Consider the following 43,643-nt stretch of genomic DNA (forward strand, 5'->3'; position numbering starts at 1 on the left):
GGTTGATGCAGAAGGTCTCCTCGACCCCTCTCTTCGCCAAAGTCGCCCCTCACTTCATCCCCGCCGTGGACCAAGGCCGTGCACCGCCTCACCCGGGGAAAGGTGCTGCTCAGTGCCCGGATGCTGCCGGGCGTGATCCTCACCGCCAGGGGTGCGAAGACCGGCGAGCCGCGCACCACGCCGCTCGCGTGCATGCCGGAGGACGGAGGCGTGAGCTGGCTGCTGATCGGCTCCAACTTCGGCCGCCCCGGCCACCCGGCCTGGACCGGGAACCTGCTCAAGAACCCGGACGCGGACGTGAGCTGGCAGGGGCAGGACATCGCGGTACGTGCCCGGCTGCTGGAGGGGGCCGAGCGGGCGGCGGCGTGGCAGGCCGTGCTGAGGTTCTGGCCGCCGTACGCGACGTACCAGGCGCGCATCGAGCGCGAGATCAGGCTGTTCCGCCTGGAGCGGCGCTGATCGCGGGTGCGGTGGGACGCGGACCCTCCAGGGGGTCCGCCGTCACCTGGTCGGCTTCTTGCCGGTGATGCCCAGGTGCACGAGCAGGGCCAGGTTGGGCTTGAGCTCGGCCTGCTTGACGCCCCAGGTCTGGAAACCCTTCTGGTGCGAGGCGACCGCCGCCAGCATCGCGACGAGTGAGCCCGCCATCGCGGCCGGGCTGAGGTCCTTGTCGACCTTGCCCTTGGCCTGGAGCTCCTTCATCGACTCCGTGAGGGAGTTGGTGACGGAGTTCAGGATCTTCATGCGGATCTTGTAGAAGCGCTTGTCGCCCTCGGCGGCGCCGAGGTCGACGACCCGCAGGATCGCGTCGTTGCTGCGCCAGAACTCCAGGAATCCCTCGACGAGTTCCTCGGCGGCGGCCCAGCCGGCCTTGCCGACCCAGTTCCGGCCCTCGACGAGCGCGGTCAACTGTGCGCCCTCCGTGGCCATTTGCTCGGCGATTTCCAGGACGGCGCCCTCGACGTCCGGGAAGTACTGGTAGAAGGTCGCGGGGGAGGTACCGGCCTTGCGCGCGACGTCGATCACCTTGACGTCGCGGTACGGCGAGGAGCTGAGCATCTCGCTGAGGCAGTCGAGCAGCTTCTGCCGCGTCGCCTGGCCGCGCCGGCCGGCGACACGCCCGTCGACGGTGCGTACTTGTCCTGTCATGCCGTCAGCTTACCGAGGGGCGATCGGCGCGCTATTCGGCCGCCTGCAAATGGGGTTACCCGGCCGTCGACCTGCCCGGGAGGGCCTCCGGGCGGGGTCCGGCGGCGGATTCCGGCCGCCCTTCGGGCCGGGGAGACCCGGTACGTACCCGGCCGTATCCCCCGAATAGTCTTATCAACAGGCTGTGGACAAGTTATCGGGCGGACCATGGTTCACAGGCATGAAACACCCCCTGTCCGGACAAGCCACACAAGCTACCCAACCGCCCCACCAGGCCCCAACCCACACCACCCAACCCACACCACCCGCACCACCCGCACCACCACGCTCCACCCGCACGACGGAAGGAACCGCCCCATGGCCGCAGCCGCATTCGCGGAAGGCTCGCCCTGCTGGGTCGACGCCTCCCTCCCGGACGTCGAGGCGGGCAAGCGCTTCTACGGAGAGCTCTTCGGGTGGACCTTCTCCGATCCCGCCGGCGCCGAATACGGCGGCTACACCCAGGCCTACAGCCGGGGCCGCAACGTCGCCGCCCTCGCCCCCAAGCCCGACGGCCGCATGCCCACCGTCTGGGGCGTGTACCTGTACACCTCCGACGCCTACGCCTGCGCGGCCCGCATCCGCGCCGCCGGCGGCCAGATGGTGATGGACCCGCAGCCCGTCGGCCCGTACGGCACCGCCGCGATGGCCGCCGACCCCGGCGGGGCCGTCTTCGGCCTGTGGCAGCCCGGCACCCACCACGGGTTCGAGGCGCAGGACGAGCCGGGCACGTACTGCTGGGCGGAGGTCTACACGCGCGCCCGCGACGCCGTCGACGTCTTCTACGCCAACGTCTTCGGCTACGTCCCCCAGGACCAGGACGACTCCGGGACCGGCGTCGAGTACCGCGTCTGGTCCCCGCCCGGCAGCGTGCCCGGCCCCGACACGGCCGTCCTCGGCCGCAGCCTGATCACCGATGCCTTCCCGGAGATCATGCCGGCGCACTTCCTGGTCTACTTCGCCGTCCCCGACTGCGACCGCGCCGTCGCCACCGTGCAGCGGCTCGGGGGGCGCGTCACGGCCGATCCCTTCGACACGCCGTACGGGCGGATCGCGGTCGTCGCGGACAACCAGGGGGCGGTCTTCGCGCTGCTGTCGGAGCCGTCGTAGGAGCCCTCGCCGCAGCCGCGTCCCAACGCACACCCGTAGCCGGGGCCGGACCAGGCGCGGGCCTGACAGAATCGGGTCCGTACCGGTGCGCGTGCCCCTTGGCAGCCGCGCACGGGTGGAAGCGGGTCCGGCAGGGGCCCGTACGGGGAGGTAGTGGAGGCGAGTGGTGGAGCAGCTGACGCAGCACGACCCGAGACGGATCGGCCCCTTCGAGGTGCTGGGACGGCTCGGCGCCGGCGGCATGGGGCTGGTCTATCTCGCACGGTCGGCGTCCGGACGCCGGGTCGCGATCAAGACGGTGCGCACGGAACTGGCCGAGGACCAGCTGTTCCGGGTGCGGTTCACCCGCGAGGTGGAGGCGGCGCGCGCCGTGTCCGGGTTCTACACGGCGGCCGTCGTCGACGCGGACCCGCGCGCGGCGGTGCCGTGGCTGGCCACGGCGTACGTGCCGGCGCCCTCGCTGGAGGAGATCGTCAACGAGTGCGGGCCCATGCCCGCCCAGGCCGTGCGGTGGCTCGCGGCCGGCATCGCCGAGGCGCTGCAGTCCATCCACGGCGCGGGGCTGGTCCACCGCGACCTGAAGCCGTCCAACGTGCTGGTCGTCGAGGACGGCCCCCGCGTGATCGACTTCGGCATCGCGAGCGGCGTGTCCAACACCCGCCTGACGATGACGAACGTCGCCGTCGGCACCCCGGCGTACATGTCGCCCGAGCAGGCGAAGGACTCGCGCAGCGTCAAGGGCGCCAGCGACGTGTTCTCGCTCGGCTCGACCCTCGTCTTCGCCGCGACCGGGCACCCGCCGTACCACGGGGCGAACCCGGTCGAGACGGTGTTCATGCTGCTGCGCGAGGGCCCCAACCTGGAGGGGCTGCCGGACGAGCTGCGGCCGCTGATCGACTCCTGCATGCAGATGGACGCCACGCAGCGCCCGACCCCCGCCGACCTCCAGGCGCAGCTGGCCCCGCACCTGTTCGACGGCGGTGACGACAGCGGGACGGCCTCGGCGTGGCTGCCGGAGCGGGCCGTCGCGATGATCGAGGCCCGGCGCGCGGGCAACCGTACGGGGACCACCCCGGCCCCCGTCGGCCATGCGGCGCCGCCCGCCGGCGCCGGCCCGTCCACGCACCGCCGGCCGGCGCGCGGCGCCGCCGACCCGTTCGTGGACCCGTGTACTGGGCAGGCCGTGCCGCCGCGCCCGGACCGGCCGCCGCTGACCCCGCCGCCGGTACGGGGGCCCGCGCCGGTGCCGGTGTCGTCGATGCCCGGCATGCCCGTACGGCTGGGCGGTTCGCCGGTGCCGATCGGGCCCGGGCCGCGAGCGACGGCCTCCGCCCCGGCGGGGCACGCCGGGGCGGACTCGGCGACCGGCTGGGTGCGCCCGCCGGCCGGCACTCCGGCGTCGGCGGTGGCGCCGGCGGCGACCCCGTCCGTACCGGCTCCCGGTCCGTCGCCGGACAGCGGGCGCTGGCGGCCGTGGCGGTTCCGCATGTCCAACGAGGTGTGGGGCACGCCGACCGTGGCCGGCGACCTCCTCTACGTCACCTCCTTCGAGGTGCACGCCCTGGACGTCGGCAGCGGCCGGCGCCAGTTCAAGACGCGGGACGTGGCCTGGTCGATGGCGGTCGCCGACGGCCGCATCCACGCCTCCGACGGGCCGTCCCTGTTCGCCCTGGACGCGAAGGACGGCTCCGAGCGGTGGCGGCTGAACGCCGACGCCTGGGTGTACGCGCTGCGCGCCGAGCGGGGCACGGTCATCACCGCCACGCGCGGCGGCGGCGTGCAGGGCTGGGAGGCGTCCAACGGGCAGAAGCTGTGGGAGCTGAGCGGCGCCCAGTCCGACTTCGAGACCCCGGAGGCGGCGCCCGTCCTGCACGAGGGCACCGTGTACGTGTGGCAGGACGCCCGGCTGCGCGCGCTGGACGCCCGCTCCGGGCAGGAGGCCTGGTCGTACCCGGTCGGTGACGCGGCCTCCTGCGGCAACGTCCCGGTCCGCGTCACGCCCGCCCCCGACGGCAACGTGTACGTCGCCGCGGGCACCCGCGTGCTGTCCGTCGACCGGGCCTCGGGCCGGGTCCGCTGGCACTTCGAGGCCCCCGCGGTCTTCCTGGCCCCGCCGGCCTTCGCCCCCGGCCCGGCGGTCACGGGCGGCGGCGTCTACCTCGCGGACTACCTGGGCACCGTCTACGCCCTGGACGCGGCCACCGGCAAGGACCGCTGGCGCATCGCCACCGAGCCGCGCCCGGCGTCGGACCCGGTGCTCGTCGCGAACGGCAGCGTCCACCTGGGCGCGGGCAGCGCCCTGTACACGCTGGACGCGGTGACCGGCACCCCGAAGTGGCGGTTCGCGGCGGGCGGCGAGATCACCGGCCCGCCGGTGGTCGCGGACGGCCGCGTCCACTTCGGCTCCGCCGACCACTGCCTGTACACGCTGGACGCGGCGGGCGGCCAGCTCCGCTGGAAGCTGGCGACGGGCGGCGAGATCACCGGCGCCCCAGTGGCGGAGGCGGGCGTGGTGTACGCGTGCAGCAAGGACCGCTGCGTCTACGCCCTGGACGCCGCGAAGGGCACGGGCACCCGCACCAGCGCCTGACCCGACCCGCACCAGGCCCCCGCCACCCTCCGGCGGGGGCCTCCGCCGTCCTCCACAGGGGGCTCCGCGACGCGCCAGGGGGCCCGTCCACAACCCCGCCGGGGTGCGGTTGGTACCAGGAGTGACAGGATGGGACCCATGAGCAACGTATTCTTCGACATCAACATCGACGGTGCGCCGGCCGGCCGCATCGTCTTCGAGCTGTTCGACAAGGTCGTCCCGAAGACGGCCGAGAACTTCCGCCAGCTGGCCACCGGCCAGAACGGCTACGGCTACGCCGGCTCGGGCTTCCACCGCGTCATCCCGCAGTTCATGCTGCAGGGCGGTGACTTCACCAACCACAACGGCACCGGTGGCAAGAGCATCTACGGTGCGAAGTTCGAGGACGAGAACTTCGACCTGAAGCACGACAGCAAGTACCTGCTGTCGATGGCGAACGCCGGCCGCAACACCAACGGCTCGCAGTTCTTCATCACCACCGTCCTGACCCCGTGGCTCGACGGCAAGCACGTCGTCTTCGGCAAGGTCGTCGAGGGCACGGACGTCGTCGACAAGATCGAGGCCCTGGGCTCCCCCTCCGGCGCCACCAAGGCCAAGATCGAGATCGCCGCTTCCGGCACCGTCTGAGCCCGATCCACCGCACGCGCCGGTCGGCCCCGCCCCCTCTCCCGGGTGCGGGGCCGCCGCCGTTCCTACGCGGAACGCCCCGGTGCGGTGGCCACGGCGAGCATGTGGGAGCTGGCGGCAAGCAGATCGGGGTGGGGCTCCGCGAGCCGGGCCGCCGTCAGCGCGGCCTCGAACATCTTCGAGTCGGCCAGACTGCTCCCGGTGTGCTGCTCGGTCGCCTTCAGGGCGGCCCACGCCGGGCCCTCCACGCCGTAGACGACCGGCGCTTCGAGGCCGGCGCCGTTTCTTTGGGGGTTTCCCGGCAGTCTTTCGGCTTTCCGGGGCGGGTCGGGCTGTCAAGGGTCGCCGAAGGCGATCACGAAGTGACGCGACGAAGGAGCGCCCTTGACGGGCCGGCCCGAACCGGAAGGACGATGGGACTGACGGGAAACCCCCAACCCTCCCTGATCCGGTCCCGGGGGATACCGCCCCCGAGTCACCGGCCCGCAGACAAGGGGGCGGGTGGGCAACCCCCGCCCCACCCCGGGGGGTCGAGGGGGAGATAGCGGGCCCGCCGCCGTCTCAGTGGTCCTGCGGCGACGTCGGGGCCCACCGGTGGGGGTCCACCGGGTCGACCCCGTCGTGCGGGAGGTCGCGACGCGTGCGGCGGCGGCCGCGCATGATCGCCGCCGCGAGCAGCAGCAGGGCGCCCGCGCCGAAGGCGGTCGCGACGCCGGAGCCGATGCCGGTGCCCTCGACGCCGACGGACAGGCCCCCGGCCGCCTGGCCCTGGCGGACCATCCACAGCACCGCGAAGCCCAGTACGACGACCCCCGCGAGCGCCATCAGCAGCCGCGAGCGCCGCACGACCGCGAGCAGTGTGAGCAGTGCCGCGAACAGGAACGGCAGCAGCAGCGAGCCCAGCACGGCGGCTCCGTCGTCGGTGATGCCGGAGCCGGCGAACAGCTCCTCGATGCGGTAGTCGCGGCCGGGGCGGCCGTCGTACCAGGCGCGGAAGGGGCTCCAGACGGCCGCCGCCGCCCCGATCAGGCCGATGAGCGAGCCGATTGCGTTGCGGATCATGCCCAGCCCTCCCGGGGTAGGGGTCATGGGGCCAGAGGGCCAGAGGGCCATGGCTTCATGAGGTCATGATCCCGACGCTATGTCCGGAGCCCCGCCGCCGCACGTCAGGTGCGTCAGGACGTGGTGCGGGCCGATTCCGCGCGGGCTCGCAGGGCGTCGTTCATCGCGGCGAAGTTGCGCGCGGTCCCGTCGAGCATCCTGCCGAGGAAGGGGACCAGGACGCCGCGGAAGCGCTCCCCGTGCTCCAGCCGGGTGGTGCGGTTCGGGCCCTCGGACAGGCGCAGGTAGTGCTCGCCGTCGAAGAGGCCGCGGACGAGGAAGTGCCCGAGCCAGCGCAGCTCGCTGCCCGGGGAGGCGACCAGGACGGTGGGCCGGAAGGTCGTGGGCTTCCCGGACGCCGGGTACATCGTCAGGGTGAGCCGCTCCCCGGGGACCGCTTCCCCGGCGGCCTCGCGGATGAAAGGGTTCCAGGTGCAGTAGCGGGGGAGGTCGGCGAGGACCGCCCAGACCTCCTCGGGGGTCGCGTCGATGGTGATCTCGGTGGAGATGGTGCGTCGCACTGTGCCGTGCTCCTCTTGGTGATGCGGTGCTCACCGAAGGGACGCGGGGGGTGTGCGGCTGCCGCCGGGTTCGGTCGTCGGATGCAACCACGGTTCCACCGGCAAAGCACGGCGCCGGCGGCGTCTTCGCTGGTGGCAGAGCGAACGGAGGGGCGCGTTCCGGGTGTCCGGTGGTGAATGCCGACACGTCGGACGGAGGCGGAGGCCGAGGCGGGGTCGAGGCCGGCCCCGCCCCCGCCCCCATCAGCGCACCCGGAACTCCGTCCCCGGCCGCCGGGACGCGAACAGGTCCGCCTGCCGCTCCGGCGGGAGGTTCCCCAGGGCGATCAGCGCCGGCGCCTGGTCCAGGGCCTGCTGGAGCGCGGCCCGCTTCGCCGACCACAGCGCCCGCACCGTGCCCTGGACCGCCTCCGTCGGGAACCCGGCCAGCGTCCGCGCCGACCGCAGCGCCGCCTCCAGCAGCTCCCCGGGCTCCGCCAGCTCCGACACCAGCCCGATCTCGTACGCCCGCCGCGCGGAGAGCCGTTCGGCCGTCCCCATCAGGGACATCCGGGCCGCCTCCCCGAACGGCATCCGCTGCGCCATGTACACGGCCTCGTAGGCGCTGACCATCCCGTACGAGGTGTGCGGGTCGAAGTACGTCGCGGCGGTCGACGAGACGATGAACTCGGCCTCGCCGAGCAGGTAGAACGCGCCGCCGCAGGCCATGCCGTTGACGGCGGCGACCACCGGTTTCCACAGGTCGTTGGCCTTCGGGCCGATAGCGATCAGCGGGTCGTCCGCCGAGTACGGGGACTCCGGCTGCGGCACCTCGGCCGACCGGTCGATCCCCGTGCAGAACGCGGCTGTGCCCGCGCCCGTCAGCACCACCGCCCGCACGTCCCCGTCGAAGCGCAGCTCCCGCCACACCCCGGCCAGGGCGGCGGCCGTCTCCAGGTCGATCGCGTTGTGCCGGCGCGCCCGGTCCAGGGTGACGACGGCGACCCCGGCGGCCTCGTCCCGCTCCACGCGCAGCGTCATGCCTTCTCCAGGACCCAGCGCGGCACGCTCATCCCGCCGACCTCGGTGAACACCGCCTGCACCCGGGCGCCGATGCGCAGCCGCGCCGGGTCGACGGAGTTCAGCGGGGCGTCGGCGGAGGTGACCAGGTTCCCGGCGAGCCGGATCTGCGGGGCGTCGGCCAGCTCGACGAGGACGACGTTGTACGGGGCCTGCGCGGCGTACGCGGGCAGCAGCGGCGGGTGCGGCCGGACCCAGGACCAGATCCGGCCCCGGCCGCTCATCCGGCGCCACTCGCCGTCGAAGGACTGGCAGTGCGGGCAGCAGGGGCGGGGCGGGAAGCGCAGCCGGCCGCAGGCGGTGCAGGCCTGGACGCGGAGTTCGCCCCGGGCGGCGTACTCCCAGAAGGGGGCGCCGTCCTCGTCGGGCACGGGCAGCAACAGGGAAGCGTCCTCCCCGGCGGCGTCCTCCCCACCGGCAGCCTTCCCGCCGGCGGTCCCCCCGGCGGCAGCCTTCCCGGCGGCAACCTCCCCGGCGGCAGCCTCCCCGCCGGCGCCCTTCCCGGCGGTGGTCTCTTCGGTGGTGGTCATCGGTCGGCTCCTCACGCGCGCAGCAGGATCGCGGACGTCGGGACGCCCTCGCCCGCCGTCACCAGGCAGGTGGCGGCGTCCGGCACCTGGGCGGTGGAGGTGCCGCGCAGTTGCTTGACGCCCTCGTTGATCAGGTTGAACCCGTGGACGTACGCCTCGCTCAGCCCGCCGCCGCCGGTGTTGATCGGCAGCCGGCCGCCGAGTTCCAGCGCCCCGCCCTCGGTGAAGGCGGCGCCCTCGCCGCGCCCGCAGAAGCCGTAGCCCTCCAGGGAGAGCGGGATCAGGGGGGTGAAGGCGTCGTAGATCTGGGCGACGTCCACGTCGGACGGGCCGAAGTCGGCCTGTTTCCACAGGTGGCGGGCGGCGGTCCAGGCGGGCCCGGACAGCGGGTCGTCGTTCCAGTAGTTGACCATCCCGTGGTGCTGGGCGGGCAGCCCCTGGGCGGCGGAGTGCACGTAGACGGGCTCGTGCCGGCAGTCCCGGGCGCGCTCGGCGGAGACGATCACGCAGGCGAGCGCGCCGTCCGTCTCCAGGCAGTTGTCGAAGAGGCAGAGCGGGTCGCTGATCATGCGGGAGCTCATGTACATCTCGCGGGTCAGCGGGCGCTCGTACATCATCGCGGCGGGGTTCTCGTTGGCCCGGTTGCGGCAGGCCATCGCGACGTTGAACAGGTGGTCGCGGGTGGCCCCGTACTCGTGCATGTAGCGGCGGGCCAGCATGCCGATCTCGTCGGCGGGGCGCAGCAGCCCGAAGGGGCGGGTCCACTGGCCGGGGGTGGGCAGCTGGACGGCGGTGTTCTTCCAGGGTCTGGGGCCGGAGCCGCGTTTGCGGGAGCGCCAGGCGACGCCCACGGTGGCCTGGCCGGTGGCTATGGCGGCGGCGAGGTGGCCGACGGTGGCGCAGGAACCGCCGCCGCCGTAGCCGACCTTGGAGAAGAAGGTGACGTCGCCGGCGCCGATGGCCTTGGCGACCTCGACCTCGTCGGTCTCCTCCATCGTGTAGGAGGCGAAGGCGTCCACCTCGGAGGGTGTGATGCCCGCGTCGGCGAGGGCGGCGAGGATCGCCCGGCAGGCCAGTTCCTTCTCGGTCGACGGCAGCCGTTTGGCAAAGGCGGTCTGGCCGATGCCGACGATTGCCGTAGCGTCCTTGAGCGTTGCCGCCATCGCCACCTCCGGGTGCGTGCACCAGTACTGACAGCCGCGAAGGCTACAGCTAATCTGACGGATAGTCAGCTACTGGGTTCCAGGGAGGGGCGGGCGGATGTACGAGGGCGCGGGCGCGGACGGCATCGGAAGGGACTCCGCGGAGGACCCCGCAAAGGACACCGGCACCGGAGCGGGCTCCGACCCCCGCGGCGACCTGCGCTGGCGCACCGTCGCCGCCCTCGTGCGCGACGCCGCCGAGCGCTACGGCGACCGCGAGGCCGTCGTCGACGGCCGCACCCGCATCAGCTACGCGGAACTCGGCGCCCGCGTCGAACGGGCCGCCGCCGCATGCCTCGCCGCCGGCACCGAACCGGGCGACCGGGTCGCCGTCTGGGCACCCAACACCCTCGAATGGATCGTCTCCGCCCTCGGCGCCGTCACCGCCGGAGCCGTCCTCGTCCCCCTCAACACCCGCTTCAAGGGCGCCGAAGCCGCCTACGTCCTCGCCCGCAGCCGCGCCCGCCTGCTCTTCCTCACCGGCACCTTCCTCGGCACCTCCTACGTCGCCTCCCTGCGCCGCGCCGCAGCCGAGGGCACCGGCACCGGCCCGCTCCCCGGCCTGCCCCACCTCGACCAGGTCGTCGTCCTCGCCGACGACGCCCCCGAGGCCTTCCGCACCTGGAAGGACTTCCTCGCCGGCGGGGACGCGGTACCCGCCGCCGCCGTCCGCGAACGCGCCGACGCGATAGGCCCCGACACCCCCTCCGACATCATCTTCACCTCCGGCACCACCGGCAGCCCCAAGGGCGCCGTCATCACCCACGCCCAGACCCTGCGCTGCTACGCCGTCTGGAGCGAACTCGCCGGATTGCGCGAGGGCGACCGCTACCTCATCGTGAACCCCTTCTTCCACACCTTCGGCTACAAGGCCGGGATCATCGCCTGCCTGATGCGCGGCGCCACGATGGTCCCCCAGCCCGTCTTCAACGTGGACACCGTCCTCGCCAACATCGCCGCCGAGCGGATCTCCGTACTCCCCGGCCCGCCCACCCTCCACCAGTCCCTCCTCGACCACCCCCAGCGCGACCACCACGACCTGTCCGCCCTCCGCCTGGTCGTCACCGGGGCGGCCGTCGTCCCCCTCCAGCTCGTCGAACGGCTCCGCGCCGAACTCCGCATCGCCACCGTCCTCACCGCGTACGGGCTCTCCGAGGCCGGCGGCATCGTCACCATGTGCCGCCGCGACGACCCCGCCGAGACCGTCGCCGCCACCTCCGGCCGCGCCATCCCCGACACCGAGGTCCGCGTCACCGGGCCCGACGGCACCGCCCTCCCCGCAGGCGCGGCCGGCGAGGTCATGGTCCGCGGCCACCACGTCATGCGCGGCTACTTCGAGGACCCCGAGGGCACCGCCGCCGCCATCACCCCCGCCGGCTGGCTGCGCACCGGCGACGTCGGCGTCCTCGACGCGGCGGGCAACCTGCGCATCACCGACCGGATCAAGGACATGTTCATCGTCGGCGGCTTCAACGCCTACCCCGCCGAGATCGAGCAACTCCTGGGCCTCCACCCCGACATCGCCGACGTCGCCGTCGTCGGCGTTCCCGATCCCCGGCTGGGCGAGGTCGGCAAGGCGTACGCGGTCCGCCGCCCCGGCTCCACCCTCACCGCCGACGACCTGATCGCCTGGTCCCGGCGGGAGATGGCCAACTACAAGGTCCCGCGCCAGGTCGAGTTCGTCGCCGCCCTCCCGCGCAACGCCAGCGGCAAGGTCCTCAAGACGGAACTCCGGGGGCGCTGACCGCCGCGCGCCGACCGGGGCCCGGCCCGACGAGCGCGTTAGCCTGCACGGGTGAGGTCAAACCAGTCAGGTGTCCGATTCCGTTTGCCGCTCCGGCCGCTCCGGCCCCGCCGGCCGATACGGAGAGCGGCGGTGGCGTGGGCCGCCACCGCCGCACTGGGCCTGTGCACCGCGGGCTGGCTCACCCTCGCCCCGTCACCGTCCGGCTCCGCCGGCCGCGACGGCGGCGGACCCGCGAAGGCGAAGAAGGCGACCGGCCTGACCGCCGCCGTGTCCGCGCCGTTCAGCGCGTTCACCGAGGGCTACGACTGCTACCGCATCCCCACCCTCGTCACCACCAAGGACGGCACCCTCCTCGCCATCGCCGAAGCCCGCACCGCCAGCTGCAACGACATCGGCGACATCGACATCGTCCTCAAACGCTCCACCGACGAGGGCCGCACCTGGGGCCCCATGCAGGTCATCCGCGGCACCGGCGACCCCGGCGCCTACGGCAACCCCGTCCCCGTCGTCGACTCCGCCTCCGGACGCCTCACCCTGCTCCACGCCTACAGCACCTGGACCCCCGACACCGACGGCAACCGCGTCCGCGGCCCCCGCGAACTGCGCCTGGCCCACAGCACCGACGACGGCGCGAGCTGGACCACCGACCCCGCCCCGCAGCCCCAGCTCAAGGGCGCCGACTGGGCCTGGGTCTCCGTCGGACCCGGCCACGGCATCCAGCTCACCCCGACCCGCCCCGACCGCCCCGGCCGGCTCGTCGTCAGCGCCGACTACCGCACCGAGTCCGGCGAATCCGGCGCCCAGCTCCTCTACAGCGACGACGGCGGCCTCACCTGGAAGCCCGGAGCCCGCTGGGGCGCCCCCGAAGGCACCCCCGCCCCCAACGAACCCGCCCTCACCCAGCTTCCGGACGGCCGGATCTACGTCAACGCCCGCTCCACCGCCACCTGCGGCACCCCCGACCACCGCATCGCCGCGATCGTCGAGGACGCCGCCGCACCCGCCGTCCCCGACCCCGGCTTCCGCCCCGTCACCGACCTCCCGGCCCCGCCCGCCGCCGGATCCGTGCTCCAGCTGCCCGGCGGCCCCCTGCTGCTGTCCGCGCCCAGCCGGCCCGGCGCCGAGTTCTCCGACCGCTGGACCCTGGCCGTGCGCACCTCCAAGGACGAGGGCCGCACCTGGTCCAAGGACGGCGCCGTCGTCCTGCGCGAGCGCGCCGGCTACTCCGACATGACCGTCCTGCCCGGCGGCCGCGTCGGCCTGCTCTACGAGACCGCCAACGGCACCCCGCACGGCTACGTCAAATTCACCGCCTTCGGCCCCCACGAGCTCCAGGCCGCCACCGAGGACCTCACCCCGCGCCGCACCACCGACGCCACGCCGTTCCACCACCACGCCGTCGTCCACGGAGCCCCCAGGCTCGGCAACCGCCCCGACGGCGGCAAGGCCATGCGCTTTGACGGCAAGGACGACTTCCTGCGCCTGGTCGACTGCCCGGACCAGCTCCGCATCGGCGACGGCGACTTCGCCGTCGCCACCTGGGTCAAGTACAAGACCCGCGGCCAGGACCGGGACAGCGGCCTGCGCCAGCCCCTGTTCTGGGCCTACGGCCAGGGCCCGGCCGCCAGACAGCTCCGCATCGAGGCCGACCCCGCCACCGGCCGCCTCGAAGCCACCGTCAACGCCGGTACCGGCCCCGCCTCCGTCACCGCCCCCACCCGCACCGACGACGACGCCTGGCACCACGTCGTCCTCCAGCGCAGGGGCACCCGCCTGGAACTCTCCGTCGACGGCGCCCCGCCGGCCACCACCGGACTCGCCCCGGACCACATGGACTTCCGGCCCACCGGAGCCTTCACCGTCCACCTCGGCACGCAGCCCGACTACAAGGCCTTCTACGCGGGCGCCCTGGACGACGTACGCGTCTACGGCCGCGCCCTGTCCGCCAACGACACGGCCCGCCTGCGCGCCGGCAACGACCTCACCGACCAGCTGCGGGTGCACCTGCCCTTCGACCGGGTCTGGTGATCACACCGGCTTGCGGGCCAGCAGCAGCCGCCAGCGCGGAGTGCCGTCCTCCCGGTACCCGAAGTGCTCCAGCGGGACCGTCTCCACCCGGAAGCCCGCCGCCTCCAGATCGGCGCGGACCGGGCCGAACGGGAAGGTGCGGTAGTACATGACGAACGGCGGCCGCCACACCGCGTTGCGGACCCGCATCGCCGCGTCGAAGCCCGCCGCCGCCCACCACACCGGGGAGGTCGGCGGGATCGGGGCGCCGACGGGGAAGGCGAACACCCCGCCCGGCCGCAGCGCCTGGTGCACCCCCGAGAACAGGGCCGGCCGCTCCGACGGCAGGAAGTGCCCGAAGGCGCCGAAGCTCACCGCCAGGTCGTAGGAGTCCCCGAGGGCGTCCGGCAGCGCCAGCGCGTCGGCCCGTACGAGGTCCACGCCCTCGGGATGCGCCCGCGCGGCCTCCGCCAGCATGCCCGCGCTGAGGTCCACCCCCGTCACCCGGTCCCGGCACAGCCGGCGCAGCATCCCCAGGCCCGCACCCGTACCGCAGCACACGTCCAGCCCCGACCCGAAGGAGCCCTCCCACGCCGCGAGGGTCTCCTCCACGGCGTCGAGCATCCGGTCCGGGGTCCGGAACGGGGTCCGGTCGAACTTCGGCGCGAGCAGGTCGTAGCCGTGCTCGACGGACGAGAGGGCCTGGACGGCCAGTTCGCGCAGGCTGGGTCCCTGAGAAGTGAACACGGTCACACCCTACGGCGTACCGGATCCGGATACGGAAAGGCGGCGGCCGCGGTGGTCCCCCTCCGGCCACCGCGACCGCCGCGCTCGTTCCCCCGTGCGGACGGCCCCGAATTCCCCCGAATCCCCCGTGGGCCGTCCGTCCTTGCGTTCTTCCCCCGTACGCCCCCGAGCGGCTCCCCCGTACGACCGCTCAAGGCCCCCCGTACGCACTTCCCCCGTACGTTTCCCCCGTACGCCGTGCCCTGCTCCCGGTGTTACGGGCGCGGGCCGGACGCGTGGTTGTCCAGCGAGACGATCTCCTCGCCGGAGGCGTGGTTGTCGTCCGGAGTCTCACCGGGCCGCACCACGGGAGGCTCCACCGGGAGCTCCCGCGGGTCGATCTCGGCGCCCGAGGCGTGGTTGTCGAACGGTCTGATGTCCCCGTCGAGCGGCAGGCTGTTCTCGTTCGTCGTCATCTCGGCTCCTGATCATGAGTCGGGCCCGTGCTGGGTCGGGCCCGTTCGGCGGTTCCCCCGTGGACCGCCGAACGGGTAGTCCTCCAACCGGCCCGGTAGTCCCCCGAAGCGCCGGGTCGATGTACCTATCGTGGCGCCCGGCGATAAACGAACGATGAACGTCCACGTCCATCGCGCAGCGGCCCGCCGCCCGCCCGCGAACGAGCAGGTCAGGCGGCCAGTTCGGACGCCAGCAGGGCCCGCACCTCGGACAGCTCCGCCGACCCGAGCTGGGCGAAGACCGTCTCCGCGTCCCGCCAGCACGCCCGCGCCCGGTCCGGCTGGCCGAGCCGCCGCAGCGCCTTGCCCAGGACCGTCAGCACGGTAGCCCGCCGCCACTCCCCGCCGATGCCGCGCAGCGCGATCGCCTGCTCGGCGTGCTTGGCGGCCAGGGTGGGCCGCTCCGCCGCCAGGTGGGCCTCCGCGAGCCGGAAGTGCGTGACGCCCTCCCACAGCGGCTGCCGGTTGTCGTGGAAGAGGGACAGGGCCTCGCCGAGCTGGTCCAGGGCCTCACCGAGCCGGCCGGCCTGGGTGAGGGCGATGCCGAGCGCGTAGCGGCCGTTGGCCAGGCGCAGGGTCAGGCCCATCCGGTCGTAGACGGCGATGCCCTGCCGGGCCAGGTCGATGGCGCTGTCCAGGCGGCCCAGACCGACGTGGATGCGGGAGAGGTTGCACAGGGCGCTGGCCTCGCCGATGTGGTTGTCGTCGGCGCGGAAGCTCTCTATGGCCTCCAGCAGGTAGCGCTCCCCGTCCTCGTAGCGCTTCTGGTAGAGGGCGATGATGCCCCGGTCGTTGGGCGCCCAGCAGCTGGGCAGCGGGTCGCCGGCCCCGCGGGCCAGCTCCATGGCCTGGCGGGCCTGCTCGTCGGCCTCGGCGAACCGGCCGGCGAACAGGTGGACCATGGTGAGGGTGGTGCGCGCCCGGCCCTCCGAGCGCGGGTCCCGGGCGGCGCGGGCGGCCTCGCACAGGGTGAGCGCGGCGGACTCGTACTGCTTGGAGTTGGCGCCGGACTCGGCGAGGTCCTTGGCCGCCCACAGCAGGTCCACGGCCCGGCGCAGGGCGTCCGGCCGGCCGGCGGACTGGCGTGCGCAGGCGAGCAGCGGGTCGGCCTCGGCGAAGAGCCAGTCCAGGGCGGTACGGGGGTCGGTGAGGGCCAGGCCGGGGTGGCGGGTGGCGCTGAGGTGGGCGGGGAGCCGGTCCCCGGGGCGTTCGACCGCGTACACGCGGGCGGCGGTGGCGAGGTAGAAGTCGAGGAGCCGGTCGAGGGCGTCGGCGCGGCCGGTGGGCTGCTCGTCGCGTTCGGCGCACGCACGCGCGTAGAGCCGTACGAGGTCGTGGAAGCGGTAGCGGCCGGGAGCGGCGGATTCGAGCAGGGAGCAGTCGACTAAAGCCTCCAAGAGGTCTTCGGTGTCGTGCTCGGGGAGGTCGAGGACGGCGGCCGCGGCGGCGAGGGAGACGTCGGGGCCGTCGGCGAGGCCGAGGAGGCGGAAGGCGCGCTGCTGGGCGGGCTCCAGCTGGCCGTAGCCGAGCTCGAAGGTGGCCTTGACGGCGAGGTCGCCGGCCTGGAGCTCGTCGAGGCGGCGGCGTTCGTCGGCGAGCTTGGCGGCGAGGACGGAGACGGTCCAGGTGCGGCGGGCGGCGAGCCGGGACGCGGCGATGCGGATGGCGAGCGGCAGGAAGCCGCAGGCGCCGACGACGTCGAGGGCGGCCTGCCGCTCGGCGCCCACCCGCTCGGCGCCGACGATGCGGGTGAACAGCTGCAGGGCCTCCTCGGGGCTCATCACGTCGAGGTCGACGAGATGGGCCCCGGCGAGGCCCGACATCCGGACCCGGCTGGTGACGAGGGCGGCGCAGCCGGCGGTGCCGGGCAGCAGCGGCCTGACCTGGGCGGCGTCGCGGGCGTTGTCGAGCAGGACCAGGACGCGGCGGCCGTCGAGGATCGAGCGGTAGAGCGCGGCCCGGTCGGCGGGGGAGTCGGGGATGGAGCTGTCGGGGGTGCCGAGGGCCCGCAGGAAGGAGCCGAGGACGGCTTCGGGGAGGGCGGGGCGGGGTTCGGTGCCCTGGAGGTCGACGTAGAGCTGCCCGTCGGGGAAGTGCGGCCGGGCGGCGTGGGCGACGTGCACGGCGAGGGTGGTCTTGCCGACGCCGCCGATGCCGGCCAGCGCGGAGACGGCCATGACCTGCCCGTCGGCGCCGGCGAGGATCTCCCCGAGTTCCGCGACGAAGGGGGCGCGGCCGGTGAAGTCGGGCACCGTGGCGGGCAACTGGGCGGGCCTCACGGGGACGGGCGCGGCGGTGGGGGCGGGGTCCTCGGCGCGGGCGAGTTCGGCGTCGGCGTTCAGGATCCGCTGCTGGAGCGCGGACAGCTCGGGGCGCGGGTCGACGCCGAGCTCGTCGGCGAGGAGCCGGCGGGTGTCCGCGTACACCGCGAGGGCCTCGGCCTGGCGGCCGCTGCGGTAGAGGGCGAGCATCAGCAGCTCGCGCAGCCGCTCCTGGAGGGGGTGGGCTGCGGTGAGGGCGGTGAGCTCGGAGACGGCCTCGGCGTGCTGGCCGACCTCCAGGTCGAGGTCGAGGCGGGTCTCCAGCAGCTGGAGGCGCCACTCGGACAGGCGGGTGCGTTCGGTCTCGGCGTGCGGGCCGGGGACCCCGGCGAGGGGCTCGCCGTCCCACATCTCCAGGGCGCGGGCCAGCAGCGTACGGGCGAGGGCGCGGTCGCCGGCGGCGCGGGCCTTCTCGGCGTCGGCGGCCAGGCTGCGGGCGATCCCGAGGTCCAGGGCCTCCTGGTGGCGCAGCCGGACGGCGTAGCCGCCGGCGTCGCTGACGAGCAGCCCGGGTTCGAGGACCTTGCGGAGCCGGGAGGCGTACGTGCGGATGGTGGCGAGGGCCTGCTGCGGGGGGTCCTCGCCCCAGATGGCGTCGATCAGCTCGGGCGCGGTGGCGGTGCGGCCGTCGCGCAGCAGCAGGACGGCGAGCAGGGCGCGCTGCTGGGGGCTGCCGGAGGGCAGCGCCTCGGCGCCGCGCCAGGCGCGGACGGGGCCGAGGACGGCGAAGCGGTTGTCGGAGGGGGCGGGGGCGCCGGGCCCGCCGGGGGGTTCGGGTGCTGAAGCGTCCGGCGCGATGCCGGTGCCGCTGTGGGACCGGGCCGCGTCGGGGTGGTTCCGCTGCTGCGGGATGGGCGGTACGCCGTCCATCTGTCGTCCCCCCTGCCTTCCGTCGGTTCAAGGGTCAGTCTGCCCTGTGTTGCACGTACAAGTCAGCCCGTGGCGGAGCCAACCGTTCCTGGCCGAAGTACGACTGCGGTGGGACTGCGGCCGGGACTGCGGTGGAGCGGTGCGAATAGCTGACGGTTCGTCAGTTCAGCGCTACCTTAGACCGCATGGAGACCTTCCCGAAGATCATCTCGGTGGACGACCACACGGTTGAGCCCCCCAACGTCTGGCGGGACCGCCTCCCGTCCAGGTACCGCGACACCGGCCCCCGGATCGTCCGCGCGCCCCTCAAGGAAATGACCTTCCTCGGCGGCAAGTTCGCGCCCGTCATGGGCGCCAAGGGCGACGACGGCCCGATCGGCGACTGGTGGGTGTACGAGGACCTGCACCGGCCGCTCACCCGCCTCGACACCGCGGTGGGGTACGACCGTGACGAGATCAAGCTGGAAGTCATCACCTACGAGCAGATGCGCCCGGGCTCCTTCTCGGTTCCCGAGCGCCTCGCCGACATGGACGTCAACCACGTCCAGTCCGCCCTCTGCTTCCCCACCTTCCCGCGCTTCTGCGGTCAGACCTTCACCGAGGCCGAGGACCGCGAGCTCGGGCTGCTCGGCGTACGCGCCTACAACGACTGGATGGTGGAGGAGTGGTGCGGCCCCGAGGCCGGGGGCCGCCTCATCCCGCTGACCCTCATCCCCCTCTGGGACGCCCGGCTGGCCGCGCAGGAGGTCCGCCGCAACGCGGCCCGGGGCGTGCGCGCCGTCGCCTTCTCCGAGATACCCCCGCACCTGGGACTCCCGTCGATCCACACCGACGCGTGGGACCCCTTCCTCCAGGCGTGCGACGAGACCGGCACGGTCATCGCCATGCACATCGGCTCCTCGTCGCGCATGCCCTCCACCTCCGCGGACGCCCCGCCGGCCGTCGGCTCCACCATCACCTTCGCCAACTGCTGCTTCTCGATGGTGGACTGGCTGATGAGCGGCAAGTTCGAGCGCTTCCCCAACCTGAAGATCATGTACGCCGAGGGCCAGATCGGCTGGATCCCCTACATCCTGGAGCGCGCGAACGTGGTCTGGGAGGAGAACCGCGGCTGGGGCGGCGTCGCCGACAAGGTCCACCGCCCCCCGTCCGAGCTCTTCGCCGAGCACGTCTACGGCTGCTTCTTCGACGACGCCTTCGGGCTGCGCAACCTGGGAGACATCGGGGTGGGCAACGTCCTCTACGAGACGGACTACCCCCATTCCGACTCCACCTGGCCGAAGTCCCGCGAGGTCGGCGAGGCCCAGATGGGCCACCTGGACCCGGACGTGGTCGAGCGCATCGTCCGCGGCAACGCGATCGACCTGCTGGGGCTGACGTCGGAGGGGCTCTGGGCGGGGTCGGGGGCGTAGAGGAGGTGGGTGTGGCCTGCCTCTGACCGCAGAAACGATATCTCTTGTCATCGATCTTGATATCGTTTAAGTGAGCGGAGGCAGGTAGCCCCGCGCCGAGGAGGTCATCATGGCCAGAACCGTCATCGATGTGGACGATGCCCTGCTGGCGGAGGCCGCCGAGCTCTTCGGCACGAAGACGAAGGTCGCCACGGTGAACGCGGCCCTTCAAGATGCCGTGAACCGTCGCAAGCGGGAAGAGTTCCTGAGCTGGCTCGCCGAGGGTGGGCTTCCGGACCTGACGGGCCCGGTGGATCAGCCCGCGGGTGAGGCGGGCGATGCGCAGGCCAGGGCGGCATGACCGGGCGCTTCCTGATCGACAAGTCGGCCCTCGCCCGCTACCCCAAGCCTGCCGTCCGCGCCGTCATCGATCCGCTGCACGTGGCGGGAGTGCTGGGGGTGTGCGGGGCGGTGGAACTGGAGGTCCTGTACAGCGCCCGCTCCAAGGGGGACGCCGACCGGGTGCGGGCCGGATTGGGGGCCTTCGCCTGGCTCTCGACCCCGGACGAGGTGTGGGACCGGGCACTGGACGTGCAGAAGCAGCTCATCGTGGCGGGGAACTGGAAGGCGGTTTCCCTGCCGGACCTGGTCATCGCGGCGACCGCCGAGCGGCACGGCGCGACCGTCCTGCACTACGACGGCGACTACGACATGATCGCCGAGGTCACGGGCCAGCCGATGCGGTGGGTCGTGCCGCGCGGGACGGCGGACTGACTCGCCTCGCGGTCAGGCCGTGACGGCCGGGGTGGCCGTGGCGGCCGGGTGGACGTGGGTGAGGAGGAGGGTCAGGAAGCGGTCCGGGTGGCGCAGGGCCGCGAAGTGGCTCGCGTCCTCGATCAGCGCGAAGGCCTTGCGGGGGGCGTCGACCGCGTCGAAGTACGCCTTCGCGCGGGCCGCCGGGGTGATCACGTCCTGGGCGCCCTGGAAGACGAAGAAGGGGATCTCGAAGGTGGTCCCGTCGGCCCAGACGTCGATGTCGTGGGAGCCGGGGGTGACGGTCTCCGAGAAGGCCTGCGCCTTGAAGTACGCCGCGATCGTGCGGAGGGAGTACAGCGGCGACAGCCAGAGCGAGCCGAGAATGACCTTCTTCACGGTGTCCAGCGTCAGCGGGTCGCTGCCCGCGCACAGCTTGTCGTACGCCGTCCGCTGCGCCGTGGTCCACCGGCGCGGGTCCGGGCCCATGGCCTCGATCTCCGCCGCCTGCTTGGCCTTGCCCGCCGCCCGGAGCCGGTCGAGGGTGGCGTCGTACGCGGTGGTGTCGCGGCCCGCCTCCAGGACGTTCTGGTCGGTGCCGACGTACGCCGAGTAGAGCTCGGGGTGGTTGCGGGCCAGGCGGAGCCCGAAGACGGTGCCGAAGGAGCTCGCGAGGAGGACGACCCGGTCCACGCCGAGGCGCTCGCGGACGTGGTGGGTGACTTCGAGGGCGTCGGCGTAGAGCTGCTCGAAGGTGGCCGGGCCGGGGCCTTGGGTGGGCGCGCCGCCGTTGGCGAAGGTGAGGCCGGCTCCTCGCATGTCCCACCGGACGAGGGTGAAGTGCCGCTCCCAGGCCCGGGTGCGGGCGCCGTAGGGGGAGTTGGCCGCGCCCGGGCCACCGTGGATCTCCAGCAGCACGGGGTTCGCCCGGTCCTCGCCCCGGATCGAGACCCACTGGTCGATGCCGCCGATGCGGACGAAGCGTTGTTCGTCGATGCCGTTCGGTGTCGTGATCGGCATCAGGCGGGCGTTGGCGGCGCGGCGGAGGGCGCGGTGGGTGAGGAGGGCGGCGAGGGGGGTGGTGAGGGCGGCGGTGGCGGTGGCGATGGCGATGAGCATTATTGTTTCCCCCGGACACTGTTTTGGTGGTGAGCTGGAGCATACGTGAAAACCTGTGGTTGTAAAGGCCGTTGGTGATCGCGGGTGGTCGAGTTTGACCGAGCTGCTGCTACTGGCCGCGCTGTACGAGTGGAGGTACTGGTCCGGGGGGAGGGGGTGCCCGGAACATGGCGCGGAGGTGCGTGAGTTGGGGGTGTCAGAGGTGGAGCGTGTGGACGACGCCGGCTGTGAGACCGAAGAGGAACAGGACTTCGAGGACCCGAACGGGGCCCTCCGCAGCTTCGCGGCGGTCCTGAAGGCCTTCCGAAAACGCGCCCGCCTCACCCAGGAGGGCCTGGGCGAGCTGATCGGCTACTCCGCGGAGTACATCGCCTCGGTGGAACAAGCCCGCCGCTACCCGAGTGAACGGCTGGTGGAGCTGGTCGAGGAGCAGCTCGACTGCTTCGGGGCGGTGAAGGGCGCGGCCCAGTACCTGACGCGGCCGAGGCGGGTGGCGTCGTGGTTCCGGAAGTGGGCCCTGCTGGAGCCGACGGCGCTGAGCCTGTACACGTACGAGTGCCGGATGGTGCCGGGGTTGTTGCAGACGGAGGGGTATGCGCGGAACACGTTCGCGGAGCGGGTGCCGCCCTTGCGGGACGGGCAGGTCGAGGCGCAGGTAGTCGGTCGGCTGGAACGTCAGCACATACTGGCCGACCTGCCGAACTCCTCCTTCAGCTTCGTCATCGAGCAGTCGGTCTTCGACCGTCACTTCGGCGGAGCAGAGGTCATGCGTGAGCAGATCGCCCACATCCTGGAAATGGCCCGATCGCGCAATCTGACCGTCCAGATCATGCCTCGCGATCAGACGGACCACGCGGGTCTCGACGGCCCCGTCAGCCTTCTGGAGACCCCGACCATCAGTGGTTCGGTTACAGCGAGGGGCAGCGCACCGGGGTCCTCATCTCGGACCCCAAAGAGGTCAGCATTCTCCAGCGGCGGTATGCCAAACTGCGTTCGCAGGCTCTCAACCCGGCAGACTCCTTGGGCCTGTTGGAGAGAACGCGAGGGACGCTATGAGCAATGCCGATCTGCACTGGTTCAAGAGCAGCTACAGCAGCAACGACGGCGACAACTGCGTCGAAGTAGCCCTCTCCTGGCACAAGTCGACCTACAGCGGCACGGACGGCGACAACTGCGTCGAGGTGGCCGCCTGTGCGGACACCGTCCACGTCCGGGACTCCAAGGTGGCGGCCGGACCCGAGCTGGCCCTCGCCCCTGCGGCCTGGGTGGCGTTCCTCGGCGGCGTCACGGGCTGACGGGGTCCAGCCGGACGGTCTCAGTGAAGGTATGGGGGTTTCCCGTCAGTCTCATCGTCCTTCCGCGTCGGGCCGGCCTGTCAAGGGCGCTCCTTCGTCGCGTCGCTACGCGATGGCCTTCGGCCACCCTTGACAGGCCGTCCCGCCACGGAAAAACGAAGACTGCCGGGAAACCCCCAAAAGGACGGCACGGTCCATGGTGAAGGGACGGGTCTCTCAGCGATGGGCGAGGGGCCGGGCGCCGGCCCGCCGGGCATCCGGGCCCCCAAGAGTCGAGATCCCGGACCACCCAGGCGCGACAGATCGCTACGCGCTCCTCTCGTCTCGGCGTCCGACGACCGTCTGTGGCTGATACCCGCACGAGAGGTTGATATGGAGCGGCGTAGGGTCCGTTGCCATGGACGACAAGGCTTTCGGCGGGCGGGCCGGCACGGCCGGATATGGCGAGGCGGCCGAGGTGCTTGCCGAGCAGTACGAGAGCGTGACCTTCGAAGAGGTGCACCGTGAGGTCCTGCACCTCTTTCCGACCCAGCCGGGCTCGGTCCTGGACATCGGGGCGGGCAGCGGACGGGACGCGGCGGCCTTGGCCGGGCGAGGGCATCGGGTGGTCGCGGTTGAACCGACCGCTGAACTGCGGACTGTGGGGATGCGCATTCATGCGGGGCGGGGGATCGAGTGGGTCGATGACGCGCTGCCCGGGCTGCCAGGCCTGGAGGCCCGTCGCTTCGAGCTGATCCTCCTGACGGCGGTCTGGATGCACCTGGACGAAGGGGAGCGCGTGGCAGGGATGGGCCGACTGGCCGGTCTGCTCGCGAGCGGGGGTCGAGTGGTGCTCTCGCTGCGGCACGGGCCGGTTCCGGCGGGCCGGCGGATGTTCGCCGTCACCGCAGGGGAGACCGTAGACCTCGCCCGGACGTGCGGGCTGGACCTCCTCCACCTCGCGGAACGCGAGGACCCGCACGGACGGCCCGGGGTGTCCTGGACCTATCTCGGTTTCGGCGGTGCCTGAGTCCATCCGGTCGCGGCGTGGATCTCGTAGCGCTCTGCGGGGGTGGGGAGGCGGAACTCCATGCGGTCGCCGTACCAGTCGAGGATTCCTCGACGGAGCTCGGCGGCCAGGCCGTCCAGCTCGTCGGTCTCGAACATGTCGTTCGCGTCCGCCGGCCGCCCCGGTGCCGCCGTCTGGAAGAGGATGACCTGGATGTGGCCGAAGGCCTTCCCGCTCTTGTCGTAGGTGAGCTCACCCGCCGTGATCAACAGGTAGAACGCGACCCCATCGGCGTCCTCGCCAATCCCCAGGACGCCGTCCAGGTCCGCGTACTTCCCGCTCATGCGCCCATTCTCCTCCGCTGCGGGCATCAGCCCCACCCGACCGCCGGCCGCCGAGCAATGAGGAGCGCGTAGCGATCTGTCGCGCCTGTCGGCTTCCCCCGCTGTTCTGTTCGTCCTCTCGTGCGGGTATCAGCCACAGGCGGTCGTCGGACGCTGAGATGTGAGGAGCGCGTAGCGATCTGTCGCGTCTGGGGGGTCTGGAGGGGGCCCTGATCGGGCTCTCGTGCGGGTAGGCGCGCCCCTGGCCCGGAAACATGGATGTGGGGGCCGGATGCCCGGCGGGCCGGCGCAGGGTCCCTCGTCTCATCGCTGAGGGAGCCGCTCCCCTCCTCCTGCCCCGTGACCGTTTCTTTGGGGGTTTCCCGGCAGTCTTTCGGCTTTCCGGTTCGGGTCGGTCGGTCAAGGGTGGAGCGAAGCGACATCGCGTAGCGACGCGACCGAAGGGAGCGCCCTTGAGGGACCGGCCCGAACCGGAAGGACGATGGGACTGACGGGAAGCCCCCAACCCACTCTGATTCGGCCAGGCTGAATCCCGCCAACCCGGTGCCGACCAGCGGTCCGGCCTTGCACCTTGGCATGTCCGCGGGGCATGCTCGCCAGGGCGAAGCGGGAGGGGATCATGGCGGTGGACAAGCGGTCCGTGGTGACGGGGGTGCTGTGCGCGGTGGCTGCGCTGGGCGCATCCGCGGCAGTGGCCGAGTTGGCCCCTCCTCCCGAGGCGGCCGCACCCGTGCGTGCCAAGTCGGCGCTGCCCTCGGCTGCGCCGAGCGGGCCGTCGCGGGCGCAGGTGTCCAAGCCGCAGCTCGCCACGCCTCCGCCGGCCGCCGCGAGCCGCCAGCCCGGCGGGCCCGTCGCGTTCACCGGCGCCCTCTTCACCGGCGGCCTGGACGGTGAGCACTTCTGCACCGCCACCGTCGTGCGCAGCCCCGGCAAGAACCTGATCGTCACCGCCGGCCACTGCCTGATGGAGGGCAAGCAGACCGGTGGCAAGGGCGCCGTCTTCGCCCCCGGGTACGTGAACGGGACGGCCCCGTACGGAGTGTGGAAGATCGAGGAGGTCTTCGAGGACGAGCGCTGGGCCGAGGGCACCGACGACGACTACGACCTCGCCTTCGCCCGCCTCGCCCCCGACGACAAGGGCCGCACCGTCGAGGCCATCACCGGCGGTGCGCCCCTGGACACCTCCGGCCGCGCGGGCGAGGAGGTCACGGTGACGGGTTACCCCGCCGACCGCAAGGTTCCGCGTACCTGCACGGCCGTCGCCGTCCGCACCGACGAGCGGGAGCAGCGCTTCGACTGCTCCGACTTCCCGGGCGGCACCAGCGGCAGCGCCTGGATCGGCCGCGACGGGAAGATCATCGGCATTCTGACCGGCGGGGACACGGACGACGTCTCCACCAGCACGGTCCTCGGCGACTACGCCGCCAAGCTCTACGCGCGGGCCTCGGGCCAGCGCTGACGGCCCCCTACGTCCCCCCCAAGCCCCCCTACGCCGCCGCCCCGTCCAGGATCTCCCGCGCCAGCGCGAGCAGGTCCGGTACGGCGGGGTGCACCGGGCCCTCGCGCCAGGCGAGGACGACGGGGACCGGCGGGGCACCGGCCAGGGGGCGGTAGACCAGTGACGGGTGCGCGTGGTTGCTGGGGGTCGCCGAGGTGGTGACGCCCAGGGCGCGCCCGGCGGCGATGGCCATGAGCCACTCGTCGGTGTTGGTCACCTCGATCACCGGCGCGGGACGGCCCGTCGCGGGCCACAGGTCCAGGGTGGTGGTCCCGGAGACGGTGTTCAGGGCGATGGGGCGGCCCGTGAGGTCGGCCAGGGTGACGCGGGGAAGTGCGGCCAGCGGGCTGCCGGCCGGCATGACCACCACCCGGTCCTCCTCCAGCAGCAGCGCGGTGCGCAGTCCGGGCGCGGTGACGGCGCCGCGCAGCAGGGCCGCGTCGACCTTGCCCTGGGTGAGGCCGGCGGTGGGGTCGTCGACGCGGCGCAGCTCCAGCGGGACGTCCGGGCGGGACTCGTCCCAGCGGCGCAGCAGCGGGATCGTGTGGTCGCCGAGCGCCGCCCAGGTGTGGCCCAGGCGCAGCGGCCAGCTGCGCAGCCCGCCGGGGTCGAGTGCGGCGTCCACGGCGGCGACTGCGGCGCGGGCCTTGTGGCGGAACGTGCGGCCCTGCGCGGTCAGCTCCAGGTGGTGCGTGGAGCGGTCGACGAGGCGGGTGCCGAGGTGGTCCTCCAGCTGGCGCAGGGTCCGCGACAGTGCGGGCTGGCTGAGGTGGAGGCGGGCGGCGGCGCGGGTGACGTTGCCCTCGTCGGCGATGGCGAGGAAGGCGCGCAGGTGCCGCAGCTCGATGGTCATGCCTGGGGAGCATAACCGCGCGCCATTCGGCATTTCACGCGGCGCGGCCCGGTTCCTAGCGTGGATCCCATGACCTCCACCCCCTCCATGACCCCCAAGTCCTCCACGACATCCGCCGCCACGACCACCCCGGCGGCGCGCCTCCTGCGCCACCCCGCCGGCCGCGGCACCCTCGGCGGTGTCGGGCTGGTGGTGGCCGGGACGCTGTCGGTGCAGTTCGGGTCGGCCTTCGCCGCGCTGCTGTTCCCCCGGGCCGGGGCCCTGGGGACGGTCGCGCTGCGGGTGGCCTTCGCCGCGGTGCTGCTGCTGGCCGTCGCCCGGCCCCGGCTGCGCGGGTACGCGCGCGGCGACTGGGCGGTGGCCGTCGGCTTCGGCCTGGCCCTGGGCGGCATGAACCTGCTCTTCTACCAGGCCGTCGACCGGATCCCGCTGGGCGCGGCGGTCACCTTCGAGGTGCTCGGGCCGCTGCTGCTGTCGGTGGCGGTCTCACGGCGCGCGGCGGGCCTGCTGTGGGCGGCGCTGGCGCTGGCCGGGGTGTTCCTGCTGGGCCGGGGCGGCTTCGACGGGCTCGGGGCGGCGGGCGTGGCGTTCGCGCTGGGCGCCGGCGCGATGTGGGCGGCGTACATCGTCCTGGCCGCCCGGGCCGGCGCCCGTTTCCCGCGCCTGGACGGCCTGGCGATCGCGATGGCCGTCGCCGCCCTGGTCAGCCTGCCGCTCGGCATCGGATCGGCGGGTACGACCCTGCTGGAGCCGGGCGTGCTCGCCCTGGGCCTGGCCATCGCGGTGATGAGCTCCGGGGTGCCGTACACGCTGGAGCTGCTCGCCCTGCGCAGGCTGCCCGCGGCCACCTTCGCGGTGCTGGCCAGCCTGTCCCCCGCCGTCGCGGCGGTGGCCGGCTACCTGGTCCTGGACCAGGGCCTGTCGCCCCTCCAGTGCGCCGCGATCGCGCTCGTCGTCGTGGCGAGCGCGGGCGCGGTGCGCACGGGCGGGCGGGCGCGCTGAGCGGCCGGGCCGTGTGCCCTTCCGGGGCCGCGGTCTCAGACGCCGCCCTCGATGAGGGTCCAGCCCGAGGAGACCTGGGGCAGCGTGCCGACGTTGGTGTAGTTGCCGTTCACGAGCGTCGAGGTCCAGGCGGTGCCGTCGTTCTTGTAGAAGAACAGGCTGTCGGAGGTGCGGCCCACCTTGTCCCAGACACCGCTCGTGCCGATCTTGCGGAAGGCGATGCCGCCGCCGTCGACGGCCTTGGACACCCGGAACTCCAGTCCGCCGCCGACCCTCGCCCAGGACAGCAGGGAGTCCTTCGTGGCGGTCAGCTCGCCCAGGAAGTCGTCCCTCGCGATGCTGCCCTTGTGCGTGTAGACGCCGCCGGAGAGGGTCCCGTACCCCACGTTGCTCCAGGGGAATTCGGTCGAACCGTGCCGCGCCGCCGCGACCAGCGTGTCGCAGGAGGCGGCCATGGTCCCCCAGCCCGAGCTGAAGTTGTCGTAGACGCGGCTCTCCCGGTACAGGCCGCCCTTGAGGGTGCCCGTGACGCCGTGACCGTCGTTCTTGTAGAAGATCACGGAGTCGCCGGACGCCTCGACGAAGGTCCAGCCCTTGGAGAAGTCGTCGTACGTCTCGCTGCGGGTGTACTTGCCGTTCGTGAAGGTGCCGGTCTCGCCGGCGCCGGTGTTCGTGTTGTAGAGCACGAGCGAATCGCGGCTGGCCGCCGCGTGCGTGTAGCCGGTCGGGAGGTGCAGCGCCTCCTTGTACTGCCAACGGCCGTTGGTGAGGGTGCCGGTACCGGCTTCGCCGCTGCCGGACTTGTAGAACAGGATCGAGTTGTTCGGCGTGCTCTGGTTGCAGAACGGTGAGGCGGCGTTCGCGGGTTGGAGCGGTCCGGCCAGCAGGACGGCCGTCGCGGAAGTGATGGTGGCGAGTGCGGCCACCAGGGATTTCCTCATGGATGCTCCCCTTTCCTCGCACTCGGACGTGTGCGGCCGGCCCCGTCGGGGCGCGCCGCAGCCGTGCGGTCTGAAGGAGGACGCTCCTGCGCGCGGGCCCGCCGCCCCCTGCGGCTTCGGCCGTCGCTGCTGCGCGGACGTCCTCGTTCATCCTGCGCCGCCCGGGTCCGCCCCGCATCTCGGCACCGCCCGGCACCGCCCGGCACCGCCCAGCCCGGGGCCGCCGCGCTCAGGCGCTCAGGCGATCAGGCCCAGGTGGACCGGTTCGGCGGGGGTGCGGGCGAGGAGTTCCGGCAGGCGCGGGGGCCAGAGGGGTTCGCCGAGGCCGGCCAGGCGCTCCGGGGAGAGCCACTGCCAGTGGATGCCGGGTTCTTCGAGGACCGGCTCGCGGCGGGGGCCGGTGGTGACGTAGATGTGCTCGTGCTGGCGGACCGGGATGCCCTGGTGGGTGAAGTCGTGCTCCCAGGTGCACAGCAGCCGCTGCGGCTCCAGGTCGGTCCAGCCGGTCTCCTCGCGCAGCTCGCGCCGCACGCACTCCTCCGGGGTCTCGCCCGGGTCGATGCCGCCGCCCGGGGGCAGCCAGTGGATCCCGACTTCCACGTTGTTCTCGCGGAACAGGAACACCGATCCGCTGGGTGAGAGGACGACAATGCGCGCTGCCTGACGTGGAGTTCTCATCAGATCAGGGTAAGTCGGGCGGTACCGGGACGGGAGGGGTCGGCGGCACCCCGCGTGGTGCCGCCGCCCCCTCCTCCCATCCCCCCTACGCCGCCTGGAGCGCCAGGGTCGGGCTGAGGCGGGCCGCGCGGACCGCCGGGTAGAGGCCCGCCAGGGTGCCGATGGCCAGGGTGGCCGCGAAGCCGCCGGTGACCGCCCACGGCGGGACCACCCAGGGCAGGTCGCCGGCCCGGGCGTAGACCCCCGTGGCGGCCGCGCCGAGGGCGATGCCCGCCAGGCCGCCGAGGCCGGACAGGAGCAGGGACTCGGTGACGAACTGGATCCGGACCTGCCCCTTCGTGGCGCCGAGCGAGCGGCGCAGGCCGATCTCGTGGCGGCGTTCCAGCACCGAGATGATCATGGTGTTGGCGACGCCGACCCCGCCCACCAGGAGGGCGATGCCACCCAGGCCGAGCAGCAGGGTGCTGAAGGCGCCCTCGGTGGCCGCCTTCGCCTGGAGCGCGGCCGAGGGGTCGGTCACCGAAACCCCGCTCGGGGTGCGGGGGTTGGCCGTCTGCGCCATCAGGGAGCGGACGGCGGCCACCCGGTCGTCCGCCGAGCGTTCGTAGACGGCCGTCGGGTGGCCGTCGAAGCCCAGCAGCTGCTCGGCCGCCTCCCAGCCGACCAGGGCCGAGCGTTCGATCTCCGGGGCCAGCGGGACGGGGGCGAGGATGCCGGTGACCGTGAAGTGGCGTCCTCCGACGAACACTTGCTGCCCCGGCTCCGTGATGCCCAGCCGGCGTGCCGAGACGTGCCCGAGCACCACCGACGGGTAGCGGGCGGTGGCCGCGTTCAGCCAGCGGCCCCGGGCCACGGAGGCCCGCAGGGTGCCCAGCAGGTCGTCCTTGGCGGCCTTGAGCGTGATGCCGCCGGTCTCCTCCTTCGGGATGTTCTCCGAGCGGCGGACGGACTCCCCGACGTCGCCCGTGGTCCCGACCGACTCGACGCCCGCGATGCGCGAGACCATCCCGGGGGCCTCCTTCGGGAGCTTCGTGTCCTGTCCCGAGAACAGGGCGGGGGCCGGGGTGGCCACCAGCATGTTCGTGCCCAGCCTGTCGAGCTCGCGCAGCAGCTTGGCCTGGCTGGAGGAGGAGATGCCGACCACCGCGATCATCGTGGCGATGCCGATCGCGATGCCGAGCGCCGACAGGAACACCCGCACCGGCCGCGAGCGCAGCCCGGCCGACCCGGCGTGCAGGACGTCGCGGGGGGTGAGCCTGGGCGGCCTGAGCCGCGTACGGTCGCCGGCCATCACGCCGCCCCCGCCGGGCCGGTGTCCTCGACGACCTCGCCGTCGCGGACGCGCACCTGCCGGGGCAGGCTCGACGCGATCTCCCCGTCGTGGGTGATCACGGCGATGGTGGCCCCGTCCTCGTTCAGCTCGTGCAGCAGCTCCATCACCGACCGGCCCGACGCCGTGTCCAGCGCCCCCGTCGGCTCGTCGGCGAGCAGCAGGTCCGGCCCGCCCGCCACCGCGCGGGCGATGGCCACCCGCTGTTTCTGCCCGCCCGACAGCTCGTGGGGCCGGTGGTCCATCCGGTCGCCGAGTCCGACCCGCTCCAGCGCCCGTGCCGCCCGGCGGCCGCGCTCGGCCCTCGGGAGCCCGGAGTACAGCAGTCCCTCGGCGACGTTCGCCCGGGCGCTGAGGCCCGGTACCAGGTGGAAGGACTGGAACACGAAGCCGATGTGGCGCGAGCGCAGCGCCGACAGGGAACGGTCGGACAGCGCCGCGACGTCGTGGCCGGCGATCCGCACGGTGCCGGCGCTCGGCCGGTCCAGGGTGCCGACGACGTGCAGCAGGGTGGACTTTCCGGACCCCGACGGGCCGACGATGGCGAGGAGTTCCCCGCTCAGGACGGTCAGGTCGACCCCGCGCAGGGCCGTGACCCCGCCCGGGTACTCCTTGGTGACCCCGGCCAGTTCGACCACCGGGTGCGCGTGCCGCCTCACAGCTTGGGCACCCCCACCCGCATGCCCTCGGCGAGCCCGCCGCCGCCGACCTCGACGCGGCCCTTGCCGAACATGCCGAGTTCGACCTTGACCTCGCGGGCCCGGCCGTTCTCGACGACCTGGACGCCGAAGCCGCCGCCGGGCAGGGCGAGCAGCGCGTTCACGGGTACGGAGAGGACGCCGGTGCGGGTCTCGCCGGTCAGCTCCACCGAGACGGGGGACTGTTCGGGGCCCTTGACCGAGCCCGGGTCGTCGAAGACGACGCTCACGTCCACCTTCGCCTTCTTGTCGCCGCCTCCACCGCCTCCACCGCCGGCGCCCGACCCGCCGCCGGAGCCGCCCGACCCGCCCGACCCGCCGCCGTTCTGGTCGTCCGTGCCCGCCGTGCCGCCCACCGAGTCGACCTTCCCGGCCGCGCTGCCGCCGCCCGGCAGCCGTACCGTCACCTTGTCCCCGGTCTTCGCGGACCCCGCCTTCGCCGCGTCCAGCTGGAAGCGGACGATCCGCTCGGTGCCGGTCACCGTCAGCACCGGCTTGCCCGGCCCCGGCTCGTCACCGAGCGCCGCCTCCGTCCGCTTCACCCGCTGCGGGCCCGAGGCGAAGGCGATGTCCTCCCGCGCCACCTCGCCCGTCTCCGGCGCCTTGTGCGCCTTCTGCCAGCGCTTGACCGCCGCCGCCGTACCGGCCGTGAAGGTGCCGTCCTGCGCGTCCAGCCCCGTCCCGTACCCGAGGGCGATCAGGTTCCGCTTCAGCTGCCGGACGTCCTCGCCCTTGTCCCCGGCCCTCAGCGCCCGGTACACCGGCACCGCCCCGTACATCAGCCGCACCGCCTTCCCGTTGACCTCGAACAGCCGCCCGTCCCGCTCGACGGCCGACCCCTCGGCCGCGATCCAGGTGAGGACGCCCGCGCCGGGCGCGCTCAGCCTGCGCTCCTGCGCGTAGCCGAGGGTGCCGTCGACCTGGAGCCCCGAGGAGAGGTCGCCGCGCGTCACCGGCGCCGTCGCCGGCGGCAGCGCGTCGGCCGCGTCCTGCCGCCGGCCGCCGTCCTGCGGGGGCGGGGCGAGGACCGCGTAGCCGCCGCCCGAGACCGCGAGTACGGCCGCCACGGCGCCCAGCAGCCACGTCCCGCGCCGCCGGGCCCCCATCAGGCCGCTTCGCACTTCTTCTGGGCCTCCTCGAAGGCCTTCTCCTGCCCCTTGGGGACCTCGATGCCGCTCTTCATGCCACCGCTGTACTCGGGGTCCTTCAGGTACACGCCGTTCTCGCGCATGCAGCGGACCCAGCGCAGCTCCTTGTCCTTCTGCTCCTGCGTGGGGCCCTCCCCGGACCCGGGGGTGCGCATGCCGCAGGCCTTCATGGCCTCCTCCATCTTCTGCGGGTCCGCGCCGCCGCCGACCGTCATGCCGTTGGGGTTCTGGCCGGGCCCCGGGTCCGGGGCGTCTATCCCGTGCTCGCGCAGGCACTGGCGCGTCTTCACGGCGTTGTCGGCGTCGGACCCGCCGCCGCCCTTGCCGTCCTTGCCGCCGCCCCCGCCGTCCGCGGTGCCGCTGTTCGTGCATGCGGTGACGAAGAGGGCCAGCCCGGTGAGGGCCGCGGCCGTGGTCATGGTCAGGGATCGCTTCATGGGGCCGAGCGTGCGCGAAAGCGGTGTTTCGCTTCTCTCTCGCAGTCCGCTTACAACGGCGAAATGTGGTCCTCCTGTAGAGAGGACGGCATGCGAGTTCTGGTGGTGGAGGACGAGGAGTTCCTGCGGGAGATGATCGCCGAGGGGCTGCGCCGCGACGCGCTGGCCGTCGACGAGGCCGGCGACGGGCTGGAGGCGCTGCGCCGGCTGCGGCTGGGCGAGTACGACGTCCTCGTCCTCGACCGGGATCTGCCCGGCCTGCACGGTGACGAGGTGTGCCGGCAGGTCGTACGGGAACGCCTGCTGACCCGGGTGCTGATGCTGACCGCCTCCGGGACCGTGCGGGACCGGGTGGAGGGCCTGGGCCTGGGCGCCGACGACTACCTCACCAAGCCCTTCGCGTACGACGAGCTCCTCGCCCGCGTCCTCGCGCTCGGCCGGCGCGCCCACCCGGCGCTGCCGCCGGTGCTGGAGCGGGCCGGGATCGCCCTGGACACCGCGCGCCGGGCCGCCTCGCGCGACGGGCACCGGCTGGCCCTGTCGCGCAAGGAGTTCGCGGTGCTGGAGGCGCTGCTGCGGGCCGAGGGGGCCGTGCTGAGCAGCGACGACCTGATCGAGCGGGTGTGGGAGGAGGACACCGGCTACCGCACCAACGCGGTCCGGGTCACGCTGAGCAAGCTGCGCGCCAAGCTGGGCGAGCCGCCGCTGATCGAGACGGTGCCGGGGGAGGGCTACCGCATCGCGGCGGCCGGGCCCGCGGCCCCCGGCGTTCAGAGCAGCGGTCCGCGATGAGAGCGGTGCTCCGTTCCGAGCGCACCCGTCTCACCGCCCTCTACGGCGCGCTGCTGCTCCTCGCGGGCGGCGGCCTGGTCGCGCTGGTCAACGTACTGCTCCGCACCGGCCTCCAGTCCCGCGTCAGCGGGGCCGTCACCACCGTCATGCCCGGCCTGCCCGTCCCCTCGGACGGGGTCACGCCCCTCCCGAGCGGCCGCGCCTTCGAGCCCGCGCACAAGCTCCCGCCCGGCACCGCCCCCACCCCGGAGCAGATCGCCCAGTGGCGGGTCACGCAGAACCTCTCCGACGCCGCCGCCCGGGCCGCCCTCCAGGAGCTGACCCTGGTCTCCCTCGTCGCCCTCGCCCTCTTCGCCGTCCTGTCGGTCTGGCTCGCCTGGTGGATGGCCGGCCGCGTGCTGCGCCCCGTCGCGGTGATCACGGAGACGGCCCGGCGCCTGTCGGGGGAGAACCTGCACGAGCGGATCGGGCTCCACGGGCCGCCCGGCGAGCTCAAGCGGCTGGCCGACACCTTCGACGGGATGCTCGACCGGATCCAGGACCTGGTGGGGGCCCAGCGCAGGTTCGCCGCCAACGCCGCGCACGAGCTGCGCACCCCGCTCGCCGTGCAGCGGGCCGCCGCCGAGATCGGGCTGGCGGGGGAGCCGGAGCCGGAGAAGGTGGCGCGGATCCGGGAGCGGCTGATCGCGGTGGCCGACTCCAGCGAGCACCTGGTGGAGTCCCTCCTGCTGCTCGCCGTGTCGGAGGAGGGCCTGGAATCCTCCCGGCCGGTGGACATGGCGGCCCTGACGGCGGCGGAACTGACGGCCGTCCCCACCGCCGCCCTGACCGTCGTACGGGACCTCGCGCCGCTGACCGTGACCGGAGACGCCACCCTGCTCGGCCACCTCGTGCGCAACCTCCTCACCAACGCCGTGCGCCACAACCGCCCCGGCGGCCGGGTGCGCGTGGTGACCTCCGCCGAGGGGGTGCTGACGGTGTCCAACACCGGCCCGCTCATCGAGCCCGGCGACGTGCCCCGCCTGCTGGAGCCCTTCCGCCGCCGCGCGGAACGCCGGCACACCGCCGGAGAAGGCGCCGGGCTCGGCCTGTCCATCGTCGCCTCCATCGCCCGGGCGCACGGCGCGCGGCTGCTCGCCGAGGCCAATCCGGAACCCGACGGCGGGCTCACCGTCAGCCTCCGCTTTCCCGCGCCGCACCGGGTACGGCAGACCGCCGTTCGCGGGGAACGATGATCACCTGATGTACCTTCGGGTGGATGAGCAAGCACGCCCGAGCCCGCTCCCGCTTCCGGACCGGCGGCCGTACGCAGTCCCGTACGGGCCCCCGCGCGGCCGACCGCCGGCGTTCCGCTTCGGCCGGCCGGCCGCCGAAGGCGCTGATCGCCGTGGCCGCCCTCGGCCTGCTGACCTTCGCCGCCGCCTGGCTGCACGCCCTGCACGAACAGCCCGGCGCGCCCGTCCCGGCGGCCCGTTCGGACGCCCGCCCGCAGGCCCAGGGCCCGGCCCCGAAGCAGCAGCCGCAGGCGCAGGGCGGCGCCCCCGGCCACGCCGCGCGCGGCACCCCCCGCGCGGACGCCCGCCAGGGCCTGCCGGACACCCTCAGCGCGGCGACCCGGGCCCGGATCCCGGCGGCCGCGCGCCAGCTCGTGCTGGTGACCGGCAAGGCGAAGGACTCCTCGGACTCCACCGTCACCTTCTTCACGCGCCCCGCCGCGGGCAAGGACTGGACCGCGGCCGGGCAGTGGCCGGCCCGCAACGGCGCCAAGGGCTGGTCCGCCGAGCGCGAGCGCGAGTACGGGGACCTGACCTCCCCGGAGGGCGTGTACTCCCTCACCGACGCGGGCGGCCTGCTGCCGCCGCCGTCCGGCACGAAGCTCCCGTACGACCAGGACCGCGGCTTCGTGCCCTCGGGCCGGGGCGTGAACGGCGAGTCCCTGGACGGTTCCTTCGACTACGTCGTGGCGATCGACTACAACCGCCGCAAGGGGGTCTCCCCGCTGGACCCGGGCATGCCGGAGGGCGAGGACAAGGGCGGCAACATCTGGCTCCACGTCGACCACGACGGCCCTTCCCAGGGCTGCGTCGGCCTGCCCAGGCAGGCGATGGAGCAGCTGCTGCGCACCCTCGACCCGGCGGCGAAGCCGGTCATCGCGATGGGCCCGGCAGGCTTCTGACCTCGCCCGCCGCGACGCCGGGCCGCAGCGCCATCATCCCCACGTACACGAGGTCGAAGACGCAGCACAGCACCCCCAGCCCGAGCACGAAGCCGTTCCGCTCCATCACCCCGAACAGGACGGTCGGCGCGAGGGTGCCGAGCCATTTGGCGACGGCGATGAGGAGCGACTGCCCGCGCGGGCCGCGCCGGGCGGCGTACATGCCGATGAACAGGCCGGACATCAGCAGGTTCTGCAGGAACGCCGAGTACCGGCTGGCGTCGTGCGTCCCGAAGTGCGCGACGAACAGCAGCTGTACGGCGAAGCCTGTGCCGAGGAGGAGGGCGCTCCAGGCGGCGAACAGCGGCCGGGTGACGAAGCCGGGCAGTTCGGCCCGGCCGTGGCGCAGGTACGTGTAGACGATCAGGGTGTCGGCGACGGCCCAGACCACGTTGACCACGCCCTGCGGGGAGAGGCCGGTACGGACGTCGTCGACGGCGTGGACGACCTCCCAGGCGAAGTTCAGAGCGAGCGCGGCGACGGGCATGGCGTACGTCCGGTCCCGCAGCCCGACCCGCACGGCCTCGACGTACACGACGGTCCAGGCGACCCCGCTGATGAGCGTCAGCATCAGTTCCACGCGCGCACCCTAGGCGTTCCGCGCCCGGCCGGACAGCCCCCGCCGCTACGGGTTGAGGTCGAGGATCCGGACCCGCTCGCCGGCCCACCGCTTCGGTTCCGTGGTCGCGACGATCGCGCCGTCCGGCCGGTCGGGGGCGGGCTGCGCGGCGTGGAGGCAGTGGGCGGCGGCCCAGGTTTCCTGCCTTGCGACGGCCAGCGCGGCGGGCAGGTCCAGGTCGAGGACGATCATGCCGGGCAGGGCCGCGAGGTGTTCCGCCGTACCGGGGCGGTTCCGGTCGGCCTCGACCAGAGCGCAGGACGGGGCGTACAGGAACCAGCCGGGCTCGCCGTGGGCGCGGTGGATGAGGCGCGACGCCAGGACGTTCCCCCGGCCGGCGGCCGTCATCGCCGTCTCGTCCAGCACGATGTGCACGGGCTCGGTCACCGGGGCCCCGCCTCGTGCAGTCGGCGGTCCAGCTCGCTGTCCAGCTCCCGCTGTTCGGCTTCCGTCGGCGCGTAGCCGTTCCAGTCGCGGAGCAGCACGTGGGCGCGTTCGGCGCGTTCGGCGCGTTCGGCCGGGGTGAGCAGGGTCTCGGCCAGGCGGGCCAGGTAGGCGCGGAGGGACAACCCCTCGCCGGCCGCTATGGCGGCGAGTCTGTCCTTGGCTTCCTCGGGGATGCGGATGTTCGCGTCGGGCATCGTCGTGCTCCTTCCCGTTCCCGCAGCCTATGGGTACGTACCCGTACCCATCCCCATATCCGCCGGCGTTCACCCGATCGGGTGCACGCCCCCCACCCCTTGCCTGACGGACCGTCAGCTACGACGATGGCCCGGCACCGCACGACGAACCGGCAAACGAAGGCGAGGCGGGCCCGGCATGGCACGCGTGTTTCCGGAAGGCCGGCTGGAGTACGGGATGCAGCTCCCGGTCCAGTCGCAGAGCACCCTCTACGCCGAGCCCTGGGAGGCCTCGGCCGGCGCGGCCGACCTCGCCGAGGTGGCCCGCGCCGCCGACCGGGCCGGCTTCGGGTACGTGGCCACCTGCGACCACGTGGCCATCCCGCGCCGCCTCGCCGGCCCCATGAGCACCGTCTGGTACGACCCCGTCGCCACCCTGGCCTTCCTGGCCGGGATCACCCGGCGGGTGCGGCTGCTCAGCCACGTCGCGATCGTCGGCCTGCGCCACCCGCTGCTCACCGCCAAGCAGTACGCGACCCTCGACCACCTCTCCGGCGGCCGGCTGGTCCTCGGGGTCGGCGCCGGGCACGTCCAGGAGGAGTTCGAGGTCCTCGGCGTCGACTTCGAGCGCCGCGGGGCCGCCCTGGACGAGAGCCTGGACGCGCTGCGCGCCGCCCTCGGCCCGGAGGAGTACCCGGAGTTCGAGGGGGAGCGGTTCTCCTTCCGCGACCTCGGGCAGCTGCCCCGGCCGGCACAGGAGCGGATCCCGGTCTGGGTCGGCGGCTCCTCCCCGGCGGCCGTCCGCCGGGCCGCCGTGCGCGGCGACGGCTGGCTCCCGCAGGGCGACCCGCGCGAGCGCATCCCGGGGCAGGTGGCCCGGATCCGCGAACTGCGGGAGGCGGCCGGGGTGGAGGGCCCGTTCGAGGTGGGCGCGATCACCGAGCCGCTGTACGTCGGCGAGCCCGGCTGGGACACCGGCCGCCGCACCCTGACCGGCAAGGCCGAGGTGCTCGCCGAGTCCCTCCGGGAGTACGCGGCGCTGGGCGTGGACCAGATCCAGGTCCGCTTCCGCAATCGCGACCGCGCCGAACTCGTGGACCAGATCACCGCTTTCGGGGCCGAGGTGGCCCCCCTCCTCAACGACTGACGACTGGGAGCACGCTATGGGCAAGCTGGACGGGCGCGTCGTCGTCATCACCGGCGCGGCGCGCGGCCAGGGCGAGCAGGAGGCCCGCCTCTTCGCCGCCGAGGGCGCGCGGGTGCTGCTGGGCGACGTGCTGGACGAGCAGGGCGCCGCCGTGGCCAAGGAGATCGCCGCGGAGGCGGGCGCGGACCGGGTGCGGTACATACGGCTCGACGTGAGCCGGGAGGAGGACTGGGCGGCCGCCGTGGCCGCGGCGAAGGAGGCCTTCGGCCGGGTCGACGGCCTGGTCAACAACGCGGGGATCCTGCGCTTCAACGAGCTGGCCTCCACCCCGCTGGAGGAGTTCCGCCAGGTGGTCGAGGTCAACCAGGTCGGCGCCTTCCTCGGCATCAAGGCGCTCGCCCCGGAGATCGGGGCGGCGGGCGGCGGGACCATCGTCAACACCTCCTCCTACACCGGCCTGACGGGCATGGCGTACGTGGGCGCGTACGCGGCGACCAAGGCGGCGATCCTCGGGCTGACGCGGGTGGCGGCGCTGGAGCTGGCCGCGAGGAACATCCGGGTCAACGCGATGTGCCCCGGGGCGGTGGACACCCCCATGGCCAACCCGGGGCTGCTCGACCCGGCGGGGATGACGGACGAGGCCAGGGGCGCGATGGCCGAGCTGTACAAGCGGGTGGTGCCGCTGGGCCGGGTGGGCCGGCCGGAGGAGATCGCGAAGCTCGCCCTCTTCCTGACCGGCGACGACTCCTCGTACATCACCGGCCAGCCCTTCGTGGTGGACGGCGGCTGGATGGCGGGCGTCAGCATTCTCTGACGGCTCGTCAGACAAGCCGCTACGGCTCTCTTGACGGTCCCGCCCCGGCGGTGGAACAGTCGGACCCATCGAAGAATCTGACGCAACGTCAGAAAACTAAGGACGGTGAACCCCTTGGAATTCGGGCTCTTCGTGCAGGGATACGTGCCTGAGGCGCGGTCCAAGGTCGACCCCGAGGCAGAGCACAAGGCACTGCTCGAGGAGACCGAGTACGTCATCCAGGCCGACAAGTCCGGCTTCAAGTACGCCTGGGCCTCGGAGCACCACTTCCTGGAGGAGTACTCCCACCTCTCCGCCAACGAGGTCTTCCTCGGCTACCTCGCCGCCGCCACCGAGCGCATCCACCTCGGCTCCGGAATCTTCAACCCGCTCGCCCCGGTCAACCACCCGGTGAAGGTGGCCGAGAAGGTCACCATGCTCGACCACCTCTCCAAGGGCCGCTTCGAGTTCGGCACCGGCCGCGGCGCCGGCAGCCACGAGATCCTCGGCTTCCTGCCCGGCATCACGGACATGAACCACACCAAGGAGATCTGGGAGGAGACCATCGCGGAATTCCCCAAGATGTTCCTCCAGGAGGAGTACGAGGGCTTCCGGGGCAAGCACTGGTCGCTCCCGCCGCGCAAGATCTTCCCCAAGCCGTACGGCAAGGCCCACCCGGCCATGTGGTACGCCGCAGGCTCGCCCTCCTCGTACGCGATGGCGGCGAAGAAGGGCCTGGGCGTCCTCGGCTTCAGCGTCCAGAAGGTCTCCGACATGGAGTGGGTCCTGGAGCAGTACAAGACGGCCATCCAGGAGGCCAAGGCGATCGGCGCCTTCGTCAACGACAACGTCATGGTCACCTCGACCGCGATCTGCGCCGAGACGCACGAGAAGGCGGTGGAGATCGCCGTCAACGCGAACATGAACCGCTTCCAGTCGCTGGTGTTCCGCTACCACGACACCTTCCCGCGGCCGGAGGCGATCCCGCAGTGGCCGGAGACCCTGCCGGAGTACAACGCGGAGATCATCGAGCTGCTCATCGCGGAGGAGCTGCTGATCTGCGGCGACCCGTCGGAGGTACGGGCGCAGTGCAAGCGGTGGGAGCAGGCGGGGGCGGACCAGCTGTCCTTCGGCCTGCCGACCGGGGTGTCCAAGGAGGACACGCTCACCTCGATCAAGCTGATCGGCGAACACGTCATCCCGCACATCGACACCGACCCGGTCCACCGGACGACGCGCTTCCGCCAATCGGCTGCCGCCTAGCGGGTCAGGGCGGGCGGGCGGGCCGCTGCGCGGGGCGAGGTCCCCTACCCGCCCTTCCACCGTTCCCAGGGGCTCCGCCCCTGACCCCGGTACCGGACGCTCCGCGCCCGGTGCGCTCAAACGCCGCGCGGGCTGGATACGTCCAGCCCCGCCGGCGTTTGAGGCGCGGGGGTCTGGGGGCGGAGCCCCCGGGAGGGGTCCGGGCGCAGCCCGGGGAACGGGCGAAGGGCGGGTAGGGGACGGCCCCGCAGGGCCCGCGCCCCCGCCCGGCGCCCGGGTGCGGCACGGCCCCGCCGGGGGAGGGGAACGGAACACGCCCGGCCAGGGCAACGGCAAGGGACACGGAACCACCCAGGAGGGGAACCGTCATGCTCGACCACCTCATCCGCGGAGCGACCGTCGTCGACGGCACCGGCGCCCCCGGCTACGTCGCCGACGTCGGGATCAAGGACGGCCGGATAGCCGTCATCACCCAGCCGGGCAGCGGCAGCGGCAGCGGCAGCGGCAGCGACGCCCGCACCACCGAGGACGCCACCGGCCTCGTCCTCACCCCCGGCTTCATCGACCCGCACACCCACTACGACGCCCAGCTCTTCTGGGACCCCTACGCCACCCCCTCCATGAACCACGGCGTCACCACCGTCGCCGGCGGCAACTGCGGGTTCACCCTCGCGCCCCTCAACCCCGCCCGCCCCGAGGACGCCGACTACACCCGCCGCATGATGAGCAAGGTCGAGGGCATGGCCCTCGCCGCCCTCGAAGAGGGCGTCGACTGGTCCTGGTCCACCTTCGGCGAGTACCTCGACGCCCTCGAAGGCCGCATCGCCGTCAACGCCGGCTTCATGGTCGGCCACTGCGCCCTGCGCCGGCACGTCATGGGCGAGGACGCCGTCGGCGGCCAGCCCACCCCGGCCCAGATGGAGCAGATGCTGGCGCTCCTCCACGAGGCCATGGACGCCGGCGCCTGGGGGCTGTCCACCACCCAGTCCTCCACCCACTCCGACGGCGCCGGCGCCCCCGTCGCCTCCCGGCACGCGGGACCGGCCGAGCTCCTCGCGCTCTCCCGCGCCGTCGGCGAACACGAGGGCACCCAGCTCGAAGCCATCGTCGCCGGCTGCCTCGACCAGTTCACCGACGACGAGATCGACCTCTTCGTCGAGATGAGCGCCGCCGCCGGCCGGCCCCTCAACTGGAACGTCCTCACCATCGACGCCGCCGTCCCCGAACGCGTCCCCCGCCAGCTCGTCCCCAGCGAGCGCGCCCGCAAGTCCGGCGGCCGGATCGTCGCGCTGACCATGCCGATCCTCACCCCCATGAACATGTCCCTCGGCACGTTCTGCGCCCTCAACCTCATCCCCGGCTGGGGCGAGGTCCTCGCCCTCCCCGTCCCCGAGCGGATCGCCAGGCTCCGTGAACCGGACGTCCGCGCCGAGATGCTCCGGCGTGCCGACAGCAAGGAGGCCGGGGTCTTCCGGCGCCTCGCGAACTTCGGGCGGTACGTCATCGGCGACACCTACAGCAAGGAGAACGAGGGGCTCAGCGGGCGCGTCGTCGGCGACATCGCCGCCGAACGCGGCCAGGACGCCTTCCAGTGCCTCGTCGAGATCTGCGCCAACGACGACCTGCGCACCGTCCTGTGGCCCATGCCCACCGACAACGACCCCGCCACCTGGGCCCTGCGCGCCGAGACCTGGCAGCACGAGGACGTCATGCTCGGCGGCTCCGACGCCGGCGCGCACCTGGACCGGATGTGCGGTGCCCCGTACACGACCCGGTTCCTCGGCGACTGCCTGCGCGGCCGCAGGCTCGTCCCGCTGGAGCAGGCGGTACGGATGCTCACCGACGACCCGGCCCGGCTGTTCGGGCTGCGCGAGCGCGGCCGGATCGCCGAGGGCTTCCACGCCGACCTGGTCCTCTTCGACCCCGAGCGCATCGACGCGGGCCCGGCGACCCTCGTCCACGACCTGCCCGGCGACAGCCCCCGGTTGGACGCGCGGGGGATCGGGGTGGTCTCCGTACGCGTCAACGGCGTCGAGACCATCCGCGACGACCAGGTGACCGGCGCGGTCCCCGGGACCGTGCTCCGCTCCGGCCGCGACACGAGGACGGTGAGCACCCGATGAGCGGGGACGCGCAGCGGCTCTACGTCGGCGGCGAGTGGGTCGAGCCCGACGGCGGCCACTACGAGGTGGTGAACCCGGCCGACGAGTCCGTCGTCGGCCTGGCCCCCGAGGCCTCCCGCGCCCAGGTGGAGGAGGCGTGCCGGGCCGCCGCCGAGGCCTTCGGCACGTGGTCCCGTACGGCCCCCGAGGAGCGCGCGGCGATCCTCGACCGGGCGGCGGACGTCATCCAGCGGGAGTTCGAACCGTGGGCGGCCCTCGCGCAGGCCGAGACGGGCGCGCCGACGGGCATCGCCCGCGGGATGCAGGTCGGCGTCGGTGCGTCCCGCTTCCGGCGGTACGCGAAGGGCGCGCTGGAGCCGGTGGAGAAGGGGCTCCCGCCGCAGGTCACCGAGGCCGGCCCGATGGGGAAGGCGTCCGTCCTGGGCGCGCTGGAGGTCCGCCAGCCGGTCGGCGTGGTCACCTGCGTCACCTCGTACAACAACCCGTGGGCGAACCCGGCCGGCAAGGTCGCCCCGGCGCTCGCCATGGGCAACACGGTGGTGGTGAAGCCGGCCCCGCAGGATCCGCTGTCGGTGTTCAGGATGGCCGAGGCGCTGCACGAGGCGGGCGTCCCGGCCGGGGTGGTGAACGTGGTCTCCGGTGCCTCGGTGGAGGTCGGCGAGGCGGCCGTGGACTCCCCGTACGTGGACATGGTCTCCTTCACCGGCTCCACGGGCGTCGGGCAGCGCATCGCCGAGGTGTGCGGGCGGAGCATGAAGCGGCAGCTGATGGAGCTGGGCGGCAAGGGCGCGGCGATCGTCTTCGAGGACGCCGACCTGGACGCGGCGGTGATGGGGATCGGCACCACCTTCTCCTTCTACAGCGGCCAGATCTGCACCGCCCCCACCCGGGTGATCGTCCACCGGTCGGTGTACGAGCCGCTGGTGGAGAAGCTGCGCGGCTACCTGGCCTTCATGAAGGTCGGCGATCCGGGGGAGCGGGGCACGGTGGTCGGCCCGGTGATCTCGGCGGCGCACCGCGACCGGGTGGAGTCGTACGTGGAGCTGGGCCGCAAGGAGGGCGCGCGGATCGCCCACGGCGGCGAGCGCCCGGTGGTCGGCGGCGGCCGCGGCTTCTACGTGGCGCCGACGCTGCTGGTGGACTGCACGAACGACATGCGGGTGGTGCGGGAGGAGATCTTCGGCCCGGTCGTGGTCGTGGTCCCGTTCGACGGGGACGAGGAGGAGGCCGTCCGGCTGGCGAACGACAGCGACTTCGGGCTGATCAGCTACGTGTGGTCCGGGGACTCGGCCCGCGCCTTCCGGGTGGCGCGCCGGCTGCGGTCGGGCGGGGTGGGGGTCAACACCATCGGCCGGAACATGGAGGCCCCGTTCGGCGGGTTCAAGCGGTCGGGGGTCGGGCGGGACGTGGGCTCGTACGCGCTGCACGCGTACAGCGAGGTGCAGTCGGTGGTGTGCATGACGTGACGAGGGGTTGAGGGGA

Annotated in this window: 41 protein-coding genes and 3 pseudogenes; 22 read left to right on the top strand and 22 right to left on the bottom strand. The window is 73.3% G+C overall.

The genetic code is table 11. The features are described from left to right. Positions 1–2: 2 nt before the first annotated feature. Positions 3–459 (top strand): annotated as a pseudogene (locus tag SSNG_RS20140) (nitroreductase family deazaflavin-dependent oxidoreductase). A gap of 42 nt (positions 460–501) precedes the next feature. Here SSNG_RS20140 and SSNG_RS20145 read toward each other — a convergent pair. Beyond that, complete coding sequence (locus SSNG_RS20145) at positions 502–1,149, bottom strand: TetR family transcriptional regulator (protein ID WP_007265731.1); 648 nt, start codon at positions 1,147–1,149, stop codon at positions 502–504. A gap of 357 nt (positions 1,150–1,506) precedes the next feature. Between SSNG_RS20145 and SSNG_RS20150 the strand changes: the two genes are divergently transcribed. From SSNG_RS20150 to SSNG_RS20160, 3 genes are all read left to right on the top strand, one after another. Beyond that, the gene (locus SSNG_RS20150) at positions 1,507–2,298 is read left to right on the top strand and encodes a VOC family protein (RefSeq protein WP_007265732.1); all 792 of its coding nucleotides are present in this window, start codon (positions 1,507–1,509) and stop codon (positions 2,296–2,298) included. A gap of 163 nt (positions 2,299–2,461) precedes the next feature. Further along, entirely contained in the window at positions 2,462–4,888 is a 2,427-nt protein-coding gene (locus SSNG_RS20155; protein WP_206731314.1) for a PQQ-binding-like beta-propeller repeat protein, read from the top strand. Positions 4,889–5,026: 138 nt separating this feature from the next. Beyond that, on the top strand, positions 5,027–5,515 hold the full coding sequence (locus tag SSNG_RS20160; RefSeq protein ID WP_042801472.1) for a peptidylprolyl isomerase: 489 nt from the start codon (positions 5,027–5,029) through the stop codon (positions 5,513–5,515). Positions 5,516–5,580: 65 nt separating this feature from the next. Here SSNG_RS20160 and SSNG_RS20165 read toward each other — a convergent pair. The 6 genes and pseudogenes from SSNG_RS20165 to SSNG_RS20190 all read right to left on the bottom strand — a co-directional run. Beyond that, positions 5,581–5,772 (bottom strand): annotated as a pseudogene (locus SSNG_RS20165) (SAM-dependent methyltransferase); the annotation flags it as partial. A 304-nt stretch (positions 5,773–6,076) separates the two neighbouring features. Next, the gene (locus SSNG_RS20170) at positions 6,077–6,577 is read right to left on the bottom strand and encodes a hypothetical protein (protein WP_206731315.1); all 501 of its coding nucleotides are present in this window, start codon (positions 6,575–6,577) and stop codon (positions 6,077–6,079) included. A gap of 113 nt (positions 6,578–6,690) precedes the next feature. Then, on the bottom strand, positions 6,691–7,137 hold the full coding sequence (locus SSNG_RS20175) for an SRPBCC domain-containing protein (protein WP_007265737.1): 447 nt from the start codon (positions 7,135–7,137) through the stop codon (positions 6,691–6,693). A gap of 243 nt (positions 7,138–7,380) precedes the next feature. Further along, entirely contained in the window at positions 7,381–8,157 is a 777-nt protein-coding gene (locus SSNG_RS20180) for an enoyl-CoA hydratase/isomerase family protein (RefSeq protein ID WP_007265738.1), read from the bottom strand. Beyond that, complete coding sequence (locus tag SSNG_RS20185; RefSeq protein WP_007265739.1) at positions 8,154–8,579, bottom strand: OB-fold domain-containing protein; 426 nt, start codon at positions 8,577–8,579, stop codon at positions 8,154–8,156. The genes SSNG_RS20180 and SSNG_RS20185 overlap by 4 nt, the downstream gene beginning before the upstream one ends. 158 nt (positions 8,580–8,737) lie before the next feature. Then, complete coding sequence (locus SSNG_RS20190) at positions 8,738–9,889, bottom strand: lipid-transfer protein (protein ID WP_007265740.1); 1,152 nt, start codon at positions 9,887–9,889, stop codon at positions 8,738–8,740. Positions 9,890–9,986: 97 nt separating this feature from the next. On the opposite strand from SSNG_RS20190, the gene SSNG_RS20195 reads away from it, so the two are divergent. Further along, positions 9,987–11,672 carry a FadD3 family acyl-CoA ligase gene (locus SSNG_RS20195; RefSeq protein WP_007265741.1) on the top strand — a complete coding sequence of 562 codons (1,686 nt, stop codon included), beginning with the start codon at positions 9,987–9,989 and terminating at the stop codon, positions 11,670–11,672. Positions 11,673–11,804: 132 nt separating this feature from the next. Beyond that, a complete protein-coding gene (locus SSNG_RS20200) occupies positions 11,805–13,703 on the top strand; it encodes a sialidase family protein (protein ID WP_007265742.1) in 1,899 nt (632 codons plus the stop codon). Here the strand turns inward: SSNG_RS20200 and SSNG_RS20205 are convergent, their stop codons facing one another. The 3 genes from SSNG_RS20205 to SSNG_RS20215 form a co-directional block, all read right to left on the bottom strand. Continuing rightward, positions 13,704–14,429 carry a class I SAM-dependent methyltransferase gene (locus SSNG_RS20205; protein WP_042803841.1) on the bottom strand — a complete coding sequence of 242 codons (726 nt, stop codon included), beginning with the start codon at positions 14,427–14,429 and terminating at the stop codon, positions 13,704–13,706. It abuts the gene before it with no gap. A gap of 254 nt (positions 14,430–14,683) precedes the next feature. Continuing rightward, complete coding sequence (locus tag SSNG_RS38045; RefSeq protein ID WP_007265744.1) at positions 14,684–14,884, bottom strand: hypothetical protein; 201 nt, start codon at positions 14,882–14,884, stop codon at positions 14,684–14,686. 209 nt (positions 14,885–15,093) lie between these two features. After that, the gene (locus SSNG_RS20215; protein WP_007265745.1) at positions 15,094–18,114 is read right to left on the bottom strand and encodes a BTAD domain-containing putative transcriptional regulator; all 3,021 of its coding nucleotides are present in this window, start codon (positions 18,112–18,114) and stop codon (positions 15,094–15,096) included. A 185-nt stretch (positions 18,115–18,299) separates the two neighbouring features. Here SSNG_RS20215 and SSNG_RS20220 point away from each other — a divergent pair, with 185 nt between their 5' ends. The 3 genes from SSNG_RS20220 to SSNG_RS20230 all read left to right on the top strand — a co-directional run bounded on the left by SSNG_RS20220 (position 18,300) and on the right by SSNG_RS20230 (position 20,279). Continuing rightward, a complete protein-coding gene (locus SSNG_RS20220) occupies positions 18,300–19,526 on the top strand; it encodes an amidohydrolase family protein (protein WP_007265746.1) in 1,227 nt (408 codons plus the stop codon). Between the two features lie 109 nt (positions 19,527–19,635). Further along, on the top strand, positions 19,636–19,866 hold the full coding sequence (locus tag SSNG_RS20225; RefSeq protein WP_007265747.1) for a type II toxin-antitoxin system VapB family antitoxin: 231 nt from the start codon (positions 19,636–19,638) through the stop codon (positions 19,864–19,866). Next, positions 19,863–20,279, top strand: coding sequence for a PIN domain nuclease (locus tag SSNG_RS20230; RefSeq protein ID WP_007265748.1), 417 nt, complete (start codon positions 19,863–19,865; stop codon positions 20,277–20,279). Before SSNG_RS20225 ends, SSNG_RS20230 begins: the two co-directional genes overlap by 4 nt. Before the next feature lie 12 nt (positions 20,280–20,291). Here the strand turns inward: SSNG_RS20230 and SSNG_RS20235 are convergent, their stop codons facing one another. Then, a complete protein-coding gene (locus SSNG_RS20235; protein ID WP_042801478.1) occupies positions 20,292–21,377 on the bottom strand; it encodes an alpha/beta hydrolase in 1,086 nt (361 codons plus the stop codon). Positions 21,378–21,588: 211 nt separating this feature from the next. Between SSNG_RS20235 and SSNG_RS40030 the strand changes: the two are divergent. The 3 genes and pseudogenes from SSNG_RS40030 (at position 21,589) to SSNG_RS20255 (ending at position 23,681) form a co-directional block, all read left to right on the top strand. After that, positions 21,589–22,433, top strand: a pseudogene (locus SSNG_RS40030) (helix-turn-helix transcriptional regulator). After that, entirely contained in the window at positions 22,430–22,672 is a 243-nt protein-coding gene (locus tag SSNG_RS20250; protein ID WP_042801483.1) for a DUF397 domain-containing protein, read from the top strand. The pseudogene SSNG_RS40030 and the gene SSNG_RS20250 overlap by 4 nt, the downstream one beginning before the upstream one ends. Before the next feature lie 397 nt (positions 22,673–23,069). Further along, entirely contained in the window at positions 23,070–23,681 is a 612-nt protein-coding gene (locus tag SSNG_RS20255; RefSeq protein WP_007265751.1) for a class I SAM-dependent methyltransferase, read from the top strand. Here the strand turns inward: SSNG_RS20255 and SSNG_RS20260 are convergent. Beyond that, the gene (locus SSNG_RS20260; RefSeq protein WP_042801486.1) at positions 23,657–24,004 is read right to left on the bottom strand and encodes a hypothetical protein; all 348 of its coding nucleotides are present in this window, start codon (positions 24,002–24,004) and stop codon (positions 23,657–23,659) included. The genes SSNG_RS20255 and SSNG_RS20260 overlap by 25 nt on opposite strands. 619 nt (positions 24,005–24,623) lie before the next feature. Between SSNG_RS20260 and SSNG_RS20265 the strand changes: the two genes are divergently transcribed. Beyond that, positions 24,624–25,463 (top strand): trypsin-like serine protease, encoded by an 840-nt coding sequence (locus tag SSNG_RS20265; RefSeq protein WP_241695088.1) that lies wholly within the window; start codon positions 24,624–24,626, stop codon positions 25,461–25,463. Positions 25,464–25,491: 28 nt separating this feature from the next. On the opposite strand, the gene SSNG_RS20270 is transcribed toward SSNG_RS20265, so the two are convergent. Beyond that, positions 25,492–26,355: a LysR substrate-binding domain-containing protein gene (locus SSNG_RS20270; RefSeq protein ID WP_042801488.1), complete on the bottom strand. Its 864-nt coding sequence runs from the start codon at positions 26,353–26,355 to the stop codon at positions 25,492–25,494. Between the two features lie 69 nt (positions 26,356–26,424). Between SSNG_RS20270 and SSNG_RS20275 the strand changes: the two genes are divergently transcribed. Then, entirely contained in the window at positions 26,425–27,357 is a 933-nt protein-coding gene (locus SSNG_RS20275; protein ID WP_042801490.1) for an EamA family transporter, read from the top strand. Between the two features lie 35 nt (positions 27,358–27,392). On the opposite strand, the gene SSNG_RS20280 is transcribed toward SSNG_RS20275, so the two are convergent. The 6 genes from SSNG_RS20280 to SSNG_RS20305 form a co-directional block, all read right to left on the bottom strand. After that, positions 27,393–28,298, bottom strand: coding sequence for a hypothetical protein (locus tag SSNG_RS20280; protein WP_007265756.1), 906 nt, complete (start codon positions 28,296–28,298; stop codon positions 27,393–27,395). 237 nt (positions 28,299–28,535) lie between these two features. Beyond that, positions 28,536–28,976, bottom strand: coding sequence for an NUDIX domain-containing protein (locus tag SSNG_RS20285; protein ID WP_007265757.1), 441 nt, complete (start codon positions 28,974–28,976; stop codon positions 28,536–28,538). Positions 28,977–29,061: 85 nt separating this feature from the next. Next, a complete protein-coding gene (locus SSNG_RS20290; protein ID WP_042801496.1) occupies positions 29,062–30,267 on the bottom strand; it encodes an ABC transporter permease in 1,206 nt (401 codons plus the stop codon). Continuing rightward, positions 30,267–30,944, bottom strand: a complete 678-nt coding sequence (locus SSNG_RS20295) for an ATP-binding cassette domain-containing protein (RefSeq protein WP_128637509.1) — start codon at positions 30,942–30,944, stop codon at positions 30,267–30,269. The genes SSNG_RS20290 and SSNG_RS20295 overlap by 1 nt, the downstream gene beginning before the upstream one ends. Before the next feature lie 17 nt (positions 30,945–30,961). After that, positions 30,962–32,125 carry a peptidoglycan-binding protein gene (locus tag SSNG_RS20300; protein ID WP_007265760.1) on the bottom strand — a complete coding sequence of 388 codons (1,164 nt, stop codon included), beginning with the start codon at positions 32,123–32,125 and terminating at the stop codon, positions 30,962–30,964. Beyond that, the gene (locus tag SSNG_RS20305) at positions 32,110–32,589 is read right to left on the bottom strand and encodes a hypothetical protein (RefSeq protein ID WP_042801500.1); all 480 of its coding nucleotides are present in this window, start codon (positions 32,587–32,589) and stop codon (positions 32,110–32,112) included. Before SSNG_RS20305 ends, SSNG_RS20300 begins: the two co-directional genes overlap by 16 nt. A gap of 90 nt (positions 32,590–32,679) precedes the next feature. On the opposite strand from SSNG_RS20305, the gene SSNG_RS20310 reads away from it, so the two are divergent. Genes SSNG_RS20310 through SSNG_RS20320 form a run of 3 tightly spaced genes read left to right on the top strand, consistent with a single transcriptional unit; the run spans position 32,680 to position 35,557 of the window. Beyond that, positions 32,680–33,381 (top strand): response regulator transcription factor, encoded by a 702-nt coding sequence (locus SSNG_RS20310; RefSeq protein WP_007265761.1) that lies wholly within the window; start codon positions 32,680–32,682, stop codon positions 33,379–33,381. Continuing rightward, positions 33,378–34,616, top strand: coding sequence for an ATP-binding protein (locus SSNG_RS20315; RefSeq protein ID WP_042801502.1), 1,239 nt, complete (start codon positions 33,378–33,380; stop codon positions 34,614–34,616). Before SSNG_RS20310 ends, SSNG_RS20315 begins: the two co-directional genes overlap by 4 nt. Positions 34,617–34,639: 23 nt before the next feature. Continuing rightward, positions 34,640–35,557, top strand: a complete 918-nt coding sequence (locus SSNG_RS20320; RefSeq protein ID WP_042801504.1) for a L,D-transpeptidase family protein — start codon at positions 34,640–34,642, stop codon at positions 35,555–35,557. Here the strand turns inward: SSNG_RS20320 and SSNG_RS20325 are convergent. From SSNG_RS20325 to SSNG_RS20335, 3 genes are read right to left on the bottom strand one after another with little or no spacing between them, the layout of a single operon-like run. Then, the gene (locus SSNG_RS20325; protein WP_050779892.1) at positions 35,529–36,167 is read right to left on the bottom strand and encodes a hypothetical protein; all 639 of its coding nucleotides are present in this window, start codon (positions 36,165–36,167) and stop codon (positions 35,529–35,531) included. The two genes, SSNG_RS20320 and SSNG_RS20325, sit on opposite strands and share 29 nt — an antisense overlap. Positions 36,168–36,221: 54 nt before the next feature. Beyond that, on the bottom strand, positions 36,222–36,602 hold the full coding sequence (locus tag SSNG_RS20330; protein WP_007265766.1) for a hypothetical protein: 381 nt from the start codon (positions 36,600–36,602) through the stop codon (positions 36,222–36,224). Beyond that, positions 36,599–36,856: a hypothetical protein gene (locus SSNG_RS20335; protein WP_007265767.1), complete on the bottom strand. Its 258-nt coding sequence runs from the start codon at positions 36,854–36,856 to the stop codon at positions 36,599–36,601. Before SSNG_RS20335 ends, SSNG_RS20330 begins: the two co-directional genes overlap by 4 nt. Positions 36,857–37,034: 178 nt before the next feature. Between SSNG_RS20335 and SSNG_RS20340 the strand changes: the two genes are divergently transcribed. The 5 genes from SSNG_RS20340 (at position 37,035) to SSNG_RS20360 (ending at position 43,627) form a co-directional block, all read left to right on the top strand. Further along, entirely contained in the window at positions 37,035–37,982 is a 948-nt protein-coding gene (locus SSNG_RS20340; RefSeq protein ID WP_241695089.1) for an LLM class F420-dependent oxidoreductase, read from the top strand. A 16-nt stretch (positions 37,983–37,998) separates the two neighbouring features. Further along, positions 37,999–38,796, top strand: coding sequence for an SDR family NAD(P)-dependent oxidoreductase (locus tag SSNG_RS20345; protein ID WP_007265769.1), 798 nt, complete (start codon positions 37,999–38,001; stop codon positions 38,794–38,796). A 114-nt stretch (positions 38,797–38,910) separates the two neighbouring features. Further along, positions 38,911–40,038 carry an LLM class flavin-dependent oxidoreductase gene (locus tag SSNG_RS20350; RefSeq protein WP_007265770.1) on the top strand — a complete coding sequence of 376 codons (1,128 nt, stop codon included), beginning with the start codon at positions 38,911–38,913 and terminating at the stop codon, positions 40,036–40,038. A 368-nt stretch (positions 40,039–40,406) separates the two neighbouring features. Continuing rightward, on the top strand, positions 40,407–42,161 hold the full coding sequence (locus SSNG_RS20355) for a D-aminoacylase (RefSeq protein ID WP_007265771.1): 1,755 nt from the start codon (positions 40,407–40,409) through the stop codon (positions 42,159–42,161). Next, positions 42,158–43,627 (top strand): aldehyde dehydrogenase family protein, encoded by a 1,470-nt coding sequence (locus tag SSNG_RS20360; protein ID WP_007265772.1) that lies wholly within the window; start codon positions 42,158–42,160, stop codon positions 43,625–43,627. Before SSNG_RS20355 ends, SSNG_RS20360 begins: the two co-directional genes overlap by 4 nt. The last annotated feature ends 16 nt before the right edge of the window (positions 43,628–43,643 follow it).

Source organism: Streptomyces sp. C (assembly GCF_000158895.1).
GTDB classification, from domain to species: domain Bacteria; phylum Actinomycetota; class Actinomycetes; order Streptomycetales; family Streptomycetaceae; genus Streptomyces; species Streptomyces racemochromogenes.

Bases quoted from the DNA above. Each gene is read 5' to 3' on its own strand.
- SSNG_RS20145 (WP_007265731.1), bottom strand. From the start codon at position 1,149: ATGACAGGACAAGTACGCACCGTCGACGGGCGTGTCGCCGGCCGGCGC.
- SSNG_RS20150 (WP_007265732.1), top strand. From the start codon at position 1,507: ATGGCCGCAGCCGCATTCGCGGAAGGCTCGCCCTGCTGGGTCGACGCC.
- SSNG_RS20160 (WP_042801472.1), top strand. From the start codon at position 5,027: ATGAGCAACGTATTCTTCGACATCAACATCGACGGTGCGCCGGCCGGC.
- SSNG_RS20170 (WP_206731315.1), bottom strand. From the start codon at position 6,577: ATGATCCGCAACGCAATCGGCTCGCTCATCGGCCTGATCGGGGCGGCG.
- SSNG_RS20180 (WP_007265738.1), bottom strand. From the start codon at position 8,157: ATGACGCTGCGCGTGGAGCGGGACGAGGCCGCCGGGGTCGCCGTCGTC.
- SSNG_RS20190 (WP_007265740.1), bottom strand. From the start codon at position 9,889: ATGGCGGCAACGCTCAAGGACGCTACGGCAATCGTCGGCATCGGCCAG.
- SSNG_RS20195 (WP_007265741.1), top strand. From the start codon at position 9,987: ATGTACGAGGGCGCGGGCGCGGACGGCATCGGAAGGGACTCCGCGGAG.
- SSNG_RS38045 (WP_007265744.1), bottom strand. From the start codon at position 14,884: ATGACGACGAACGAGAACAGCCTGCCGCTCGACGGGGACATCAGACCG.
- SSNG_RS20215 (WP_007265745.1), bottom strand. From the start codon at position 18,114: ATGGACGGCGTACCGCCCATCCCGCAGCAGCGGAACCACCCCGACGCG.
- SSNG_RS20220 (WP_007265746.1), top strand. From the start codon at position 18,300: ATGGAGACCTTCCCGAAGATCATCTCGGTGGACGACCACACGGTTGAG.
- SSNG_RS20225 (WP_007265747.1), top strand. From the start codon at position 19,636: ATGGCCAGAACCGTCATCGATGTGGACGATGCCCTGCTGGCGGAGGCC.
- SSNG_RS20230 (WP_007265748.1), top strand. From the start codon at position 19,863: ATGACCGGGCGCTTCCTGATCGACAAGTCGGCCCTCGCCCGCTACCCC.
- SSNG_RS20235 (WP_042801478.1), bottom strand. From the start codon at position 21,377: ATGCTCATCGCCATCGCCACCGCCACCGCCGCCCTCACCACCCCCCTC.
- SSNG_RS20250 (WP_042801483.1), top strand. From the start codon at position 22,430: ATGAGCAATGCCGATCTGCACTGGTTCAAGAGCAGCTACAGCAGCAAC.
- SSNG_RS20255 (WP_007265751.1), top strand. From the start codon at position 23,070: ATGGACGACAAGGCTTTCGGCGGGCGGGCCGGCACGGCCGGATATGGC.
- SSNG_RS20260 (WP_042801486.1), bottom strand. From the start codon at position 24,004: ATGAGCGGGAAGTACGCGGACCTGGACGGCGTCCTGGGGATTGGCGAG.
- SSNG_RS20265 (WP_241695088.1), top strand. From the start codon at position 24,624: ATGGCGGTGGACAAGCGGTCCGTGGTGACGGGGGTGCTGTGCGCGGTG.
- SSNG_RS20270 (WP_042801488.1), bottom strand. From the start codon at position 26,355: ATGACCATCGAGCTGCGGCACCTGCGCGCCTTCCTCGCCATCGCCGAC.
- SSNG_RS20275 (WP_042801490.1), top strand. From the start codon at position 26,425: ATGACCTCCACCCCCTCCATGACCCCCAAGTCCTCCACGACATCCGCC.
- SSNG_RS20280 (WP_007265756.1), bottom strand. From the start codon at position 28,298: ATGAGGAAATCCCTGGTGGCCGCACTCGCCACCATCACTTCCGCGACG.
- SSNG_RS20285 (WP_007265757.1), bottom strand. From the start codon at position 28,976: ATGAGAACTCCACGTCAGGCAGCGCGCATTGTCGTCCTCTCACCCAGC.
- SSNG_RS20290 (WP_042801496.1), bottom strand. From the start codon at position 30,267: ATGGCCGGCGACCGTACGCGGCTCAGGCCGCCCAGGCTCACCCCCCGC.
- SSNG_RS20305 (WP_042801500.1), bottom strand. From the start codon at position 32,589: ATGAAGCGATCCCTGACCATGACCACGGCCGCGGCCCTCACCGGGCTG.
- SSNG_RS20310 (WP_007265761.1), top strand. From the start codon at position 32,680: ATGCGAGTTCTGGTGGTGGAGGACGAGGAGTTCCTGCGGGAGATGATC.
- SSNG_RS20315 (WP_042801502.1), top strand. From the start codon at position 33,378: ATGAGAGCGGTGCTCCGTTCCGAGCGCACCCGTCTCACCGCCCTCTAC.
- SSNG_RS20320 (WP_042801504.1), top strand. From the start codon at position 34,640: ATGAGCAAGCACGCCCGAGCCCGCTCCCGCTTCCGGACCGGCGGCCGT.
- SSNG_RS20325 (WP_050779892.1), bottom strand. From the start codon at position 36,167: ATGCTGACGCTCATCAGCGGGGTCGCCTGGACCGTCGTGTACGTCGAG.
- SSNG_RS20335 (WP_007265767.1), bottom strand. From the start codon at position 36,856: ATGCCCGACGCGAACATCCGCATCCCCGAGGAAGCCAAGGACAGACTC.
- SSNG_RS20340 (WP_241695089.1), top strand. From the start codon at position 37,035: ATGGCACGCGTGTTTCCGGAAGGCCGGCTGGAGTACGGGATGCAGCTC.
- SSNG_RS20345 (WP_007265769.1), top strand. From the start codon at position 37,999: ATGGGCAAGCTGGACGGGCGCGTCGTCGTCATCACCGGCGCGGCGCGC.
- SSNG_RS20355 (WP_007265771.1), top strand. From the start codon at position 40,407: ATGCTCGACCACCTCATCCGCGGAGCGACCGTCGTCGACGGCACCGGC.
- SSNG_RS20360 (WP_007265772.1), top strand. From the start codon at position 42,158: ATGAGCGGGGACGCGCAGCGGCTCTACGTCGGCGGCGAGTGGGTCGAG.